This window comes from Rhizobium sp. RSm-3, from assembly GCF_001854685.1.
GTDB lineage: Bacteria > Pseudomonadota > Alphaproteobacteria > Rhizobiales > Rhizobiaceae > Rhizobium > Rhizobium ecuadorense.
The window spans coordinates 56,247-112,852 of record NZ_MAWZ01000059.1; the positions used below are offsets into that span (position 1 = coordinate 56,247).

Sequence of the window (56,606 nt, forward strand, 5' to 3'; positions counted from 1 at the left end):
CGGAGCCGGGCACGCGGACCTATCGCGACGCGGCGTGAGCGGCGCCGACCTCAGGCCTTGAGAGTTCGGCATCAGGAACCTGTCAGCGAGGCTTGTTTCCGAGTTGGTAGTCGCCGACGTCCTCACTCAGAGACGTCAACCGATCCAGTGCCGTGGCCCGTTTGGCGTCCCGAGCTGCCTTGAATGCCGCAACATCCGTTGCTCTCAAACGGCGGTGACTGCCAACCAATTCCGCCGGGAGTTCACCAGTATCGACCAACCGGACCAGATACTGCCTGGAAACGTTCAGAATATTCGCCGCAGCCTGCGTTGATAGCATCTCTTCATCAGGCAGCACTGTCACCGGGCGCCCCTCCGCAAGAAACTCAGCCGCGCGATACATGATCTCGGCCAATGCATGGGGCACTTCCACACGCTCGCCATCGGCGTCGACGACCTGAACACTTCCTCTCTGCTTTTTGGAGGTCACCCGTAAAAGCGATGCGATGCGCGCAGCAGCCGATCTCTCGGGTGCCGGAACGGCATTCGGGATTCTGACAGGATTTTTATCCTGTGATCTGCGATGTGATACAGCCATGCCGACAATATGGCGCGCAAACGCTATAAGCGCAACTAAATGACCGCAACGAACTGATCCAGAGCCTTGAACTCGTTTGGCCGTAGGCTCGTACCCGGTGTTGATCTGCTCGCGAGTTCCTCCCTCTGAACTTCAAAGCGGTGTCTCGCGTTCGGCGGGGCTATCGGCATCCGGCGGGATGCAGTTCGCTCTCCATTCTTGTACGCAGGCCATCACGATGACGCGTTTTCCGGATCAATCAATGGCGGACGACATCTAATTTGACAGGCGCTTTCTTATTCTTGTTCACCTCATGCTATGTGCAACAGTATGTCCGGACGTACATCAATTTCCGAAACCTATTGTAGTCTTCTAAAAATATACTACCTTCTCATGTGTTGGGTGAGGAGCGGAAGATAATGAAGACAATTTATCTAACGGGAGCGCCTGCGGCGGGAAAGAGCACAACAGTTCAGTTACTAAGGGAAAAGATAAAAGAATTATTGGTGTGGGAATATGGGGCCGAACTTACGCGCTATGTAAGGAGCCGCCCACAAATTAACAGTCAATCAGATCTTCGCCGTCTTTCTGCTGATGTCATCACGCCTCAGGACATTCTGGCTGTCGATAGAGAATTGTTGAATTTCGTAGAAATACACCGCGGATCGGCACCCATAATTATTGATAGTCATCCAGTAACGAAGGAAGATTACGGGTATCGCATCACTGCGTTTTCGGAAGACCAAGTCAAAGCGTTGTCTCCGGACGAAATCTGGGTTCTTTATGTATCGCCCGAGATTGCAATTCAGCGCATCACCGATAACGCGCAAGGCCGCCCAGCAATCGATGTCGAGCAAGCGCGTATGCATACTACGCTGCAGGCATCGGTTGCGGCAAGTTATGGCATCGCAACGGGAAGGCCCGTGTATTTATTCGACGCCAATATTGAGCAGCGAACGCTCGTAGAGCGACTCGTAGCTCGCCTGAACAAACAATGATGAGGTCATCATGAGGGAACAGGTTGACCTGCACAAGGCCATCAATGCGGTTTCTGATGTAGTGCAAAATAGGCCTCGACCGCTGAGGGACTTTGATCAGATCCATATGAAAACCGGCGACATGGTTGTCCAGAGTGAGATTGTCGCTGATTGGGCTGACAAGAAGCGTCTTGCTTTTATCGGCGACGGTGACGCGATCAGCGTTTGCGTGGCATATTTGATGGCCCGGAATGTTCTGTCGTTCGGACCGTCGAAGATTACGGTTTTCGATTTCGATGAGCGGACTGTAAATGCAGTAAAGCGGTTCGCCGATAAAGAGCGGCTCGATCATCTTGATGCCGAACTCTACAATTGCCTGGATGCCTTTCCAGAGCGGGGTAAATACGATTGCTTCTACACCAATCCGCCATGGGGCGCCTCAAACGACGGCGAAAGCGTCAATATCTTCGTCGAACGGGGTATTGAGGCCGTTAGCTACGATGGTGACGGCATGATCGTTATTGCCGACGATGATGAGTTGGAGTGGCCAAAGCGGGTGCTCGCCAATGTTCAGTCGTTTGCTTCGAACCGGGGTTTTTACGTCTCCCGGATGCAACGCAAGCTCCATGAGTATCATCTGGATGACGCGCCAGCTCTTCGTTCCTGCAACCTGTTTGTTAGCTCGCTCCCGAAGAATGGAGGAAAGCGAAATCCCAGCCAACCGACAGCTGCGGACCGGCTGAAGAATTTCTACGGCAATCTTCAGGATCCAAAGGTTAAATTTGTCAGGGAGAGAAAACGCCCTGACTATGGCAAAGCGTCAGATGACGAATATGAACTCGAACTCTTGGAGGCACACGTTGACTGATCTTATTACGCCAGGCGCCGGCATCCTATTCATGAAGGTTGGGACCCACGCTCAGGAGACGCTTGCAGATATCATCAAGAGAAAATCTCAGGAGATCAAAGAGACTGGATATGGTCTTTGGGGATACGGCGGTAACACCTGCCATCCGACCTCCATGGTCCAACCATTTGCAAAGGGATTCGAGGCAGCGGGCAAACCGATCCATCTCTGCATGGAATCGATGCTTTCCAAGCATTTCGCCGAACCTTTATGCGCCGCTGAGTTCTCTTTGGATGGAATAAAATGGGAGAAAATTCCTGACAGTATTGAAGTGCGAGGATCTCGCTTTGCTTTGAAAATCGGCGAAATCTTTGAGAAGGATTTCAAGTTGCCTTTAAACAGAACCAGGGTGCCGGTTGGGCCGAATGCAGGTCGGTTGGGGAGCCGCTACATTAGTGGCCGTGTGGACAAGGCTTGTCTCGAAGTACTCGCCGCGCCTGAAATCGTGAATCGCGACGAACCCGTTGCTGAGCGGCAGATCAACTTGGTCGCCGAACTTAAGGCGCCTTATGCTGTTTTCCTAAGAAACTATCGCTGAGATTGCGGCGGTCTTTAGAAGAACAGTCGGTGCTGATTTTCTAACGGAACTAATATAGCTCTCAAGGCCCTGTCGGACTGATCGTTCAGATACTTTATCTACGTGACAGGAGAAGGAAATTGTCAATGAACGGTCGACCTGCGGCTCGCGACATATCCGGGTTCGAAGGTTGGTCAAGCCTATAATATCCAGAAGGGAATATATGAACTGTTCCAAGCATGCGACTCGTTCTTCCGGAAGGGAGCGCCCAATGGCTTCTAGCGCCGCAATCGCTCTCTTATCGCCGGTCAGCAGTAACGGTGACGCCCGGAAAACGAGAACTGCGAAAAGTTGACTCTCGCCCGCATCAAGCTCAAGCGAAAGGTTAATTGCTTGTTCTTCCAATTCAGCTGCGAACTCTATTTCGGCTTGAGTTGGCTCAATGCTTAAAACAGATGGCAGAAGAGCTGCCCATTGACCGCTTAATCCCTCAACGTCTCGTACATCACGGGCTCTCTGTATCCGACGACCAACGGCATATTGTGCGACACGAAGCATAGCTAGCCGCCGGTTGTGACGGGCCGCCAAATCAATAAGATCGACGGCCGACCCATAGGCACATGACTTTAGGACGATATCGTTATCGAGAAGAACGAGTTCAGCCATTTGGTCCAAGCATTATCTTCTCCAGATAATCTGCGGAGTCATCGTTCAATTGGCCCCAATCCAATTCACGACGTGCGATTCCGTTCACCTCCTGCCAGACAGGCTTGCTTTCACTGTAAATATGTTGAAGCGCCGCCATCGCGACCGCCCAGTTCTGAGTACGATGCGCAAGGCACAGTGCAAGTGTGCCAGGTTCGATACCACGTCTTGGTCCCGCCTCAAGTACGGACCGCGCAAGAGCCTTGGCTCCGAAGCTAGTCACATTGGTCGTTATTTCCGGGCTTGGTGAACCAGTCAGCAGGGTAATGGCATATGCGTCCGCTTCTTCTTCTTGGGGATCGCCTCTTGTGTCGTATTCAGTTTCTTCAAGATCGACGATTGCCGACGTCCCTTGAAGGTGGCCGAGCATAATGTGCCCGATTTCATGAGCCAAGGTAAAGGCAACAGGTGCTGGAAAATTGGCGTCACGCCCAAGCAAAATCGCGTAGCGCCCTTGATCTTCCACGACCATCGCATGCATTGACTTCCGGTCAAGCGGAAAAACGCGTAGATGAATCACGGGGATACCGACGCTCCAGCAAATCGCAATCAGGGACTGCAGATCGACGAAGGGCGCATTTGACAGTGTTGCCGTGCGCAGATCAACTGCCGACACGGACGGAAGATCTATCGTTCTCGTGGCTTTGATGAGGAGCTTACCGATGGAGACGCCGAATGATGTCATCACGTCTTGCCGGACATCGTCACCGGCAGATAGGTGCTTGAAGCGTGCCCGATCTCGCCAAATGAACTCGACCCGTTCACCAAGAAGCGGCCTAGGGTTTAGTCCGAGCTTACGCGCGAGCGTAAACCTAAGCTCGGCCCGACTGGAGGGACTCGCTTCCAGTTCATCGGACCACCATTCTGGCCATGCGGCGTCGATCGCCTTTTCGGTCAGGCCTGACTTCCGCAACTGCTGTCGGAGTTTATGGGCCTCTGTGCTCACGAAAATCCCGTTTATGTTACCGACACGGTGCGTAAGAGCTAGAAAAGGCCCAGTTGAGGTCCTTCATCAGCTCGTGTCGAAGATCGATGTCGAAGCTCTGACGCGAACTCCATCCACGCCGCAGGATCTGCTGCCTTCACGCTGTTATAAAGAGCAATCTGAGAATCCGTAAGCGGAAGAGGATCGGATAGCCGAATCCAATAGCTTCCGGTTAGGCTCGCTTCGAGATTGACTTCATATTCAGCGGCGGTTTCGCTTGAGTCTACCGGCCTGAGCAATGCGGTGACTTGCGACGCGCCGATCTGTCCGCCGTTTGGTCCAGCATTTCGAAACGCGTGATGATTGAATGGAGTTCCAAATTTCAGCTTTAGCTCTTCATCACTTCGACAAACCAGGGCGAAATGCTTGGTCTTTTCATTGCCACTTCCACTGCTGCCACGGCTTGTGATCAGGGCAAAGGGCGGGAGCTGCCGTTCTGCCCCGTCGTGGTCGATATAACGGCGCCAGACAACGACGCTTGAAGGAGCAGAATCAGCGAGCTTGGGTTTGCTCTTCATGATTGAGAAATAGACAGGAATGTTCTTTCTCAGGCGGGCCAGGGCAGAGACTGCTCTAGAAGGTGCATTTCCGACACCCCAGAAAAAAACTCCTCCGCCCGCACGACGCTCATTTTCCTTCCGCTGCAGGATGTCGCTCAATCCTTGGCCTGCCTCGCTCTGCATACGGGACCAACAGACATAGGTGTCGGAAATCGAAGAGTTCCGTTGTTGATGCTCAAAGGGGATTTGTACAGAGTAAGCCATTTGCTAGTCCATTTTGCATTTTGAACTTGCATGAGCCTGTCTCTCCCTCAACCTGAATCCTCTGAGACTTCAACCTCAACAGTGGAAAACGAAACTTGAGCTGTGGATGGACGACTTCCTCCTAGACATTGGCAAATTAGAACAAATAGAGAACATTTGCAAGTGCGGCGTTTGTTTTGCGCACGTTTTCTCGGCAGCAAGGAGGCAGGGCCCAACGAGGAAACGTTAACGAGAACAGAGAGATTGTTCGTCGCCACAAATGTGAGGATGCCAAGATTGGGATTTACCGTACATTGAGTGCAAAACCGTTCTATGATTGTAGCCGTTGCCAGATGGCAGCTTTACCTTGCTGAACGCAGAGTGGTGTTTGCATGCTGATGTCATCACGAAGAGTGTTGTCTTCGCCCGTGTTGGTAATGGATGCGCTTGGCTTTAGGAACAAGATAAACGCCTGCGATAGAGACGGTCTGCTTTCCCTGTGGGACGAAATCGACCGACAGTACGTTGCATTTCGGGCAAAATTGCCCAACCGCGTAGCCCTCCAGATCGGTTCACGGATCTTTGGAACTCGGGAATTCAGATCGTTACGGCTGAACGACATGTTCGTGTTGCATTCTGGACGTGGCATGCCAGATCCTGCGTTGCGATTTTTGGTTGCTGCCTCAATATTATATCAGCAAATGCTGGTGCTCGGATACATTCCAAGGGGTGGACTGGGGTTTGGTGACATCGTCAGCGGAGAGGGTCTTCTGATTGGCAGCGGCTTTACTGATGCTTACTGTTTGGCAGAAGAACGTTCATCAGAATCGAGAAACGTTTGCGCCATCCAGGTTTCTCCGAAATTTCTGGCAACTATCGGGAAATCAAGGCGAGCAATGAAGCTTCTTTGCTTCTACGAGGGGCACTTTTTTCTGCACCCATATCGGTTGCTTGACTCAGAGCTGGGGACATTTGATGCTAGCCGCGTGCTGGACTGTCTCACAGCCGCTTCGACCAATGAAGCAAAGTTCTTGGCTACCAAACAATTCCTTTTAGGGTTCGAGGATTATGAGGCCGCATCGGAGCCGAACTCGCGGTCGCATCAATTTATCTCTGATTTCCAACGCAAATCAAACGGTGCTGATGAAGGCGTCTAGATCTGGTGGTCTAACCATGTGTGCAAAGCTCTGACGTATAATCCCGCCAGATATTAAGGTTATCCGCCAGCCCGCTGCCTGGGAAAGCGCTCCCCCGCCCGCAACAGCGCCATCAGCATCCGGCCGAGTGCAAATTCGCCGCGTTCGGCGCGTCGTGTCAGGTCCCTGAGATAGCCGCCGGCGGAGTTGATGCGCCCTCCCCGCTGCAGAATACAGGCCATGACGGCGGCGGCGTTCTCGGGTCCCATCACCCTCGCCGCTTCCTCATAGGCCGATGCGCTGACGGCCAGCATCGAGCGCACGACGATCGCCGCCATCATGAGGTCCCGCCAGCTGGCGACCGCCCCGTCTGGCCCGTAGTCGACAATATCAGGGCAGGCCTGGAGAACCGTGCCGAGCGGGACGGATTTCAATCCTGCGGCATTTGTCCGGGCAGTGGCCGGCGCCCGCTCCCCGTCCTTGCCGGCAATTCTTGGTTCGCGCCTTTCCAGTCCTGCCCTCGGCTGGTGATGCCGGTTCGGCTCCTGCCTCGCTTCCAAGCCCGGTTCAGATTCAGATATGGATTCGGGATTCGAATTCTGTATGTGGTGCTCAATTCGGGATTCATTGGTGCTCGATAATTGATTTTTATCTTGTGATTCCAATGTATTGATGATGTCGCGGCGCACTGTCTCGAGCTCTTCCAGGATCGGCGCGAGGTTTTCGGGCGTTGCCACCCTCGGGATGTGCTCCAGCAGCGCATGAAACATCGAAGAGATGGGCTCCCAGTCGCCGGGAAGTGCTTCCTCGATGGCGGCGGAGATGAGCTTGGCGATATCGCGCCGGCAGATCGTCAGCCGCTCTTTCATTGCGCGCAGCATCTGCCGGTCGGCGGCAATGCGGGCGGCGATCGTTTCGATCTCGGTGGCGCGGGCAAGAAGCGGCGCCAGGCTGAAGCCATAGGCCTCGTCGACGCCGCCTTCCCTGTTGCGGCGGATATAGCGCTTGCCGTTCGGACTGTCCTTGCGGGAGATAAGTCCGGCCTCGACGAGACCGGCGAGATGCCGGCGCAATGTCGCGGCCGCCATGCCGCGTGCCCTGAGGCAAAGCTGCATGTTCGAGGGAAAGACGACCAGTCCTTTTTCGCCGGACAGCTCGTCGTCGGGAAAAAATGTCAGCAGCGCATCGAGCACCGTCAGCGCACGATCGCCGACGCCGAGACCCGCCCGGGCCTCGCAGACCGATCTGAACAGCTTCCACTTGTTGCGCCGCGTCCCCGCCTCGATCGCTTCGCCGCGCCGCTGTTTCAGCAGCATGCCAAGCGTCATCGGCCGCCGCCCGAAGGGCGTCGTCACAGATTCACTCTCCATTTCCTTCACCTTCAATCAGGCAAAAGAAATCCGCTCACCGAAACGACGCGAGGAGAAAAGTGCTGCAGCGTCTTTTACGTGTCTGAAAAGGCACGCGCGGCGTTGCCGGACTCTTGACTGGGATTCGTGAAAATGCGATTCTCTGTCTTGCTTAAGGATAGGAGAAGGGCTTCCACGACTCAGGTCGTTTGGGGGCCTTTTTCTTTTGCGGTTTCAGTCTCCTTATTTGCTCTCCTCTGCGAGGAATTGCTCATAGAGCGCATCCAGCCTGCCGGAGAGAAATTCCCCGAAGCGGCCGGCATTCCTCGCCTTCATTGAGAGCGAGAACGCCTTGCCGTCATTCTTCATTTCCGCCTGGACCGCCTTATCTAGCGGCTGCCATTTCACCTTCCTTGCCGCTGCCGTTTTCTTCACCGGCCGCGCGCTTTTGTTCAGCGCCGCATAGAGCGTTTCGAAACGTTTGTCGGAGGGTAACTGATGAAAGCTGTCGTCTTGCAAGACCTGGGCGACACTTGCTGCATTGGCCGATTTGCCGGCGAGCAGCGACAGCTCCACCCAGCGTTCGCGGCCGATGCCGGGTGCTGGGCCGATCGCCTGGACGACCTCCGGCGAGATGCGATCCATCACCGAAAGCATCTTCGAGATCGACGCCGCATTGGCGGCAAGGGCTGTTGAAATGACCTCCCTGTCGTAACCGAGTTCTTCCAGCCGCCCGGCGAAGAGCGCCCGCTCGATGAAGGTGAGATCGGCGCGGGCCGAATTCTCCTGGCCCTGGGCGATGACATGGGTGCGGTCGTCGACCACCTTAACGACCGCCCTGACATTGCGGCCGAGCTCGCGGGCGGCGCGCAGCCGCCGGTGGCCGAAGACGACTTGATAGTGTCCGTCAATCTTGGTGTGGGGGCGCACCAGAATGGGCGTATCCTGCCCGCGCGCACGGATCGCTTCGACCAGCCCGCGGAATTCCTCGTCATCCTCGGACAGGCGGTCCTTGACGAAGGAGACCTCGACGACATCGGGGTCGAGATCGACGACCGCTTCGCCCTCCAGGAATTTTTCCGCCTGCTTGGCGAGTTCATCCAGCGAGCGGACGAGCGAGCGGCCTGCCCCGCGCATCGGATAACTCGGCGCGCCAGCATTCTCGTCAGGCATGTCGGCTAGCCCTTCCAGCAGATTCTTTCGTGCCATCACGTCCTCCGATTGCGGTCAATCAATTGATTCGGTTCAAGGAAACAGCGAATTTGTCAGCCGACAAATCACCGCCCCCAGGCCCGATGAATAAGCTCGGCGATCTCTGTGTTGACGGCGTCCATCGCCTCCAACGCCCGGTCATAGGTTCCCCGGTTCATCGACGATCGCTCGACCTCATAGAGCGTCTGCTTGGTGATCCCGGCATCCGAGATCGCCGTCGACTTGACCATCTGGTGCTTCAGCATGAATTCGTGGAACATCGTCGACATGAAGCCGACCATCTGCGCCTGCGGCACGTCGGTCGGTTCGTAGCGGGTGATGAGATAGCGATACCAGGAAAGGTTCACTTCGGCGCCGGCCGCACGGATCGGCTTCAGGATGCCGCCGAGCATCAGCAGGAACTGGCCCATCGACATGACGTCGAGCATCTGCGGATGAATGGTGATCAGCACGCTGGTCGCCGCCGTCAGCGCCGTCAGCGTGAGATAGCCGAGCTGCGGCGGGCAATCGATGACGACGACATCATAGCGGTCATCGACCTCGGCGAGCGCCCGCGAAATGCGGGTGAAGAAGGTCTTGCCGTCATTGCTCGACTTATCGGCCATGGCAAGCGGCGTATCGTATTCGTATTCCTGCAGGTCGAGATTGGCCGGCACGATATCGAGGCCGGGAAAATTCGTCTTATGGATGATCTCCGAGAGCTTCTTCTTCTCGCCGTCGTAGCGGATCGCTTCATAAAGGGACGAGGCCTGGTCGAATTCCGGCTGGAAGCCGTGCAGGGATGACAGCGATGCCTGCGGATCGAGATCGACGGCAAGCACGCGGTGGCCGGTCAGCGCCAGATGCTGGGCGAGATGGGCAGCGGTCGTCGTCTTGCCCGAGCCGCCCTTGAAATTGACGACCGCGATGACCTGCAGCTTCTCATGGCTGCGGCGATGGGGAACATACATGCGGCTCTCGGAGCGGCCGTGCGCATCGAGATAGCGGCGCAGCTCCAGCATCTGCTCGGCGCTATAGGAGCGGCGCCCGGAAGGCGAGGTCTGCGGGCAGGGGCCTTTGCCTTCGAGATGCAACTTCTTCAGCGTGCTTTGCGAGGCGCCGACATAATTGGCGACCTCCGCCAGGGAGAAACTGCGTAGTGTCTTCTTCGCATTGGGAGGAAAGCGCTGCACGCTGAGCAGATGCAGCTTCTTTGAAATCACGTCGCCATGCTCGAGGATCTGATCCTCGAAATGCAACGGCGCCTTGTTCAAGGCGGTCAAATTAGCGTTCATCGGCAGCAATCTTTCGGATAACGATTTTCGGGATCAAAAGTCCTTCTAACCGTTATTATCCGCGATTCTCCGATGCCGGCCAAGAATTTTAAGGTTAACGCATATTAACCTTTTCGGCGTTGGTTCAAGTACTTGGCCGTCTCGTGAAGCGTTAAGAGTTTTCGGGGCCGGGGGCGCGTCTTACGCGCCCCCGGCCGCCACCCGGCCGAAGGGGAGGGGGCATTCGGCGGGCTTACTCGAGCGGGACTTCGCCTGATGTGATCCGCTGCTCGTCGGCGGCAAACAGGTGAACGGCATCATGGGCCGGTGCGATCTTGAGCACGTCGCCGGGGGCGGCCCTGATCCGTTCCCGAAAGACGCAGGTGAGTGTCTGTGTGCCCAACCGAACGATAACAAGCGTTTCCGAACCCGTCGGCTCCACGACGACAGTCGTTACCTCGATGCCGTCGGGATCGAGCCTGATATGCTCAGGCCGAATGCCATAGGTCACGGCGTCGCCCGGGCGGCGCTCACTCGGCAGCAGCAGACCGTCGGCGGTTTTGAACCCGGCTTCCGTCATGCCGCCCCGGATGAAATTCATTGCCGGCGAGCCGATGAAGCCGGCGACGAAAAGATTGTTCGGCCGGTCGTAGAGCTCCAGCGGCGAGCCCGACTGCTCGATCAGACCATCCTTCATGACGACGATCTTGTCGGCCATGGTCATGGCTTCGATCTGGTCGTGAGTGACGTAGATGGTGGTCGTCTGCAGCCGCTGATGCAGTTCCTTGATCTCCGAGCGCATCTGCACCCTGAGTTTGGCGTCGAGGTTCGACAGCGGCTCGTCGAACAGGAAGACGGCCGGGTCGCGTACGATCGCCCGGCCCATGGCGACACGCTGTCTCTGGCCGCCCGACAGTTGTTTCGGATATCTTTCGAGAAGATTTTCGAGGCCGAGGATCTTGGCGGCATTGCCGACCCGCTGGTCGATCTCCGCCCTCGGCATGCGTTTGAGCCGCAGGGAAAAACCCATATTCCTGGCGACCGTCATGTGCGGGTAGAGCGCGTAGTTCTGGAACACCATGGCGATGTCGCGATCCTTGGGCGCGAGCTCGTTGACGATATGCCTGCCGATCTGGATCTTCCCCGAGGTGATGCCCTCCAGGCCGGCGATCATCCTGAGCAGCGTGGATTTCCCGCAGCCGGATGGGCCGACGAGGACGACGAACTCGCCGTCGCCGATATCGACCGATACGCCTTTGATGGCTTTGAACGCGCCGTAATCCTTGCGCGCATTGTTGACCGAAACATGGGCCATGACAGTCCTCCCGAATTCGCCGTCAAAGTCCGTTCAGGACCGTTTTGAGATAATCGAGGCCGAGGCGTTCGCCCTCCTGGCGCGCCGACAGATCCTTGCCGGGCCAGCCGTAAGCGGCGTCCTCGTGCTCGATCGACAGCGTGCCGTCAAAGCCAAAGCCGCGCGCCTGGCGCAGGAAGCGCGGCCAGTCGAGAAGGCCGAGTCCCGGCAGCTTGTATTGCCACCAGCCCTTGCCGTGATAGCCGACAGCCTGCAGGACCTCCTTGTCGATCGCGGTATCCTTGGCGTGCAGGATGGCGATGCGGTCTTTCACCGCCTCCATCGCCCGATAGGGATCGACGCCGATGCGGATGAGGTGCGAGGGATCGAATTCCAGCCCGAAGCGGCGATCTTCGATCCTGCGGAAAAGCTCCTGCCATCCCCTTGGCGTCGTGCCGATGAAATTATCTTTAGGCCCCGGCCAGTTTTCGATCGCGAAGATGAGACCGGAGGATTGCGTCTCTCCGATCAGCCCGTTCGCGAATTCGGCGAAGTCGTCATAATTGGCATCTTCGCCGGCGCTGTCGTCGCGGCCGGGGAAGATCACGAAGATCGGGACGCCAGCCTCGCCGATCGCCCTGGCAAAATCGGCTGTCCTTGCCCTGAGCTGCCGGCGTTTGTCGCGGTCGGCATCGAGCTGATTGCCGAAATAGGTGATCGAAGAGACGAAGAGATTGCGGCTGCGGGCAAGCGCGACGGCGGCCTCGACCCGATCCGGCGTCTTGATATGGCCGCCGACATCGATTTCGATGGCATCGAACCCCGCCGATGCGGCGAAATCCACCACTTCTTCAAGCGGGCGATCGTTGAATGTCGAGGTGTAAAAGCCGATCTTCATCAAAATCCTCCCATCTTCATCAAAATCCGGCCGTTTCAGCTGTTCAGGCGGTCCATGTTTTTCAGCGGCGAACGTGTGCGTTGAGCCGCATCGGCCGATGCGAGCATGAGGGCCGCCGCCATCGGCATGGCCGCCGCGCCCATGGCCGAGGCATCCTCGCCAATTGAGGCGCGATGCAGCGAGGGCAGGTTGGCGTCTTCGGGGTCGAGATGTTCGTGCACATAACGCAGCAGCTCGTCGACGATACGGATCGGCAGCCGGCCGCCGACGAGGACGGCGTCGGGATCGACGATCAAGCCGATATGCTTGACGGCGACGGCCAGATGCGCGCTCATTTCCTTCAGCCACTGCGAAACCAGGCGCCTGCCATGCGCATCCAGCGTCAGCAGATCGTGCGGGACACTCACCTCGATGTCGTGACGGGCAAGAAAATCGTAAAGCGAAAACAGCGAGAATATTTCACCGAGAAGCTGGACCTTATGGGCCTTCTCGTCGCTGCCGTCGGCAATGGGAAGCCAGCCGATTTCGCCGCTGAGACCCATGGCGCCGCGATGGCCGTTGCCGTCGAGCACGAGACCGCCGCCAGGGCAGGCGTTGACGGCGATATAGAAGAAGCTGCTGCTTTCGGCGCCGAGGCCATAATCGAGTTCGGCAAGGGCTGCGGCATTGGCTTCGTTTTCGATGAAGACGGGATGCTGGGTCAGGTTCTCCAGTGCCGCGCGCACATCGAATGCCGTCCATTCCTGATAGGCCTTGGGCTTGCCGAGCAGGGAGATTTCGCCGAGCCAATCCGGCATCGCCAGGCCGATGCCGGCGAGTCGCGCATCGTCGATCAGCCGGCTACGCTGGAAATGCGAAATCGCATCCGATGTCAACTGCATGAATTCACCAGGCAGGATGAAGCGCTTTTCGTGATGCACCCGGGCGCGGACATTGCCGACGGCGTCGACCGCCAGGATCGTCAGATGGTCGCGGTCGATGTTGATGCCGATCGCAAAACAGGCATCCGGATTGATCTCCAGTTCGATTGCCGGCTGGCCTCTGAGCCCATGCCGCCGGCGGGCTTCCATGATCAGCCCCTCATCCAGCAGCCGATCGACGATGCGGGCGATCGCCGGTTTGGTAAAACTGGTGCGCCTGGCGATTTCGGCGCGCGAGATCGGCGCCTGGCGATGGATGCAGCGCAGGACGACAGCCCTGTTATGCTCGCCGGCATCTTCGACATTGGCGCCGGTCAGATCGGGGGAGGGCCTGGCGCCGAGTGTCTGGTTCATAGGGTCGAATCCTTCATCAATCATCGAGACTGAACCGATCCTCATCCCTTCACCGCGCCGCTGGTCATCGCGCCGAGGATCAGTCTCTGGAGCGACAGGAAGGCCACGATCGCCGGAACGACGGAGATCAGGCAGGCGGCGGCAAGCAGCTGAATGGACGAGTCGGTCTGCATGCCGCGGAAGTTAAAGATTCCGACGCCGATCGGCATCAGGTCATTTTTGGTGAGCAGCAGGAAAGGCACCAGGAATTGCGACCAGCCGGCAATGACGGTGATGATGAAGACCGAGGCGATGCCCGGCGCCGACAGGGGCAGGATGATGCGCCAGAAGACCGAGAAGCGGTTGCAGCCGTCGATCATGGCGGCTTCGTCGAGGCTGCGCGGAATGCCGTCGACCGTGCTCTTCAACAGCCAGGTCGCCAGCGGAACGCCGAGCGCGATGTAGACCATGACGACGGCAAAATGGGTGTCGAGCATGCCGAGCCGGTTCATGTAGCGGTAGAGCGGCACCATGATGACAAGCGGCGAGATCATCTGGAAGAGCAGCAGCCCCATCATCGAGAGGCCCTTGCCGCGGAAATTGAAGCGGGAAAAGGCGTAGGCCGCGGGCAGCGCCACGATCAGCACGCCGAAGCCGCTCAAGGCCGCGAGCTTCAGACCGTTCCAGAGATAGATCGGGAAATAGCTGTTGTTGAGCACCGTGATGAAATTGTCGATGGTGGGGTTCTGAGGAATATAGCGCGCCGCGCCGCGGTAGATCTCGCGCTTGTCACGCATCGCCATCGACAGGAGATAGGTGAGGGGGCCGGCGAAGAAGACGAACATCGCCAGCATGAAGAGATAGCTTAAGGCGTCGCCGAGCCGCGTTCCGGTCCTCCCGCTCATTGCTCTTCCTCCTTGGGCAGGAATGACGCGTAGACGAAGGCAAGCCCGAGGCTGATGATCAGCATCAGAACCGAGAGCACGCTGCCGCCGGAGAGATCGTAGTTTCTGAAGACGATGTTGAAGACGTAGAGCGAGATCACCTCGGTCGCGCGGCCCGGCCCGCCGCCGGTCAGCGTGATGATCGCGTCGAAAGTGTTCACCGTCTGGATGGTGATCAGGATCATGTTGACGAGGATGGCGGCGCGCAACTGCGGCAGCGTGACGAAGAAGAACTGCTGCGATGCGGTTGCGCCGTCGACTTCGGCCGCTTCATAGAGCGATGGATCGATCGCCTTCAGCGCCGCATACATCACGACCATCGAAAAGGCGGTGCCGCGCCAGATGTTGGAGATCAGCGTCGACCATGGCGCGATCGCCGGATCGGAAAGCCAGGCGACGGTTGGCATGTGCATCAGCCTCAGAATGCTGTTCAGCGCGCCGTAAGGCGCTTCGGAAAACAGCATCTGCCAGATGATGCCGCCGGCAATGCCCGGCACGACCCAGGCGACGAGCGCCGTCGTCCTCAGGATGGTGGTGCCGAACAGGCCGCGTTTTTCGCCGCGGATGACCGTGACGGCGACCGCAAGGCCGAGGATCTGCTGGCCGATGACGCTGCCGCCGACGAAGATCAGCGTCGCCCATAAAATGTCCGGCAGCTGCGGCGAGCTCAGCGCATTGACGATCGAGCCCAGCGTATAGTCCTGATTGTCGCCGATCAGCGTCGCATTGGTGAAGGACAGCCGGAAAACGTCGATGACTGGGTAGAGGTAGAAGATGCCGATGACGACGATCACGGGCATGATCCAGGGCAGCGGCGCACCGGCGAAACGGCGCATGAACGTTCTGCTTTGAGGCGGGCTGTCAGCCTCGATGGCAATAGGGCTCATTGGCTTCCCTGTCCTGACTTGGCAAACCCGGCGACGCCTGCGGGCAGGCGGCACCGTTGTCTAAAGTGGCGGAGATAGCTGCCGATGGCTGCCCCTCACCCTAACCCTCTCCCCGTAAACGGGGCGAGGGGACGTGCCCTGCGAGGCGCTGGTGAGGGACGGCGAGCTTGCGGCATCTTCCCTTCTCCCCGTGATAGACGGGGAGAAGGTGGCGGCAGCCGGATGAGGGGCTGCTCTCGCCAATCTCCTGAGCTTAACCACAGCATCACAGCCGCTTGTAAGCCTCCATCGCCGCGCTGAAGGCGGCATCCAGCGCTTCTTCAGGTTTCTTCGTACCCGAGAGCACATCGCCCATCATGATCTGGATCTGGTTGGATATTTCAGGATAAATCGGCACGCCCGGACGTGCCTGCCCGTCGACCAGCGCCTTGGCGAAGGTCTTGTTGGCTTCGGTCGAGAAGACCTCGTATTTGTCGAACAGCGATTTGCGGGTCGGCAGCTGCTGCTGCAGCGCATTGGCCGGCCCCATATAGACCTCCCGTGCGAGGTTGGCGCACATCTCGACCTTATCCTTGTCCTTGCTGAAGGAGGCGATCGTCCAGCCGCCAGTGCCGGTCGAGCGCTGATCGGCGGTGGGGCCGGGGATCGGCGAGAAGGTCCAGTTCTTGAACTCCTCCTCGTCGAGCGTCGACTTCAGCTGCGCATATTGCCAGTTGCCGCCGATGAAGAGGGCAGTCGTCGCAGCCGCTGCCGCGGCATTCATGTCGTCGTAATTGGCAATGGTGCTGACACGTTTGGGCGCTGCGCCGGAATCGACGAGATCCTTGAAGTAGTTCAGCGCCTTCAGGAATTTCTCCTTGTTCTCGCCTTCACCGAAGACCGGCTTGCCTGAATCGTCGACGAGCTTGCCGCCGAGTGCCCAATAGTTTGCGAGCCAGTCGAAGGTCGTGCCTTCCCAGCGCCCGCCGTTGAAGAGAACGCCTTCCATACCTTCCTTGGTGGAGGCAAGCGCGGCCTTCTTCAGATCGTCCCAGGTTGCAGGCGCATCTGCGACCACAGACTTGTTGCGGTAGAGCACACGAAGGTCGGTATCCCACCACCAGGCGCGCACCGTCTTGTCCTTGTCGGTGATGCCGCTGCGGATGAAGGGGAAGAGGTCGTCCACTTCTTCCTTGGAGAAATAGGGCGTGAAATCGGCCAGGACATGATTGACCATGAACTGCGAGAGCACGAAGGAATCGACGGCCGCGCAATCCGGCGCATTGCCGGCCTTGGCCTGCTCCAGCATCTTGGCCTGTTCGGTGCCGATGTCGGAGGACATGAATTGCATCTGCAATTTCCAGTCCGGGTGCTTCTTGATGAAATCGACGAAGAGCTTCTGATAGCCCTCGGCGATAGCGGGATCGGAATTGTTCGGGCTGTCGTTCGTCAGGCGGACGACGAGGGTCTTGGCCGCATCGGCAAGGCCGATCCGGTCCTTGGTGGCTAGTTCCTGGGCAAATGAAACGGATGCTGAAAATAACATTGTGCTCAGCGCAAATGCGCTGACGGTGGCGCTCTTCATGATGGGTCTCCTCCCCATTTGAATGAATGCAGCCTGGCGGTCGGTTGACCTCTCCTCATTTCCGTGCTGCATTAATTAGATTAAGTTACTTTGATTTGATGTCAAGCCAGAGCTTGAGAAGGCCAGACCTTGGGAGGTTGAGATGCTGGCGACGATCAACAGCAGCTAGCGCATATCCCGGCGATTTCCAGAGGAAGAGCACGAGGCAATCGCGGATAACCGCGGGGGCCGGACTGTCTTACACGGCTGCCTAGGCTGCCGGAAACTGTAACTCTATGGGAGGAAAAAATGCGTCTACTCATTCTCGGCACCGGCGGCATGGCCAACCAGCACGCTGCACGTTTCAAGGCGATCGAAGGCGTCAGCGTCGTCGGCGGCGTCGATGTTGTGCCGGAAAGGCTTGCCGCCTTCTGCACCGAACACGGCATCGCCAATCATTTCAGCTCGCTTGAGGAGGCTCTCGCCTGGGGCGAATTCGACGCGGTTGCCAATGTCACGCCTGACAGCATCCACCACCCGACGACGCTTCAGGCGGTGGCTGCCGGCAAACACGTCTTCTGCGAAAAGCCGCTCGCCACCGATGCGGTCAAGGCAATGGAGATGACCGAGGCGATCGAACGCTCGGGCAAGGTCGGCATGGTCAATTTCACCTATCGCAATTCGCCTGCCCTGCAGAAAGGCCGGCAGATGGTGCTTGCCGGCGAGATCGGCGCAGTGCGCCACGTCGAGGCGTCGCACCTGCAAAGCTGGCTGGTCGGCCGCCACTGGGGCGACTGGAAGAACGAAAGCAAGTGGCTGTGGCGGCTGAGCAAGAAGCATGGGTCGAACGGCGCGCTCGGCGATATCGGAATCCACATCGTGGATTTCGCCTCCTACGGCTCCGGGCTCGACGTCGCCCATGTCTTCGCGCGGCTGAAGACCTTCGACAAGGCGCCGGGTCACAAGATCGGCGAATATGATCTCGACGCCAATGACAGCTTCACGATGAATGTCGATTTCACCAATGGGGCGATCGGCACGATCCAGGCGACGCGCACGGCCGCCGGCCAGATGGACCAGCTGCGCCTCAGGGTCTATGGCGAAACCGGCTCGGTCGAGATGATCTACGATACCGGCATATCGACGCTGCGCGCCTGCCTCGGCGAAGACGTGCACACGGCGACATGGCGCGACGTGCCCTTCGATCCGGTCGAGACCAATTACCAGCGTTTCGTCCAGGCGGTGCGGGCGGGCAAGACCCAGGAACCGTCCTTCCGCCGCGCCGCCAATATCCAGAAGGTGCTCGACAAGGCGCTGGCCTCCGATCTCAGCCACAAGGACGAGGCACTCACTTAGGCCGAAGCCGGCGGCAGCAGCAGGGTGTTGAGGAAGGGCAGGAGGGCAGCGCCGAGCGCCACGCCGCCGCCGCTGAAGCTTGCCGGTTTCATCGGCGAGATCCACGGCGTGAGGATGGGTCGCGTCGACGTATCGCGCCGCTCGATGGAAAGCTGATGGATCAGCGCCTCGATCACGCCCTGCGGCAGGTCTCCGCCGATCATGACGACGCCGGGAGCGAAGAAACCGGCCATGGCGATGATCGGATCGAGCAGATGGCCGGCGGCCTCGCGTATCCATTGCGACAGCAAGGGACAGGAGAATTCCTCGCCCCTGATCAGGCGGGCGAAGTCCTCGTCGCCGATGCGCGCGCGCAGGGAGCCGAAGCCGACGACGGTGTTGAGCTGGACATTATCGGGCCCGGTCAGCATTTCGCCGATACTGCCCGCCCGCCCATGCACGCCGGAATAGGGGACGCCGCGAACGAGAAAACCGGCCTGGACATCGTCATCGATGATGATCATCGCCAGACAGCCCTCAGGCATGGCGCTACCGATGGTGCGCTCGGCGAGCAGGCTTGCGGTGCATTCGTTCTCGACATAGGGGCGCGCGATGGTCGACATCGCGGCGATCGTGTCGCTCTCAGCTTCCGTCCAGCCGCTGGCGGCGATGCCGAGGCCGATGACCGGCAAGGCAGCGTGCCGATCGACCATATCACGGGCGGCCGCATGCACCAGCCCGACCTTGTCCGCCGGCTCCACGTCGAAATAGGCCCGGTCATGCACCTGGCCGCTCAAATCGATCAGCACGATCTCGCCGCGCCGTTGGCGAAGCTTGACCCCGACCGAAAAGGCGCCTTCCGGCCGCAGCGCAAATTCCGTCGCGGTTGCACCACCGCCAAGTCCATTGCGGCGGTTCGACGTGACAAGCTTCTCCTCGGCCAGCCGCCGCAGAATATTGGTGATACCAGGCCCGGTCAGGCCACTATGCCGCCCCAGCTCGGTGCGCGTCAGCGGCCCATGCCGGCGGATCGCTTCCAGGATGACGCGAATATTGCGGTCGGCGATCTCCCCCGACCTCAGACCCACCGTTTTGGCGCGCGGAACGCCCATCTCCTGGGTGTGAAGCCGACGCGGCCCTGACCGAAGATACCGCATGACCGTCTTTCCTAGAGCAACATTGCGGTTGTGTAGCACGCTTGCAGGTATTCGTAACGATTTTCCAATAGACGCGTAGCCAACTAATTCCGTTGCCTGCTTCAGGAGGTCAGGATGGCGTCTATACCTGCTACAGCTGAGTTGACGTCGACGATCGCTCGTTTAGAGCAGCGGTATCGTCGCCACGCTGACGCTACCACTCTTTTCACTGTCTGTGAAAAGCTCTGCGAGCGTTTCGAAGAAGATTTGGCGGACGAGCGCGATGTTCTGCTCAGCAAGGCGGCTGCATTGATGCTGATAAAATATTGGGTCGAGCAGGCGGCATAAATGCTTTTCTCTCTATGAAACGAGACTTTTCCCTAAGGATTGATTTCAACACATGGCCGATGGACATTCTCCCGCCGCCGACCGCGACCCAAACGCCACCCAGCCAATTCTCGTCTTGCGAGGGAGCGTCAGATACCTCTTCATGATCCTTGGCGTGATGGCGCTCTTTTTCGTCTACCTTTCACTCATCGCCCTTGGGCAGATCGAAATGAGCAAACGCACGAGCGGTGTCGGAGAGGGCTTCTTCGCGATCGTGTTCCTCGCCCTCATCGCCTATGTTGTGGTAAATGCTCGAAAGGTGGACTTCACTAAGCCCATAATGGTGATCGGGCCTGACGGCATTACTGCTCAAAGGCTGCCGAAGCCCATCCCTTGGTCAATGATCGAACGTGTCGATATCCCCCAATCCGGGCAGGCGGAATTCATCTATCTGATTGTCCGCAAAGACGCTGATCCGGAGATGCTTGGACAGTTGCGCAAGTGGCAGCCTGTTGAAGGGACCGTCGCGATACCGCACAGATGGGTTCCGGGGTTCAGTTCAAGCGAAGTCAAGGACATCGTAAAGCGCTATTTTGAGCGCTCACGACAAAGCTGAAGCCGAATGGATTTTCTGCTTCCGACGGCTCATCCCCTGATGTCGTTCTGCCGGCCATACGATTTAGTAGCTGCAAGGACGGTCGTTGCCAAAGCCGTCCCGGCAGGCAGGTCTTAGTCCAAAGTCCACGCTGCTGTATCCAACCGAGCCGGTTTGCACTGAGTCGGTCGAACTCGTTGTGCATGATGACGACACGGCAACCGCGATGACGGCTGTGACCGCTGCGAGTATTTTGCGAATCTGGAGCATCCCCACCTCCCCATCGCTGGCCGAGGGCCAGCGTCATGAATGTGATTGTCAGGCAGATAGGCCGATACCGCGCCCGGTAAACCGTTGTCGTCAATCAAGATTGCGTTATTCCTTGACGTCTTGCAATCGACTGATGCCGAAACTGTCGCCGCCCCTAACTTTTTTCCATTTTTCCAATTAAGTAATTGAAATTATTAAGGCGAAAATCGAAAATTTCAGACCAATTTTTAAAATGTTCCCGTAACTCGTTTCCAATCTTGTCGCCTTCCTGAATAAAGATACAAAAAAGCCCGACAACGTCGGGCTCTTTTTGCAATTACGAGGTTGTTTTCAGACCGATAGATGCTGCTCCAAATCCTCGCGGCGGTAGATTTTCGCTACGTGCTTGACGCCGCGAAGAACCGGTTCAATACCAATGCGGTCGAGCTTCTTGACGTGCCTGGCACGGCACCGGCCGTCGGCGAGCCGGCCACGACACTCAGCGAGGCTGCCGGGGAGGGGGAAGGAACGGAGCTGGATCCGTCGGGTCCGTTGGCGGCGGAGCTTGCGGCGATCGACGCAATTATCGCCCGCTCGAAGCAGCGTTGACCCAAGCCAAAAGACCTGGCCGGCGCGCCACACGGGACAAAGATCCGCTGGTCTACGATCTCGATTGGAACGAGGACGAGCAGCTCGACGAATGGCGTGTCGTCCTGACCGAGACCGAAGGTCTGCCGCCGGTGTTGCGCGCCACGCTATTGATCGATGCCTGGAACGATATGCAGGTCCTGCAGCACGCGCCCTGGCCTGGCCGGCTGCTGGCTGCGGCGTCCCTCCGGCAGGCGGGACTGACGACGAGCGCGCATCTCGCCGCTTTCTATCGCGGCTTGAAGTCCATCCCCGTCGAGCGCCGCCGGCATCCAGATCGCGACACCCGGCTGCTCGCCATCGCTCAGGGGCTGATCGCGACGGCGGAGTTCGGGATGAGGGAGCATGACCGGCTGGCGCTGGCAAAACAGATGATGGAGCGGCGCCTGGTTGGCCGACGTTCGTCGTCAAATCTGCCGGGCCTGATCGAGCTGGTGGTGGCGCGGCCGCTCGTCTCGGCCGGCATGGTCGCCGAGACGCTCAACCGCGCCGGCGAGCGTCTTGATAACGTTCTCCTTCTTGCTCGATCACGGAGAATACGAATATGTATACAATGTTGACTACAATGCGCAAATGGTCATAATAGGCTTCTTGATTGCGGATGGAGATTTGGTCAGAAGAAAGAGGCAGTGCCGGAGATTCCCAGTCTGGACGACCTGCGGAGACGCTATTCGAACGCTTCAGGCGGTGAGATGTACGATCCGGAGTTTCGAAAGGTCGCTGAGTTGGTTTTTTGGCGAGGGGATAGTCGCCAGGCGCCCGACTGCGGTGTTTCGACATTGCTGAAAGCACCGTATCGGCCAGACGCCGCACCAGTAACAGAATAGGGCCTGCGTTGAAAAAAATTTCTAAAACAGGTGTGCTCGGTGCCGAACTGGAAACTGCTTCCACCCCCGTGCCGCGCGATCAAGCCCAACGACTTGCTCGCGACCATTACGGCCTCTCTGCCCGCGCGGAATGGCTGTGGGGTGAAAAGGACAGCAATTACCGCCTGATGCTTGAGGACGGTACTGCCTATCTTTTGAAAATCCTAAACCCTGCAGAGGATCCTCTCGTCACCTCCATGCATAGCATGGCGCTTTTACATGTGGAGGGCGTGGACCCCGGAATTCCTTGCCAGCGTGTCGTCCACACACGTGACGGTGCCGCGGATTTTCGCTTTGTGGCGGGCGACGGCAGCGAACGCGGTGTGCGCATGGTCACCTTCGCGCCCGGCGTTGCACAACGGACCGCGCCACAGTCTCCTCTACAGCGTTGGCGGGTTGGCGCGCTGCTCGGACGTTTGCAAAAGGCCTTGAAGAGCTTTTCACATGAGGCTGCCTCCCACCGTATCACCTGGGATTTGAAACATGCGATAGGGATGCGCGAAGTCCTGCCGACGTTTGCTGATATACATCAGCGGAAACGCCTCGAAAATGCGATCGATGAGTTCGAGACGATGATTGTGCCGGTCATGGACTCGCTACAGGCACAGGTAATCCACAACGACTTTAATATGGAAAACATCCTTGTCGATACGACAACGCCCGATACAATCACTGGCCTCATCGATTTTGGTGACATGGTGCACGCGCCCACGCTTTTCGACTTGGGCGTCGCTGCTGCCTACCAGATCGGGGATGGACCCGATCCGGTAGAGGCGATATGCGATCTTATCAGGGGGTATCGCAGCGAATGTTTCCTGTCCGACACTGAAGTCGACCTTGTCTACACGGCAGCGGTCATGCGGTTAGTGATGCGGCTTTGCATTCCGAAGTGGCGCGCGCGGCTGTTTCCCGAGCATACCAAACGGTTTACAACCCAAAGCGCCAGCGTTTGGTCCCAACTGACGCGTCTTGATGCAATTCCGAGGACTGTCGCTATTGAAAGACTGCGCGCGGCCAATCGACAAGGATCAAGAGAATGAAAAGACCCGTTTCCACCAAGCCGAGTGCGGCTATGGTTAACGGCTTCGACGCCGCTCGGCTCGGTAGCCTGCCGGACCGAGAGCGAAAGATGATCGAGCGCCGGCAGATGTTACTCGGATCGTCGTATCGGCTCTTTTATGAAAATCCAGCCCATATCACGAAGGCCAAAGGCGTATGGCTGTTTGGACCGGACGGAGAAACTTATCTCGACGCTTATAATAATGTGCCGTCGGTTGGTCATTGCCACCCGCACGTCGTGGACGCAATAAGTCACCAGGCATCGCAGCTCAATACTCATACACGTTATCTGAACGACCAAATCCTCTCCTACTCCGAAAGGCTTTTGGCGACGTTTCCGGCCGAGCTCGACCGTGTGATGTACACCTGCACCGGAAGCGAGGCGGTCGATCTAGCCCTCCGGTTGGCCCGCTATTATACAGGTGGCACCGGTATCATCATTACGGAGAACGCCTATCATGGCGTTACGGCTTCGGCGGCGGAAATCTCGCCGTTGCTTGGGGAGAGTGTACCCCTTGGCCAGCATGTGCTCACAGTGCCGGCGCCCGACACCTATCGCGCTAATGGTGGCGATGTTGGCGCGGCATTGGCGCAGGACGTCGCTGCAGCGATTGGGCACATGCGCCGCCGGGGTATTACGCCAGCTGCCTTTGTCGCCGATAGCGTCTTTTCCACGGATGGCGTTTTTGCCGATCCGCCCGGGTTCCTCAAACCTGTCGTTGATGTGCTAAACAAAGCTGGCGTGCTTTATATCGCTGACGAGGTGCAGCCCGGCTTCGGGCGAGTGGGCTCAAACATGTGGGGTTTCGCGCGTCACGAAGTCGTCCCGGATATTGCAGTAATCGGCAAGCCGATGGGTAACGGAATGCCAATCGCAGCGGCCATTATGAAGTCGGACATCCAGGAGTGTTTCGGCCAGGATATACGTTACTTCAACACGTTTGGGGCCAACAACGTTTCCTTGGCCGCTGCCTCGGCTGTACTTGACGTTATCGAGAACGAAAATCTTATGCAAAACGCGCGCAAGACAGGGGACTACCTGCTCGCAGGAATGAACGGCTTGAAAGAGATGTTCACTTCGATTGGAGATGTACGAGGCAGCGGTTTGTTTCTCGGATTGGAGTTTGTACGCAATCAGGACAGCCGCGAGCCAGATAGCCCCCTCGCGCTGAAGGTTGTCAATGCGCTTCGTAATCGGCGTGTATTGATAAGCGCTTCAGGATTGCATGGCAATGTTCTCAAAATTCGGCCACCACTCCCTTTCTCTCGCGAAAACGCTGATCTGCTGCTCAACGCACTGCAGGATGCTCTTGTCGAAATAGAAGGCGAGGAGTGAGTATGGCAGCTCTTCTCAGAGCCTTAGACCAACCTTCTGTCATTGCTGATCGAAATGGGACCCCTGCCTCGTCGGATGCAATAGTGTTGATTTCCGCTAGAAACTGACCCGGCACAGGTTCTGATCAGTGAGGGGGGCGTTTTAGAGCATGCTATTGACGCGATGGCCGTCGGTTTAGTTCTCTTTCAAGGTGAGCAGTGTTTCTTTCGCTTTTGCTCATGACGCGCGATTGAATGAACTCACTCAAATATTCAAAATGCTGACCGACGCTTCGGGAAACCTTCCGGACCTCCAAGGAGACGTCACGCTTCGACGTAGTGTCGCATGTGCTGACCAAAATATCTGCCATTTTATCCATATTAGACTATTTCAGAGTCAACCTGTATTTGCATTTTTTGATGCTTTGTTAGGTCGTGAAAATGGCGCGGCGCAGGCGCCATTTTCATAGTGATAGCAGCGGTGGGCAGCTAGGCGGTCCGCTCTTCAGCCGCATTCGGCCGCCATTTGATCAATCGTCCTTCGACGACGTCGAGGATTCGATCGATGATCAAGACGAAGATCGCCAGGATGATGATGCCGGCGAACACGCCCACGGCATCGAAGTTGCCTTCCGCCTGCGCGATCAGATATCCGAGCCCGGCGGACGCGCCCAGATATTCGCCGATAATCGCGCCGACCACCGCGAACCCTACGGATGTCCGCAGGGACGAGAGTATCCAACTGGCCGCTGCTGGGAAATAGACATGCCGCAACAGTTCAGATCGTTTCGCGCCGAGGATCTTGGCATTGGCGAGCACCACCGGGTTGACTTCGCGTACCCCCTGCATCGCATTGAAGAAAGTAATGAAGAACACCAGCGTCACGGCAAGCGCTACCTTCGACCAGAGTCCGAGACCGAGCCAGAGAACGAAAATCGGTGCCAGCACGACGCGTGGAATGGCGTTCAGGCCCTTGATAAATGGATCGAGAATGCGCGCCGCACTTCGGCTGAGACCGAGCCACACACCTGCAGCGACACCAAGGCCAGTGCCAATGATATAGCCGAGCACCGTTTCTGTCAGCGTGATGCTGACATGGCGGTAGAAGCTGGGGTCAATGATCCAGCTGACGATCTGGTTGAAAATGTCGACCGGCGCCGGAAAGAAGAAGACGTCGATGATACCGGCGGTGACGCCAAGCTGCCAGCCGCCGAGGATGAAGACCAGTAGTCCGATCTGGATGGTGCGTTCAGTCACGGCGTTCATAGCTTTTCTCCACTTCGCCGCGCAGCGACGCCCAGATGTTGCGGTACAGATCCATGAAGCGCGGATCGAGCTTGATTTCGGCGACGTCTCGCGGCCGTTCGAGATCGACCGGGAAGCTTTCGATCACGCGCGAACGCGGTCCGGCTGCCAGAATGGCAACACGGTCGCCCAGCGCAATCGCTTCCTCGAGGTCATGGGTGATCATGACGACGGCGCGGCGCTCTTCCTGCCACAGGCGCAGAAGCTCGTTCTGCATCAGGTGACGGGTATGGATATCGAGCGCCGAGAAGGGCTCGTCCATGAGAATAACCTTGGGTCCGGTGATCAGCGCCTGCGCCATCTGAACACGCTTGCGCTGGCCGCCGGAGAGTTGGTGCGGGTAGCGATGCTCGAAGCCGCGAAGCCCGACCTTGGCAAGCCAGGTCATCGACTTTTCGCGGCGCTCGTCCGAAGCGGCTCCCCTAAACATCAAGCCAAGCTCGACGTTTTCGATTGCTGTTTTCCATGGCAGCAATGCATCTTGCTGGAACAGGTAGCCGATATCGGTCTGGACGCCCTTGACCAGGGTGCCGTCGATTGACACCTGGCCGCTTGCTGGCTTCAAAAGTCCAGCAATTGCATTGAGCACGGTGCTCTTGCCACAGCCCGTCGGGCCGACGATGGCGAGGAACTCGCCATCCGCCACCGTGAGATTGACATCCTGCACTGCCACATAGGCACCGAAGGACATGGTGACCGCGTCGATGGAGACCATCGCCTTTGGGTTCTTCTCCTCGTTGCCGAGCGGGGATGATTGTACGACAGCCAAAGCCATGGCCTCCTCCTTTTCCGATCAGTTCGTACCGGCGGCGAGCGCCTTGTCGACGAACGCATTCGTGAATGTCTTGCTGAGGTCGATATCCTTGGCGGCGACCTTTTCGTTGAAGCTCTTCAACACGGCCAGTGGTGTCTGGATATCGGTTTCGTTGAACTTGCCATCGACCGAAAAGATCGCCTTGGCGTTGGCCACGGCCTTCGTATAGGTCTCCGCATCGCCGGATATGAACTCCTGGGGCAGAGTGGCGACGATCTCTTCCGGCGTATGCGTGTTCATCCATTTCAGCGCCTTCACCGTGGCGTTTGTAACCTTCTGGATCGTTTCCGGATTGGCGTCGATATAGTCCTGCGTGGCGTAGAGCACTGAGGTCGGGTATATGCCGCCGTAGATTTCCTTGGCGCCTGCGTCGCTGCGGGCGTCGATGAGGATCTTGCCCACACCTTTGGCTTCGATGAAGGTTGCAGCTGGATCGTAATTCACGAGCAGATCGACCTTGCCCTGTTCGAGAGCCGCAACGGCGGCAGATCCGGAGCCTACGCCGATCAGCGACACGTCGTCGGCGGAAAGATTGTGGCGCTGCAGATAATAACGGACGAAGAAGTCCGACGACGAACCAGGTGCGGTGATGCCGATCTTGGCGCCCTTGATGGTTTCCGGCTTTGCCGGGTCGAAGGTCGAATTCTTGCCGCCTGCTAGTACGAGGCCGGAATTGCTGGCCAGTTGCACGAAGCCGACAACGGACTTGTTCTGCGATTGCATTTGTATCGTGTGGTCGTAGAAGCCGACGGCAATATCCGTCGAACCGGCAACGAGTGCCTGAAGGGTTTTCGAACCGCCCGAGGCGAAGTTCTCGACCGTCACCTCAAGACCTTCCTTCTCGTAGAGGCCGAGTCCAGCGGCTACGGGAAAGGGAAGATTGTTGAGATTGTAGGACCCGACACTGATGCGGACGGGTTCGGCATAGGCCGTGGCTGCAAAGGCAACGGTGGCTGCAAGGGCGAGCATGAGTTTACGCATTGTATTTCCTCCCGGTTACGTGGCGCCCTCCCGGCAGCCACTTCAAATTAAGCCGCGCAAACCATTTGCGCAAAAGGTTTGGCAAAGACCTTGCCTTCGAACAGGCGGCGTGCTGTGCGCAGAATGCCTGCAATCATCTTGCCGTCCCGGGTTTCGAGCTTTACCTCGAGGCGTCCGCTGGGATGTTCAAGAACGAGAACGGCGGGCGGATTGCGCCCGCCAATCAGGGTAAAGGCGACCGTATCGGCGGTCACGGCGGCCGTGGCAATGCCGACGGCGCCTGTGGTGGCCAGCGAAGGGTGGCATTGATGCGGCATGAAATAGCGCACATTCAGATCGCCGCCCGCGTTCGGTTTCGAGATTAGGACGGGCTTCGGCGTCACCTGGGTGCTCACATCGCCCATGCCCATCCGCCGCCCGGCTTCCAGCCGCAGCGCTTCGATACGTAGAAGCAGCTCTGCGTTGGCGTTAAGTTCGGCGGCTGTCTCATAACCGCTGACACCCATGGCGGCTGCATCGACAATCATCATCGGCATGGCGCAGTCGATGCAGGTAACGTCGATCCCGTCGATCGTCTCGCGCGGGCTTCCGGTCGGAAACAGTTTTCCCGTGCGGGCACCTGCGGCATCCATGAAAGTGAGGGCGATCGGGGCTGCATACCCTGGAACGCCGTCGATGGAGGCATCACCCAGATAGGCGACCTGACCGTCCGGTGTCGGGACTTCTGCCTCGATCAGCTTGCCGGTATTGACGTTGTGGATCCGCACCCGCGTCGTTGCTCCAGATGCGGCCACCAAGCCGGCCTCGATCGCGAACGGGCCGACGGCCGCCAGCATGTTTCCGCAATTGGGTGAGGTATCGACCATCTGCCGGTCGATCCGCACTTGTGCGAAGAGATAATCGACATCCGCACCAGCAAGGCTTGCCGGACCGACGATGGCGACTTTGCTCGTCACTGCATTGCCGCCGCCGATGCCGTCGATCTGTAGCGGATGGCCGGAACCCATCACCGACAGAAGGATCTGGTCGCGCTGGTCGCGATCCGCTGGCAGATCCGAGGCGAGGAAAAACGGCCCCTTCGAGGTGCCGCCTCGCATCAGAACGCAGGGTATGGAGATCAGATCGTTCATGATTGCTTGTCCACCAACTGATGTGATTTAAATATCAATCAGCTTCTTTGTTGCAATCTGAAGCAATTGCGTTGATATGTGAAATGCGAAGTTCAGAGGGACTGATGCGCTATGAGCATTAATTGTGAGATACTGGATCTGCGAGCTTTTCTTTCTGTGGTTGAATTGGCGAACTTTCACCGCTCAGCCGAAGCTTTGAACTTGTCGCAACCGGCGCTGAGCCGCCGGATACAGAAGCTTGAAGCCGCAATCGGGGCGCCGCTTCTCGAACGCACCACCCGGCATGTGTCAGCAACGGCGCTCGGCGCCGAACTGATTCCGCTGGTGCGACGTATGCTGGAGGAATTCGACGGATCGCTGTTTGCCGTGCGCGACGTCGGCGGTCAGCGCAGCGGGTTGGTCACCATCGCCTGCCTGCCGACGGCGGCCTTTTATTTCCTGCCTACGGTCATTAGGCAGTTCAGCGCAGAATTTCCGAATATACGCTTCCGAATTCTCGATCTGCCAGCGACCGATGGTCTGCAGGCGGTTGCGCGCGGCGAGGTCGAATTCGGCGTCAACATCATGGGCTCGTCTGATCCAGACCTGATCTTCGACAGGCTGATCGAGGACCCCTTCGTTTTGGCCGCGCGCAAGGATCACCCACTGGCGGCAAAGAGCGAACTCGAATGGAACGATCTTGCACCGTATCAACTGATCACCGTGCACAGGTCGAGCGGCAACCGCACGCTGCTTGACGCCGCTCTTGCGAAATCAAGCCTTAAACTGCGATGGTCCTATGAGGTAACGCATTTGTCGACCTCCCTTGGCTTAGTGGAGGCCGGGCTGGGGATATCGGTTCTGCCAAAGCTTGCCACCCCACAGGACGATCATCCGTTTCTCGTCACGAGACCTATTCGCAACCCTGAGATATCGCGCACCATAGGTATTGTGCGCCGTCGGGGCGGGACTCTTTCTCCCGCGGCGGAGCGATTTTTGAGCATGCTGATCGGAACCTGGGCGGAAAAAGTAGTCCAGCCCTAAAAAAGTTGGGGTGTTCTACTGCTGATTCTGAGAACAACTTAAAGAACATCAAATTGAACAGCGGGCTCGTCAGGCGACGATCACACCGAGGGAGGCACATGCGTACGACGTTCCAGACCGGCCTGATCAGCACGGCGAGAGGTATAGTGGTGAGTTGATCGATCGAAGTTCAACGCTCCACAAGCACGCCGGATCGAGATCGCCCAATCGCGGCACATGCCTTTCACCATCTCCCGCTTCCGAGCAGGCCTCAGAGCTTTCGGCGGATACATCCTGCAACATCTCGCGGTCCAGCGTTAGATCCGCGACGATCTTCTTCAGGCGCGAATTCTCGTCCTCGAGCTGCTTCAACCGTTTCATCTCCGGTGGCAGCATGCCCGCGTATTTTTTCTTCCAGTTGAAATAAGTCGCTTGGCTGATCCCCACCTTCCTGCAGATTTCAGCAACAGACACCCCTTCATCACCTTGCTTCAGAATGAACGCCTTCTGAGCGTCCGAAAACTGCGATGCTTTCATCGTCTTCTGGTCCTTTCCCAGCCAGGAAAATCCACCGGAAAACTCTAACCAAAACTGGTCCAGTTTGAAGGGTTCAGATCACCTTCATTGAATGGACTTCCACACCTATTCCTCACGAGGTTCCCCGGCGCTCAGACGAAAAATCGTTGCTCTTAGAGCAGGCCAGCCTCCAAAAGATGGGCCTGGAAACCACTTAGAGGAACAAATGGAAGCAAGTGAGTGCAATATTGAAGTCAGTTTGGGACATCGACAGAAACAGAGGGTTCGCTTCGCACCTTCGCACTTGACGCCAAATCAAAGTTACTTAATCTAAGCGTCAGCCGAACCCGCTGGGAGGAGGGGCCGGCGATCGCGATCTCTGTCGCGCCATCTTCATCTCCAAAGCCATGATTCCGGATCGTTCGCCGCCGATTATTCAACAGGATAAGCCATGTCTCTGACCATTGCCCAACGTTTCGATCGTCTCAAAGTCCGCATCGCCGAGCTCGCGCATTGGCGGGATCGGCAAAGTGTTGCGATCGAGGGCTGGACGTTCGAGGGGGAGCCGATCGGCCATCATCAGGACTGGCCGCATCGTCAGGGCGTGGTGCATTTCGCCGCGAGTGCGGAGGCGCCGGAGAGCTGGCTGCTCGAGGATACCCGCCTGCAGCTCGACCTCGGCGGCGAGAGCCTGATCACGCTGAGCTATCCCGGCGGCGAGACGGAGACGTTCGGCCTCGATCCCTATCATCAGGAATTTCCGGTCAAGGGCCGCCGCTTCCAGATCGCGACGGAAAGTGTCGCGCGCTTTCCGTTCGGCGAGCCGAACCGGGCGCCGCGGCTGAACAAGGCTCGGTTCATTTTGCTCGATGGTCCTGCTCATCGCTTGCATCTTCTGCTGAAGCAGGTCACCGAGGCGATCGGGACGCTCGGCGAACATGACGTCGTACCGCATCTGGTCGATGCCGCCGAGCAGGCCTTGCGCAGCCTCGACTGGCCGTCGGATACGGCGGCTTACATCTCCCGCACCTCCGATGCCGTCATGCAGCAGAAGATCTGGGAGCTGCCGGAGCTTCAGGAAAATCCGGCGGGCCTCACGGACGAGCAGAGTGCTTCGGCGGCTTCCGCGTTCGAGGTCCTGACGGCGCGGTTGAAGGAGTTGCAGACGCGCTTTCCGCCGAATGGCGAACTGCTGCTGACCGGCCATGCCCATATCGACCTCGCCTGGCTTTGGCCCTATCGCGAGACGCGGCGGAAGATGCGGCGCACCTTCAACACGGCGCTGTCGCTGATGGAGCGCTCCGACGATTTCCGCTTCAACCAGTCGACCGCCCATTATTACGCACAGATGGAAGAGGAAGACCCGGAGCTTCTCGAACGCATCAAGGAGAAGGTCGCGGAAGGAAAGTGGGAAACCGTCGGCGGCATGTGGGTGGAGCCGGACACCAACATGCCCACAGGCGAAAGCCTCGTCCGCCAGGTTCTCTATGGCCAGCGTTATTTCGAAAACACTTTCGGCACCCGCCATACGGTCTGCTGGCTGCCGGATTGCTTCGGCTTTTCAGGCGCGCTGCCGCAGATCCTGAGGCAGGGCGGCATCGACAGCTTCTTCACCATCAAGGTCAATTGGAGCGAGACCAACCATATCCCTTCCGATCTCTTCTGGTGGAAGGGCCTCGACGGCAGCCAGGTGCTGACCCACACCTTCGACAATCCGATGCAGGGATATAATGGCTTCGTGCAGGCCGATTGCTATCTGCCGACATGGAAGAATTTCCGCGGCAAGGTGCAGCATGATACCTCGCTTCTGGCCGTCGGCTACGGCGACGGCGGCGGCGGCGTGACGCCTGAAATGGTGGAGCGCGAAGTGCAGCTGCGCGATTTCCCCGCCATCCCGCAGGCGCGCTGGGGCACCGTCAAAAGCTTCTATGAGAAGGCGCACCGCACTGCGGGGGAAAAGAACCTTCCCGTCTGGGACGGCGAGATCTATCTCGAACTGCACCGGGCGACGCTGACGACGCAAAGCGGCGTCAAACGCAAACACCGCCAAGCGGAGCGCGCGCTGATTACCGCCGAAACGCTCGCTTCGCTTGCCCATATGCTGGGTGCCGACAAGCCGAAAAGCCTCGAAGCGGATTGGCGTGTGGTGCTGAAGAACGAGTTCCACGACATTCTGCCGGGATCGAGCATCCGCGAGGTCTATCAGGATGCGGAACAGGAGCTCGGCGGTGTTATCGAGCATGCCAAAGCCGAGCAGGCGAAGGCATTGCAGGCGCTGTCGGTCAATCTGCCGAAGGGCGGGGTTGGCGAGGCGATCGTCGTCGTCAATCCGTCGCTTGCGCCGCGGGCGCTCAGCGCGACGCTCTCCGACGGCACGGTGGTCTCGACTGCCGATATCGTTGCTCCCCTCTCCGTCGCGGTCTTCGACAGGCGGGCGCTGCAGCCGGCGGGTGGTCTGAAAGCAAGTTCCGATCGCCTCGAAAACGATCATCTCGCCGTCGTCATCGGCAGGGACGGCGCGGTCGCGAGCCTCGTTCACAAGGCATCCGGCCGCGAAGCGGTCGATGGCTCCGCCAACCAGCTCTGGGTTTACCCGGCCGACAAGCCGCGCAACTGGGACGCCTGGGATATGGAGGCCGATTATGCCGAAAAGGCCGTCCGTCTCGACGCGCCGGAAAGCATCTCGCTCGTCGAGAGCGGCCCGCACCGCGCGGCGATCCGCGTCATCCACCGTTACCGGCATTCGAGTGTCACCCAGACCTATGTGCTGACAGCCAATGCCAAGCGGCTGGACATCGAAACGACGATCGACTGGCATGACCGCCGCACCTTGCTGCGCACCATCAACCCGGTCGATGTAAAGGCCCGGAAAGCAACGTTCGAATGCGCCTTCGGCATCGTCGAGCGGGCAACGCATACGAACACCTCCTGGGAGCAGGCGATGTTCGAGGCCGTCGCCCATCGCTTCGTCGATATCAGCGAGCCGGGTTTCGGCGTCGCGCTGCTCAACAATGCCAAATACGGCCATAGCGCCCGCGGCAACGTCATCGGTATGAGCCTGGTGCGCGGGCCGGTCTATCCCGATCCGCTGGCCGATGAAGGCGAGCAGAGCTTCAGCTATGCGCTGATGCCGCATGACGGCACCTGGCACGACGGCGGCGTGCTCGACGAAGCGATCGACCTCAACCAGCCGCTCGTGGCGACCGAAGCCAGGGGTCTCTCCGCCGGCACTTTCGCGCCGCTCACTGTTGCCGGCACCCCGGTCGCCTTCTCGGGCCTGAAGCCGGCCGAGGAAGGCGATGGCCTGATCCTGCGCCTCTACGAACCCGCCGGCCGGCGCGGCCGCCTCTCCTTGGCCCTGCCGTCCGGATGGTCGGCCTCGCAGCCGGTCAACATTCTCGAAGAGCCGATGGAGCGGAAGGGTCCCGCCGAGATCATGCCGTTTGAGATCAGGACGTGGAGATTGCAAAAAGCCTGACGCCTCTACGCATTACCGCTCCGACGCGGCGGTGCGAGACCCGCTCTCGCCTGTAGTAAATGGGACAAACTGGACAAATTGGTGATTTGAGACTATATCAGCTCATATAAGAACGGAGATAGTTTCATGGTTGGTTCCCAAGCGCAGCTGGATCGCGCTCGTCGGGCGCAGGTCGCCGATCGTATTGCCGCCAAAGTCGCCGATGTGCTGAAAGCCGACGCCACATTCGAGTCCGGCTCGGTTGCCCTGTCAGCCAGAATCGCGGGAGCGGCCGCCGCGGCCATCGTCGATCTTCCCGTCGGTGCGCGACGCGAACTCAGCAAGCGCCAAGGCGAACTGGCCAGCCGCATTCGCGGCTTGGTGGAGACTTTCAGCGATGCGCCTGATGGCGGCAAGATCGCGCTTGAGATTCCGAAGGCGGTAGAATCGTCCGGAGGCGAAGGACTTGGGAAGATCGTCACGGCGGAGGAGGGCGAGCGATTGCTGGGCGAGCTCGCGGTCGCCCGCAAGCTCGAGGAATGGGCCGGGCCGATTGCCGGCGCAAGCGAACTCCAGCGCGATTTCGGAATTGCGCGCTCCACCCTTAATCGCTGGCAGCATGCCGGTGAGGTCATCGCACTATTGAAAGGGACGAGGAAACACGTCTATCCGATTGAACAATTCATCGACGGGCGCCCTGTAAAAGGTATAGGGACGATCGGCGTTCTCGTTTCCAATCAGCGGGTCGCGTGGCTGTGGCTCAGTCAGCCGAATCCCGTGTTGGGCGGACGCAGGCCCATAGACCTGCTGAAACAGGATCGCGTTGACGAGGTCGTCGACGCGGCTCAGACCTATTTCGCCGTGCAATGACGCTCGACAAGGCAATCCTGCAACGCCTCGCCGTTCGGGCCGACGTCACCGACTATGTCAGGATAATCTCTCGCGCTCATGCGGCAACGCCGCTGGGCATGGGTTTCGGCAAGACGCGGTTTTCGAGCCCCAGGGATAAGTTCCGTCTGCTCTATCTCGCTCAGGATCCAGCAACTGCGGTAGCGGAAACGATTGTTCGTGACCGGTTTCAGGGCAAGACCGGGCGATTGATACTGCAGGAGGAAATCGACCGCTATTCGATTGCCGCTGTCCGAAGCCCGGCACCGCTTTTCCTGCTCGATCTGCGCTACGAGGGTGCAAGCCTGCTCGGGGTGTCGACAGATGCGGTTCGGGCAAAGGCGCAGACGAGCGGACGTCGCCTCAGCCAGGAAATCTACGATCGCACCGATTTTGACGGTATCCTCTATATGTCGCGGATTACCAACAAGCAGTGCGTTGCAATCTATGACCGGGCCACTGCCAGCCTTGAGGCCGATAGCCCTGCATTGGACCTCATCCGCTTGTCGGCACTCGCGCCTATACTCGATGCCCTGCATGTCACGGTCATAGACAGGCAATCTTGACGCGCGCCATCCCAGAAAGATACAGGGCGCCCGGTTCGTAAGATCGCGATAGCGGTCGCCAGCCATATCCACTTTCGGCGCGTCCTATCCCGATCGCGCATCCAAGTTCCCGGCCCGGCGGAGGGGGAACTTTTTATTATATGTTTATCGCCTGTTAGTGGGCCGAGGCCATGGCGAAAGTGATCCCTGCGAAACAGAGGTGATCTCACAAAGCCGGGCGCATAGATGGCGGTCGAATGAAGTCGATCACCCATTCCGTAGCCGGCAGGGGATATGAGGACTCCTGTTGCGCTCAGCAGGACCCGAGACATGCCCGCAAGCATCTTTTCGCGCATCAGCACCAAACTGGCCACGCTTTCCGCCATCGGCATTTTCCTTGTGGCGGTGATGCTGTTCACCGTCTGGCAGGGCGGCCAGCACGTCTACGAACGTGCGCAATATCAGGTAGGCCAGCTGGTGGTTTCCCGCGATCTGGTCGATGCCAAGGCTTCATGGCGGGGCATGCAGGTCGGCGTGCGCGATCTGCGTCTTGCGACGTCCGCAGACGAGGTTGCCAAGGCTGCCGATTACCTCACGGCCCGCCACCATTCGGTGATCAAATACCTTGACGATGCCATGGGTGGATTGCGGCTTCAGGCCAACCGAGACCGGATCGTGAAACTCGAAACCCTGGCCGACAGCCTTTTTAAAGCAACCGGCGAGATGGTCGAAATCGCCAAGGCGAAGCTCGCCCTCAAAGCCGGCGATACCTCACTCGACGCAAAGCAGAGGGATGCTCAGGCAAAGCTTCTGGCCCTTTCGGATGAGGCGGCCAAGCTGATCGACGAAGGGGTGGATTCGGCAAAGGAGATGGCAACGAAGGCCGGAGACGAGGCGAATGCTGCCGCCGTTTTCGTTCTCTTTCTCAATCTCGGCATGGGCCTGCTGACGATCTTCACGCTGATCGCTTCTGCCGTGTTCGGCGCCCGGGTGATCGCAAAGCCGATCGGCCGGATCACTGAAAGCATGAACGATCTCGCCAACGGCGATCTCGATGCCAACATTCCTTTCGCCGACCGGCGCGACGAAATCGGCCAGATGGCGCGTGCGGTCGGAGTCTTCAAGCAGAACGGCGCCAAGGTGCGCGAACTGGATGCAGCGGGCGCGGACAAGCGGGCCAAGGTTATCGAAATGCAGAAGAGCATCGACGCGGTCATCACGGCGGCAGCGGCGGGCGATTTCACGCACCGTGCACCTGAGGAGTTCGGCTATCCCGATCTCAACCGCATTGTCATAGGTCTTAATCAGCTCATCGCCTCGGTCGACCACGGCGTTGCGGAAACCCGCCGGGTCATTTCGGCGCTGGCGAATGGCGACCTGACGGAGAATATGCGCGGCGAGTTCCAGGGCTCCTTCGCGGAGCTGCAGAACAATGTCAACGCAACCATGACCAACCTGCGCGCCGTCCTTGGTGAGGTGCGTGCGGCCGTCGACATCATCAATGGCGGCGCGGGCGAAATGCGCATCGCTTCCGGAGATCTGTCGCAGCGCACAGAGCAGCAGGCGGCGTCGCTGGAGGAAACCTCCTCCGCGTTGGAAGAGATCACCGTCGCCGTGAAGCATTCGACGGAGCGTGCTTTGGAGGCCAGCCACATGGTCGACGAGACGAAGAAGGGCACCAGCCAGTCGAGCGATGTCGTCAGTCAGGCCGTTTCGGCCATGGGGCGGATCGAGCAGGCCTCGGGCGAAATCGGCAAGATCATCAGCGTCATCGACGAGATCGCCTTCCAGACCAATCTTCTGGCGCTCAATGCCGGTGTCGAGGCGGCCCGCGCCGGCGAAGCCGGCAAGGGCTTTGCCGTCGTCGCCCAGGAGGTGCGCGAACTGGCGCAGCGTTCGGCCAATGCCGCCAAGGACATCAAGGTGCTGATCAACCGCTCCAGCGACGAGGTCCATTCTGGGGTGAAGCTGGTGACGGCGACTGGCGAGGCGCTCGGCCACATCCAGGACCAGGTGGTCAAGATCGACGAGCATGTGCGCTCGATCGCAACGGCCGCAAGAGAACAGTCGACCGGCCTTTCCGAAGTCTCGACCGCGGTCAATCAGATGGATCAGGTGACGCAGCAGAACGCGGCCATGGTCGAGGAATCCACGGCCGCGACCAACCGGCTGGCGGAAGAGGCGGCCAATCTCGCCCGACTGATCGCCCGGTTCAAGCTGGACGCCGCCCAGGCCGCGCCACGTGCCCTCACCCCGCAAAGCAGACCGGTCGCCTCGCCGGCGCGCACGCTCGGCCAGAAGCTTGCCGGCGCCTTTGGCGGCCGCGCCGCGACCGCGACTGCCGCTGCTGCTTCATGGGAAGAGTTTTGATGCCCGGGCAAGCCGACGCCCGTTGAAACTTTCCGACTCCAATAAATCTTCCTGCTTATCGGAGGATTTATTGGGGCGGTGACTGCCAGCGAAATGTCGGAGGCTACGCAGCGGCAATCGCAAACGATCGGCTGACATAGATCTGATCATCATCACAAGTCTGCCGCCGGTCGGAATGCTTCAGGCCGGGCGGCAAAATTCTCGACGACGAAATCCACGAAAGCCCGGACTTTCGGCGAAAGTTGACGATTGGATGCCCAGACGAGCGAGAGCGAACCGAAAGGCGCCATGAAAGCGGTGAGGACGGGGGTCAAAGTGCCGGCCCGGGTGTGCGGCTCCGCAACATAGACCGGCAGATGGCCGAGCCCGAGGCCGTCCTGAGCTGCCCGCAGTCCGGCATCGGTATTGTTGAAGGTCAGGTTTTTCGGCAAAAGCAGCCGCTCATATGGCGGATGGAATGCCCATGGCGCGATCCGGCCGCTGGACGGATATTTGAAGTGAATGCAGGTGTGCCGGGCGAGATCAGCAGGCGTCTCCGGTCGTCCGCGACGCTTGAGGTAGTCGGGACTGCCGCAAACGACGAAATGCTGATCGCCGAGACGGCGGGCGATCAACCGGGCATCGGTAAGTTCGCCGCTTCGCACGACGACATCCAGTCCCTCGGCGACCAGATCGATGACCCTGTCTTCGAAATCCATATCCAGTTCGATCTCCGGAAATCTCTCGGCGAAGATCGGCAGGATCGGCATCAGCAGGTGATGGCCGACGATATGCGGCACGCTGACTCGGAGGCGCCCCCTCGGGCGTTCCCGGCTCCGCAGGATGGTTGCCTCTGCGTCCTCCATATCGTCGATGATGCGCTTATAGCGTTCGTAGAGGAGGGCGCCTTCCTCGGTCAGGCTGATGCTGCGTGTCGTGCGGTTGAAGAGCCGCACGCCCAATCGGCTTTCCAAACGCGCGACCGCTTTTCCGATGGCGGATGGTGAAACTCCGGCGACGCGCGCGGCCCCGACATAGCTCTGCTGTTCGGCAGCGTAAACAAGGGCGAAAACGCTCGCGAGGCTTTCCATGCAGAATCCATATTAGAGATATTTTGTCTTTTATGTATGTCCATGAGCAGCCATTGATCAATATTGCGTAGGAAATATCCTCTGTTGCCTGATGATATCAGCGCTTATCGGAGGAGCGAGTGGCATGCGGGACTATGCAAAAGAATTGCCCGAACACGTGACGACATACATTGGAGAGAACGAGCTGTTTCTGGAAATATTTCCAGGCAACGACGCTTCGGAACAATCCGCCCGGCCGCCTCTGCTCTTCGTTCACGGCGCCTTCACCGGCAGCTGGATGTGGAGCAAGTACATTCCTCACTTCATATCGGCCGGATGGACAGCGTGTTGCCTCAATTTGCGCGGCCATTACAAAAGCAGATCGGTCGATTTGACCAAAGTCACCTTTGAGGACTACCTCGACGACATCCGGCAGGCGATCTTCGAAATCGCTGAGGAATACGCAGTCCCCCCAATCGTGATCGGCTTCAGCATGGGAGGAATCCTTAGCCAGAAACTGGCGGAAAGCGTCAGGATTGCTGGCCTGGTGCTGATCGATTCCAGCATTTGCAGGCAGGTGCATGACGAGGTGCCCTATGCCGATCTTGCGCCACGGACGCCTGGCCTTATCGTGCCGGCACCGGTCCGCGACGAGCAAAGCAGCGCCGATGAAACGCTTGAAGATATCGAGTTCCAGCGGAGGTACCTGTCGATGGAATCCGCAAAGGCATTCGCTGCATTTTCCTTTCATTTCGGAGCGGCGGGAATTTCCATCGAAAGCGCGAAGATCACCTGTCCGAGCCTGGTCATCTCAGCCGTCAATGGTGAAGACGACGATCGCCGAGGTCGGGCAGCGGCCCGCCACATTGGCGGTGACTATCTGGGTCTCCGGGGTACGACGCATACCGGTTTGCTGGTCGGGCAAAGATATCACGAAGCGGTAAGCCGCATCATGAATTGGTTGTCCCGCTTCGAGGAAGCTCTATGTGATCAGCCTTCCAACCCGAGGCTTGCCATCAGCCGGCCGACATAGGCTTCCAGGCCGCCCACCATGTCGAAGCGGGTGGGGTCGCGCAGCCAGAGCATCTGCAGGCCGTCCATTACCGCGATCAGTTCGGCGGCCATCGCTTCGCCATCGATCTTGGCGTCGATCGTGCCATCGGCAATCGCCCGTCCGAAGGTCGCGGCGACGTCGTTCTGCATCTCCGTGGTGCGCGCGAGAAACCAGGCCTTGGCCGGGTGGTCCTTCATCAGGCTTTCGGCATTCAGGATGGCGAAGGCCCTGACGACCTCAAGCAATTCGGTGTTGCGGCGGAAGACGGCGACCATGCCCTGCAGCAGGCCGCTGAGATCGGAGCGATAATGCCCGATGAAATCGGCGCTTTCGAGATCGCGTTTGGCGAGGATCGCAAGCAGCAGATCGACCTTGGTGGGGAAATGGTGCAGCAGGCCGGGCAGCGACAGGCCGACATCCCGGGCGATGTCGCCGATCGCCGCATTCTGGTAGCCGTCTTCGGCAAAATGCCGCATCGCCGCCGTCAGGATTTCCGCGCGGCGTGTCTCTCCCTTGCGGGATCGGCGCCGTCGTTTTTCCTCTCCGGTCTGCTGTTCCGGCAATTCTGCCATCGTCTCCTGTCTGCCTCTTGGCGCGGCAATCGCGCGCCTTCGCCCGATTTCTTCCATGCTTCTCCATCCATACATCAGACTTGCCCGATTGACATCTTAAAAATACCGAGTAATCGGTAGGTTTAAGGATTTCCTTGGGAGGTTTGCATGATCGATTCCATTCTCGACCAGATGACGCTCGAGGAGCAGGTCTCCCTGCTATCCGGCGCCGATTTCTGGACGACCGTTCCAGTCGAGCGTCTCGGCGTGCCGAAGATCAAGGTAACGGACGGGCCGAACGGCGCGCGCGGCGCGGGCTCGCTGGTCGCCGGCGTAAAGGCGACCTGCTTTCCTGTCGGCATCGCCCTCGGCGCCACCTGGAATCCCGAACTCGTTTCGCAGATGGGCGCAGCCCTCGCGCACCAGGCAAAGAGCAAGGGCGCCGCGGTGCTGCTTGCCCCCACCGTGAATATCCACCGTTCCGGCCTCAACGGCCGAAATTTCGAATGTTATTCCGAAGATCCGATGCTGACCGCAGAACTCGCCGTTGCCTATATCGACGGCGTGCAGGGTGAGGGGATCGCAGCGACGATCAAGCATTTTGCCGGCAACGAATCCGAGATCGAGCGGCAGACCATGTCTTCCGATATCGACGAGCGGACGCTGCGCGAAATCTATCTGCCGCCCTTCGAACAGGCGGTGCGCCGCGCCGGCGTGATGGCGGTCATGTCCTCCTATAACCGCCTCAACGGCACCTATACCAGCGAGCATCACTGGCTGCTGACCAAGGTGCTTCGCGAGGAATGGGGCTTCGATGGCATCGTCATGTCCGACTGGTTCGGATCGCATTCGATTGAAGAGACGATCAATGCCGGTCTCGATCTCGAAATGCCGGGTCCGGCGCGTGATCGCGGCGACAAGCTCGTTGCCGCCGTGCGCGAGGGCAAGGTCGAGGCCGAAACCGTGCGGGCGGCAGCGCGACGGATGCTGATTCTGCTTGAGCGGGTCGGTGCCTTCAAGAGCAAGCCCGATCTCACCGAGCGGGCGATCGACCTGCCTGAGGATCGGGCGCTGATCCGGCGCCTCGGCGCGGAGGGCGCGGTTCTGCTGAAGAATGACGGCATCCTGCCGCTTGCCAAGACCTCGCTCGACCGCATCGCCGTCATCGGCCCCAATGCGGCAAGTGCGCGCGTCATGGGTGGCGGCAGCGCGCAGATCGCGGCGCATTATACGGTGAGCCCGCTCGAAGGCATTCGCGCCGCCCTTGCCAATGCCAACAGCATCAGCCATGCGGTCGGCTGCCGCCATAACCGTCTTATCGACGTGTTCAAGGGCAAGATCACCGTCGAATATTTCAAGGGCCGGGGCTGCAAGGGCAATCCGTTGCATTTGGAAATCGTCGACAAGGGCGAATTCTTCTGGTTCGAGCTGCCGTCCGGCGATCTCGATCCGGCCGATTTCTCGGCCAGGATGACCATGCAATTCGTGCCGGAGGAGAGCGGCGAACATGTCTTCGGCATGACCAATGCCGGCCTGGCGCGTCTCTTCGTCGACGGTGCACTGACGGTCGACGGCCATGAGGGCTGGACGCGCGGCGAAAACTATTTCGGCACCGCCAATGACGAACAGCGCGGCACCGTGCCGCTCGAAGCCGGCCGCACCTATGAGGTCATTGTCGAATATGAGCCGTCCATCGCGAGCGGCGAGGGCATCAACCTTATCGCCATTCGTTTCGGCGTGGAAAAACCGCTCGGCGAGGCCGATATCGAGGCAGCCGTCGAGACGGCCGGCAATGCCGATATCGCGCTTCTCTTCGTCGGCCGCGACGGAGAATGGGATACGGAAGGGTTGGACCTGCCCGACATGCGGCTTCCGGGCCGGCAGGAAGAACTGATCGAGCGGGTGGCGGCCGCCAACGCCAATACCGTCGTCGTGCTGCAGACCGGTGGCCCGGTGGAAATGCCCTGGCTCGGCAAGGTCCGCGCCGTGCTTGAGATGTGGTATCCGGGGCAGGAACTCGGCAATGCGCTCGCCGATGTGCTGTTCGGTGATGTCGAGCCCGGCGGCCGCCTGCCGCAGACATTCCCGAAGGCATTGGCCGACAATTCCGCCATCACAGGCGATCTCGCCGTCTATCCCGGCAAGGATGGGCATGTGCACTATGCCGAAGGCGTCTTCGTCGGTTACCGTCATCACGATACCCATGCCGTCGAGCCGCTCTTCCCCTTCGGCTTCGGCCTTGGCTATACCCGCTTCAACTGGGGTGCACCGCGGCTGTCGGCCGGCGAAATGGGTGCCGAAGGCGTGACTGTCAGTGTCGACCTGACCAATACGGGCGACCGGGCAGGATCCGAACTGGTGCAGCTCTATGTGCGTTCGCCGAAGACCAAGGTGGAGCGGCCGGACAAGGAACTGCGCGCCTTCGCAAAGCTTTCACTGCAGCCCGGCGAGACCGGCACCGCCGTGATGAAGATCCGGCCACGCGATCTCGCTTATTTCGATATCGAGGCCGGCGCCTTCCGGGCCGAACCCGGCGACTACCAATTGGTCGTGGCGGCGAATGCCGCGGATATCCGGTTCATCGTCGACCTGCCGTCGCCATCGGCTTATCTCCTGCCGCCTTCGTCCTGACGGTAGCATTCTCGATTAGCTCGTTTGCTGGCTGTAACGACTGATGTGGGGATCGTTTTCGACGATCTCCTGTTGGCGCGGCGCGGCTGGGTCTCGTCAGCTCTCCCACATGGTCGACAAGGAGAGCGTTTTCTGACGTGTGACCGGCTCAGCCAAGCGATCCGTTTCAGGTACTTGTCTCAGTTCGGCGTGCTTCTGGACCTGCTCTCAGGGCTTGCTCACATTCTTCCGAGAGTTCCATTGGAAGTTTCAGATTTGAGTAACCGTTGGCATCGGGTTGAAAATCATATTCCTTCGAAGATGGAAGGAGCGAGATTGGTCTTTTTCCAGAACAGTGAGTCAGAGTTTCTACAACATAGTCGACGCCCCAAACGTGCGGCGTTTTCTCCAGTGGCGAAGGCTGAATGTACGGCGTTTTGACTTCAAAGAAATCCGGTCCGCCTTGATGCCAACGGCCCACAAACAGTGAACTGCCCAGGTGAGTTGTGTAGTATACGGCTTCGATTTTGCTGAAAGTACGGCCTGTTTTGGTAACGTTTTCCACGTCGCTCCGGACAAGTTTTGCTTCGTCCTCATCCCAATAGTCACGGAATACATATAGTACGCGGTCAAGTTGCTCGAAATTTGCTTCTCCGCTCACTATAATGTCGAAGGCTCCTCCGACTCCTTCTTCCAGAAAACGTCCCTGTCGATGTTGTGACAGCAAATACTTGGCACATACGCCAAGCAACTCTGGGAATAAGTCAACTCCGTCGAGTGAGGCTATGTTCTGTTCATCTAAGAATTGTTGAAAATGCTCTCGCCCAGACCCGCCAAGTAAATTGAAATTACCGTCCTTAGGGGTGTTTATAGCTATATTATGAGAAATGGAAACCGGTCCGCAGTCATTCGATATGCCGAAGATGAACCAGCTAGCGTCTACACCGCGAGGAAGCTTCGCTTTCTCTACTAAGTATTGGAAATCGGAAACGCTCGGCATAACATCTGGGGAGTTTGCGAATAGAAACTTGATTGAATGCTCGTAAGCACCCATCGTTCCGCTCCAGCCCAGAACCAGAAACGGGCCAATCGGGAAAATTTTCCGGGCAAGGCCTGCGACCCACCGGCCACTATCAAACATTTGTTCGGTCTCGTTGGGCAATCGCTGTGTCGGAATTGGAGAGTCGTGGTGAACACGGGAGTTGGTCGTAAGGAGTGCGTCTCCAACAGCTAGAAAATATGGGGACCGTACGAGCGCAGCAATTAAAGTCATTTGTGATCTCTCGTTGCTAAATATAAACTAACTAGCGACTTAATCGTCTTTATCGCCAAGAGCGCTTTCGCCGCAAGTAACGATCGAAGGGCGCGATTGGTCTTCACGGGATCTTTTTTGATGATGTCGCAAGTCTCAACGAGGACATCAAAGTGCTGAGGAGCGAGCTATCTATCGCAGAAGATCCATCCGCAGAGTGCGCAGCATCGGAAGATGCGGCCCGGTTCGATTGTCAGTTCGGCTGATGTTGCAGATTCTATCGCCGATGCGGCTATTGGCATCGATCACGCCGCGTCGGGCTGGGTGCGGAGATTGGTGACGACGCGCCGGTTCTGCACCTTGCAGGAGCGCTCCGTGCAGTCGCGGACTTCGCGATCGTTGCCGTAACCCTTGGCCCACATGCGCTTGGCGTCCACGCCCTTCGAGGCGAGATAGGCCATCGCCGCATCGGCGCGCTTCTGCGACAGCGTTTCCATTTTGGACGCGGAACCGGAATCGTCGGCAAATCCCTGCAGCTTGAGCAGCCAGGTCGGGTTCCTGTTGAGCCAATTGGCCTGGTTGTCCAAGGTTGCCATGGCGACGGAATCGAGTGCGGCCGAGTCCTGCTTGAAGTAGATCCGTCGGCCGACATTGAGGATAAAATCCTCTTCGCTGCCCGCCGCGACGTTTTCGAAGCCGGGCGCAGGATCGTTGGTCTGGCCGGTCATCGGCGCCGCAGTCGGTTCTTCCAGGGAGGCGACCTCCGTGGTGGAGCAGGCGGCAAGCGCCAGGAGCATGGCCGCGGCGAGAAGGCGGCTGGTGTATCCGGTCGTAGCAGACATCGGAGTGATATTCCTTATTCGACCGGGGTTGTTTGGCTGACCTGCGTGGTGCTTTCGGCCTGGTCGGCAATATGCGGGAGAACCTGTACGGCCGTGCCGATCGGGCAACGCTGGTAAAGGTCGATGGCGTCTTCGTTGAACATGCGGATACAGCCGCTGGAGGCATCCTTGCCGATACTCCAGGGTTCGAGCGTGCCATGGAAGCGATAGCCGGTGTCGACGCCGTCGCGATGCAGGTACATGGCGCGGGGTCCAAGCGGGTTTTTCGGGGAGCCTCCCGCCACGAATTCGGGCAGTTCGGGATGGCGCTTGCGCATCTCCGGCGGCGGCGTCCATTGTGGCCAAAGCGATTTGGCGTCGATCGTGGCGCGGCCAAACCATTTGAACCCCTCGCGGCCGACGCCGACGCCGTAGCGAATGGCGGTTTTGTTCTCCATGATCACGTAGAGAAAATGGTGCCTTGTATCGACAACGACGGTGCCGATCGGCTCGCTGCTGAAATATTTGACGACCTGGCGGTGCCACCGTCTGTCGATCTTGGCGAAGTTGGTCCTTCGGAAGGTCACGCCATTGTCGACGATGGTGCCGTCAAAATAGGAAGACGCCGCGGCGAACGCCGGTCTGCCGACTGCACCGGCGCCAAGTAACGCCAAACCACCAAGCAAAATATCCCTGCGGGTCCCCACCATCGGCAATATCCCCCTTAAAGCCACAGCAGTGCAAATCAGTAAAACAGATTTTTCATTTGCGACAACCAGAAAATTCTTCTCTTCGCTCAAGGCCAGGGTCGAGTTGCCGGTCCTTATGGGCCTGTATTGCCCCGGTCATTACTCCAAGGAGGGCGGCCGTTCACCCCGAGGCAATCTCAGCGGAAAAGATCGGGAAGTTCGGAGCGTGCGATGCCACGCAACCTGACCGCTTCCGCTATGTCTATGGAACGATAGGGAAACCGCAAACGCGTGCCGACGGGTCCCCAATTGCCGATGGCGCTCAAAAGCTTGTCGAGAGCGGCGTTCGAATAGCCGAATTCCCGGCGAAACGGGACGATATGGCTTTCCATGAACGTGCAGATGCGTCGTTCCAACTCGAGTGCGGCGTCGAGATCGCTTCGCATCGAGAGCGTCCAGAGCTGAGCACCGCGCGGACTAAGGCAGGCCACATTGGAAAAGGAGCCTGCTGCGACGCCTTGCCTGATGCCGGTTGCCAGATGATGGCCGGGAACGAAGAGCGAAAGCCCGGACAAATGCCGGCGTGTTTCGGCATACCAGGCGGCGTCGCCGTCGGCGAGCTTGACGCCGATCACCTCGGGCACTGCCGCGCAGAGCATGCCCAGTTCCTTCGGCGTCAGCACCCGTTTTGCATGCGGGGGATTGTAGAGGATGAGCGGAATTCCGCAGGCAACGTCGGCCGCCCGTTTCAGGAAGTCGACCGCTTCGGCGTCGGTGAGCGGCCACCAGTCCGGCAAGATGACCTGAATGGCGCGCGGATCGAGCGCGGCGGCGCGGCGGACGCGATTGAGCATGATCCGCGGGTCTGGCTGGCAGGCGCCGATCACGAATGGCATGGAGGAAGCCTGGCAGCGTTCGGCGAGCATTGCCTGGGTCCTGTCGAATTCCTCCTCCGTCTGATTGTGGAATTCGCCGGCGGTGCCGTTCGAATAGATGCCGTCGACGCCGGCCTCGATGAGGATGTCGATCTCTTCGCCGAGCTTATCGAATTCGATGCTGTCGTCGGCTGCGATCGGCAGAAGCAGGCTCGCCCAGTTTCCGCCGATGGCCGGATGCGGCGTCTTCGCGTTCATCTGTTTTCCCTCTAAAATCTGAATCCTGTTCTAAATTAAAGAGTTAGGGCATGATGTCGCCCGAAAACCGCTCACACTTTTCGGCATCATGCTCTGGATGACGGATCAGTCGAGGTCGTCGCGGATGCAGGCCTTGAAATGGCCGGGCGCGATTTCCCGCAATGGTGGAATGGCGCCGGCACAGTCATCGAGGGCGCTCGGACAGCGCGTGCGAAAGACGCATCCGCTCGGCGGATTGGCCGGGTTTGGAATATCGCCTTTCAAAATCTGCCGGTTCCGGCGGGCATCCGGATCGGGCGACGGAATCGCCGAGAGAAGCGCGCGTGTATAGGGATGTTGCGGCCTCGCATAGAGATCGGCACTCGCGGCGATTTCCATGATGCGGCCGAGATAGAGCACGATCACCCTGTCGCAGATATATTCGACGACGGCGAGGTCATGCGAGATGAACAGCATGGTAAGGCCAAGCTGCTGCTGCAGCTCGCGCAACAGGTTGATCACCTGCGCCTGGATCGACACGTCGAGGGCCGAGACCGGCTCGTCGGCAACGATGAATTCCGGCGACAAGGTCAATGCCCGGGCGATGCCGATGCGCTGGCGCTGGCCGCCGGAAAATTCATGCGCGTAGCGATTGATCGCGTCAGTGGGCAGATCGACCTGGGCCAACGCGGCTTGCGCTCGTTCAAGCCTGTCGCGTGCCGATCCGATCCCCTGGATCTTCAGGCCCTCCGTCAGGATTTGGCCGATCGTCATGCGCGGCGACAGACTGGCGAAGGGGTCCTGGAAAATATACTGCATGCGTGGCCGTTGCCGCCTCAGCGCCGAAGCGGAAAGTCCGGTGAGTTCCTGTCCGTCGAAGCGGACACTGCCCGAGGAAGGTTCGACCAGCCGAAGGACGGAACGCCCGATCGTGGTCTTTCCGCTGCCGGATTCGCCGACCAGCCCGACGACCTCCCCCTTGGCGATATCGAAGGAGATGCCCTCAAGAATGTTCAGCCGCGCGCCGCGGGAAATATAATGTTTCGAGAGGTCGCGGACGGAGAGCAGGGGCGCGTTCATCTAGATCTCCTGCCATTTGATGCAGCGGCTGCGGTGCTGCGGATTGACCTGTTCGAGTGCCGGAATCGCGGCGCGGCAGGCGTCGATGGCGAATTTGCAGCGTGGGGAAAAGGCGCAGCCGCTCGGCATGTTCATCAGGCTCGGAACCATGCCGGGAATGGCAGAGAGTTTTTCGCCTGCCTGTTTCATCCGCGATGCCTCGCCAAGCCGCGGCATGGAGGCGAGAAGGCCCATCGTGTAGGGATGCTTCGGATCGCGGAAAACCTCGTCGACCGGCCCTTGCTCGACAATCCTTCCGGCATACATCACCGCGACGCGATGGGCGATTTCGGCGACCACGCCGAGATTGTGGGTAACGAAGAGCATGGCCATGCCGCGCTCGATCTGCAGCTTGAGCAGCAGATCGAGGATCTGCGCCTGGATCGTCACGTCGAGCGCCGTGGTCGGCTCATCGGCGATCAGGAGCGCCGGATCGCAGGCAAGCGCCATGGCGATGGTGGCGCGCTGGCGCATGCCGCCCGACAATTCGTGCGGATATTGGTCAACACGGCGCCGGGCGTCCGGTATGCCGACGCTTTCCAGCAGGGTGACGGCTGCGTTCATTGCCGCCTTCCGGCTTGCGCCGCGATGGATGCGGATCGGCTCGGCGATCTGGTCACCGATCGTGAAAACGGGATTGAGGCTCGACATCGGCTCCTGGAACACCATGCCGATCTCGTCGCCCCTGATCCTGCGCATGCTCTCTTCATCCAGGGAAACAAGATCCTGGACCGCGCCGCTCCTCGTCGTCAGGCGGATGCTGCCGGCGGCGATCACACCGATGTTGCGGGTGAGCAGCCGCATGACCGACAGGCTGGTGACCGACTTGCCGGAGCCGGATTCGCCGACGAGCGCCAGCGTCTCGCCGGCGGCGATGGTCAGGTCGATATCGTTGACCGCTGCGATCTCGCCGCCGCAGATGCGGAAGATCGTTCGCAATCCCCTGATGTCGAGTACCGGTTCGGCCGCCTGTTCCATCGGCCGGCTCAGTTCAACAGGCCGGTTGCGCGCAGAATCTCATCGATCCGTGCGGTTTCCGCATCGTTGAGGGAGGCGCGCGGCCGCGGCATGACGGCGCTGTCGATGATGCCGAGGCTCTGCATGGCAGCCTTGAAGGCGCCGATGCCGGCTGCGCCGCCGCTGACACGGCCCTGTGCAACCCAAACGATTTCGAACAGACGGCAGAGGCGCTCCTGCTCTTTCCTGGCTGCGGCCCAATCGCCGCGCTGGGCGGCATTCCAGAGCCTGATATAGCCGTGCGGATCGACATTGGCGATGCCGGGAACGACGCCGTGGGCGCCCATCAGCAGGGCGGTGTCGACGACGATCTCGGAGCCGGTCATCAGGAAGACGTCCTTGTGCTCGGCGAGATCGAGGAGCGCATAGCGGAAGTTGCCGTCGTCGCCGCTGGAATCCTTGAGGCCGATAATGGCGCCTTCCCTGGCAAGCGTGACCACGGTCTGGCGCTGCAGCTTGACGTGAACGCAGACCGGAATGTCGTAGGCGATCAGCGGAACGTCCACCGCATCTCTGACATAACGGAAATGATCGAGGATCTCGGACTGGCTGGTGACCGTATAGAACGGAGCGGTCACGACGACAGCGTCGGCGCCGGCAGCCTTTGCGACCTTCGAATGGGCGATGACCCGATCGGTGGTCGGATCGATGACGCCGACGATCAGCGGCACCCGGCCGTTCACCACCTTGGCCGAATGCTCGATGATTTCCCGGCGGGTCTTTTCGTTATGGAAGATGACTTCGCTCGTCGAGCCGAGCACGAATACGCCGTGGCAGCCGGCATCGATCAGATGCTCCAGCACGCGGGTATAGGAGGGGTAGTCGACGGTGAGATCCGGATTGAGCGGCGTTACGACGGGGGGGACGACACCCTTGAATTTGGTCATTTTCGCTTCTTTCGATTGTCAGTTCAGTTCGGCACGCGGGTCGAAGGCATCTCTAAGGCCATCGCCGATGAAGTTGATGGCAAGCACGGCAAGGATCAGCGCCGCACCGGGGAAGAGCCATTGCCAGGGATATTGTTCGAGCACGGCGGTGGAGCGGGCCGCGTTCAGCATGTTGCCCCAGCTCGCCGCCGGCGGTGCGATGCCGAGGCCGAGGAAAGACAGGCCGGCCTCGAGCAGGATGGCATTGGCGATCTGCAGCGTTGCGTAGACCACGAGGATATCGATCGAATTCGGCAGGCCGTGGCGGAACAGCAGATGCCCGAAGCCGGCGCCCATGCCGCGGGCGGCCATGACGAAATCGCGCTCGCGCAATTCCAGCAGCCGGGAGCGGATCATCCGCGCCAGCAGCGGCCAGGAAAGCAGCGAGATGACCAGCACCGTCGGCCAGAGGCCGGTGCCGGCGATCGAGGCGAGCACAAGCAGGAAGATGACGGGCGGCAGGGTCATCACCAGATCGACGAAGCGCATCGAGATGGCGTCCGCCCACCGGCCTGCAAGCGCCGAGATGGCGCCGAAGAGAAAGCCGATGACCGCCGAAAGCGCGGTCGATGCGATGGCGACCAGCAGCGAAATCCGGCCGCCTTCGAGCACGCGGGCAAAGACATCGCGGCCGACGCCGTCGGTTCCGAACCAGTGGGTTGCCGTCGGGCCGCTATTCATCGCCAGAAGATCGATGTCATTCGGCTGGAAAGCCCACCATAGCGGATAGGAGAGGATCAGCAGCAGCATCGGAACGGCCATGCAGACGCCGGCAACCGCTGCGCGGTTGAGCAGGAAACGGCTGAAGGCGCGGGCAAGCGGCCCCGGGCTGCGGCGTTGGGGATAGCGTGCCAGCATGCTCAGCCTACCTTGATGCGCGGGTCGACGACCGCATAGGTGATATCGGTCAGAAGATTGACGATGATAACGCAAGTGCCGATGACGAGCGTCGCGCCCATGATGACGGGGTAGTCGCGGGTCTGTACGGCATCGACGAGCAGGAGACCCATGCCCGGCCAGTTGAAGACGCTCTCGATGAAGATGGCGCCGCCGACCGCCAGCCCGATGGTCGAGCCGATCAGGGTGACGATCGGAAGAAGCGCATTGCGCAACGCATGTTTGGCGATGACCCAGAACTCGAACACGCCCTTGGCGCGGGCCGTGCGCACGTAATCCTGGTTCAGGACTTCGAGCAGCGAAGCGCGCATGTACCGCATGATCAATGCGGCTTGCGCGACCGACAGAAGGGCGGCCGGCAGGATCAGATGGTGAAGGAGATCACCGAGCGAGAATTCTTCGCCCGGCGTCAGCATGCCGCCCGACGGCATCCAGTGCAGGCGGACGGAGAAGATATAAAGGCCGATCAGGGCGCTGAGGAATGCCGGGCTCGAAATGCCGGCAAGCGCAACCACCGACAAGGAGAGATCGGCAAGCGAATTGCGACGGACGGCGCCGATCACCCCGCAGGCGATGCCGGCGACGATGGCGAAGGCAAGGGCGGTGCCCATCAACAGCACCGTCGGCCCGATCCGCGACAGCACCAGACCGAGAACCGGCTGGTCGAGACGCTTGATCGAATAGCCGAGATTGCCCGCCAGCGCCTGCTGCAGCCAGCCCAGATATTGGACGGGCAGGGGCTGGTCGAGCCCGAGTCTTCCACGCAGATCGGCAAGATCCGACGGCGACATCGGCAGGTTCGGATCGATATAGGCATCGATCGGATCGCCGGGTGTCAGGCGCAGCAGCAGGAAGATCAGCATACTCAGGGCGACGAGCATGCCTACCCCTATGATCAGGCGTCTAAGACTGTATCGGAGCATCGTCAATCCGTTTTGTCGGGCCGTCTTGTTCGGCCGTCTTGTCAGGCCGTCCTGTCAGGGTGGCCGAAGCCACCCTTGAGCCTTTGCGGAAAGCGCTATTCGGCGAGCGACCATTTCTGCGGGTCGGCCTGGTAGGGGCCGCCGCCCGGCGCCGGCGTCCAGACGAAATCCTTCGCCTTGGCCGAGACGATGCCGTAGCGGTTTGCCACCCAGAGCGTCGCCCAGGGCAGGTTGGTGTTCATCACCTTGCAGACGTCCTGGTAGGCGGCATCCCGCTTGGCGCTGTCGGGCTCGGCAAGCGCGCTGTCGAGTGCCTTGGTGAGATCGGGCATACGAACTCTGGCGACATTCGGTCCGGCCGGAGGGATCTGCTTCTCGTTGAGGCCGACATTGATGCTTCCGGCATCCGGCCCATTCTGCAGCCCGGCGTAAACCATCTGGAACTGGGCAGCATCGGGCGTCGCATTGAGCACGATGCTGTTATAGGTCGGCGCATCGACGGCGCGCGGAACGATGTTGATGCCGACCTGCGCAAGCATCGCCTGGACGGCGGCAAGCACGTTGGTGGCCAGCGGCGTGGTGTAATAGGTCAGAAGCGTGATCGGGTTGCCGCCGTTGATCTGGTCCCAGCCGGCGTCCTTCAGCAACTTTTTGGCCTTCTCGGGATCGTAGGCATAGGTGTCGATGCCCTGGGGTATCAGCTGTTCGGCGACATAGGCGCAGTTGGCCGGCTTGGCCGCGCCGCCATAGAGGCTCTGGATGATGGCATCGCGATTGATCGCATACATCACCGCCTGGCGGACGCGGACATCCTTCCAGATCGGGGAATCGTGGTTGAAGCCCAGATAGTTGACGACGAAAGAGTTGCCTTCGATGACCTTGAAGTCCTTGTTGTCCTTGAAGGTCGGCACGTCGTTGGAATCGACATAGGTGAACTGGATCTCGCCGGATCTCAGCGCCGCGATCGCTGCGGCCGGATTGGCAAAATAGCGATTGATGACGCGCTCCAGTGCCGGTTTGCCACCGCGATATTCGCTGTTGGCGGCAAGCTCGACATATTGATCGGAAACGTATTTGGTGAATTTGAACGGTCCGGTGCCGATCGGCGCGGTCGACCACCAGGTGTTCTTCGCCAGCTGGTCGACTGGTATCGAGGCGAGCGCATGCTCGGGCAGCATCATCACCTTGGTCATCGTGTCGAGAAAACTGCTGCTGGGTGCGCTAAGCTTGATGACGACGGTGTGATCGTCCGGCGTCTCGACTGACGATATGCCCTTCAGCCGGGCAGCGAGCACCGAGCCGGTTTTTGCATCCATCGCAAGGCCTATGGTGAATTTCGCATCCTTGGCGGTGAAGGGCTTGCCATCATGCCATTTGGCGTCGGCGAGCTTGAACGTGTAGATCATCTGATCCGGGCTGACTTCGTAGGCGTTCGCCAGCGCGCCGACGACCTTCTGCAGCTTCTCGTCATAGGTGATCAGCGGCTCGTAATAGATGCTGAGCCAGGTGAAACCGGCGGTCGCCGCCAGCGGATTGAAGTTGCCCTGGAAACCTCCCGGGCCGACATCGAAGCCGCCGGACAGCGTGGCTGCCTGAGCCTGGGTCGCAGCGACCGACACGACAAGAGCCGGAACGGCTGTTGTCGACAGCAGGGCGCCAAGCGCGATAGCGGATAATCTAGACAGTCTTTTCATGCGTTCCTCCCATGTTTGAACTTGTCTTGTTGTTGGCAATCACCCGGGCAATTCCCTCGTAGTGACGATCCAGGCGCAGGCGCGCCTCCTCCAGATCCTTTGCCTCGATCGCATCGACGATCGCGGCATGATCGCGCCACGTCGCCATCGGATCGGTATTTTCGAGGTTGACGAAATCCGACGCCTTGTAGAAGGCGAGCCAGAAGACATCGATCAGCCGCACGAGCGTTTCGTTGTCCTGGCAGCGAAACAGCAGCCGGTGGAACAGCTGGTCGTCGGTCGCAAAGGTTTCACCGCGCTCGGCATGGGCGCGCATTCGATCGACAGTGGCGCGCAGTTCGGCGATGTCCTCCTCGCCGATCACATCGATCGTCTTGCCGATCAATCCCACCTCAAGCGTGCGCCGGATTTCGAGAACCTCCTCGATCTGCCGCAGGGCGCCCCCGAGGCCGTAAGCGAGGTTGTCGAGAAGCGGCTCGAAGGAAAAGGCCTTCACGAAAATGCCGACGCCGCGCCGTGTCTCCAGCACGCCGAGCGATTCCAGCGCCTTGATGCCCTCCCTCAGCGAATTGCGGCTGACGCCGAGTTGGGCGGCAAGCTCTCCTTCCGCCGGAAGCAGGGTTCCGGGCGCAAGGCCGTTGTCGTCGATATAGGCGCGCAGACTTTCCTGCACGGAGACATGCAAAAGCGGTGCGCGCGTCAGCGGCTTCATCGATTTCAATGTCATGCCGGGTCGCTTTCTCACATCTCCGATAGGAAGCTGTTACATATATACTTGTAGGATATCTGTCAAATGGTCAGGCTCGCGGTGAGGCGTCGGCCACCGGCATTGCAGCGACATCGCTCGTGAATGCGAGAGCTGTTTCCACTTCGATGTCTGGATTTGTACGGTTGAAACATAAGGCTGGGCCTCGGAGACGCGTACAACCTCTTCGGGAGTGGAGAAAGCTATGGATTTCATCCATTAAAAGGTGACTGAAATAATCATCTTATGTTGACAACGCCTGCTTCGCTCCATAGGTTCCGCCCGCATCCGTAAGGTAGGGACCAAGAATGGCGCGTATTTTTTTGAATGTTTCTAATATTGTACCCAGAATTTACAGGGATAGCCTGTTTGCCACGACAGCTCTGATCGCGACCGGCATTGCAGCCTTACCGGCTGCCGCCCAGAGCGCGACCACAGGTGACACCGCGACGGCGCTGGAACCGATCGTCATTCAAGGTGCAGCCTCTGATAGCAAGACCGACCGGACGTCCGTTACCGCCAAGAACAGCGCGGGCGCGACCAAGATCAGCACGCCGCTCGTCGAGACGCCGCGTTCGATCTCCGTCACCACTGAGAAGGAAATCGAGCAACGCGGCGCGCAGAGCGTCATCGAAGCGGTGCGCTATACCGCTGGCGTGACGACCGGGCCGAACGGCTTCGATCCGCGCTTCGACCAGATCTACATTCGCGGCTTCAACATCACGACGGTCGGCGATTTTCGTGACAGCCTGCGTCAGCCCTACATGAATTACGGCATGTTCCGCACCGATCCCTATCAGTTGCAGCGCGTCGAGGTGATCAAGGGACCGGTTTCCGTTCTCTACGGTGCGGGATCGCCGGGCGGCCTCGTCAACAAAATATCGAAGCTTCCGACCGAAGAGCCGATCCGCGAAGTCGGCATTACCTACGGCACCAAGGATCGGGTGCAGGGGATGTTCGATTTCGGCGGGCCGATCAGCGAAGACAACGACGATTTCCTCTATCGCATCGTCGGCCTCGCCCGCCGCGGCGACTCCAATTTCGATATTGCCGACGACCGATATTTCCTGGCGCCGTCCTTCACCTGGAAGCCAGACGAGGGCACGACTTTCACGGTGTACGGCCTGGCACAGGCAGACGAGACCGACTCCAACGTCGGCGCGATCACGACCCTGGACGGCAAGTTCCACGAACTCAGGGAGAGCGATCCCGACTACGACCACCAGAAGGTCAAGCAGCAGCAGGTCGGCTATCAGTTCGAGCATGAATTCGACAACGGCCTGACCTTCCGGCAGAACCTGCGTTATTCGCATCTCGATCTGGAGGCCCGCTATCTCGGCATTACCGGTTGGACCGGGACCGTCGCGCATCGTGGCACGAATGCGATCCGCGACGAAATGAACGTTTTCCAGGTCGACAATCAGCTCGAGGCGAAGTTCGATACAGGCCCGCTTGCCCATACGATGCTGTTCGGGCTCGACTACACCAATCTCCAATCGAGCTTTGGTTACGGCGCAGGAGCCGCGGATCCGGCGTTCGACTTCGATGTCGCCAATCCGACCTATGGTGTCTCGGGCGCCACGCCGGACTATAGCATCCTGGCTTCCGATGCCGACATGCGGCAGGCCGGCATTTATGCGCTGGACCAGATCGAGGTCGGAAACTGGCGCTTCAACCTCGGCGGCCGGCAGACCTGGGTGAACCAGACGCGTGATGCGACCCTGCCCGCGGTCAGCTCGGAGGAGGTCGACAAGAACGCCTTCTCCTGGCAAGCCGGTGCCCTCTACCTCTTCGATAACGGCATTGCTCCCTTTGTCTCGTATGCCACCTCGTTCGATCCGGTGACCAACCGTTCGACCTCAGGCAAGATCCTGGCGCCGACAGAGGGTGAACAGTACGAGGTCGGCGTGAAATACCAGCCGCCGGGCTCCGACATCCTCCTGTCGGCCGTTGCCTATCACATCGTCGAAAAGAACAAGCCGGTGCTGGTCGATCCGCTGTTGTTTGCCTATGGATCGATCGGTGAAGTGACCGGGAAGGGTATAGAACTCGAAGCCCGCGCGGCGGTAGCCGATGGCTGGGATCTTATTGCGGCCTACACTTACAACCAGTCAGAGGTGACGGGAGGGGGCGAAAACGAGGGCAATACGCCAGCCTTGACACCCTCGCATGTCGCCAGCCTCTGGGCCAACTACACGTTCCAGGAAACCAACCCCTTCAACGGCCTGTCGGTCGGCGCTGGTGTCCGTTATGTCAGCGAGAACTGGACGGATACAGCCAATACGTCGAAGAACCCGTCGAGCTTCTACATCGACGCTTCCGCCGCCTATGATTTCGGCGCGATCGACAAGAAGTATGAGGGCCTGACGGCGGCCTTCAATATCCGCAACATTGCCGACGAGCGCGACACCGTCTGCAACGAAGGCTTCTGCTATCTCGGCCAGGGCCGCA

At 59.2% G+C, this 56,606-nt stretch carries 50 protein-coding genes and 3 pseudogenes (2 of these 53 cut by a window edge); 20 read left to right on the top strand and 33 right to left on the bottom strand.

All coding sequences use genetic code 11. The features are described 5' to 3' along the window. Positions 1-38, top strand: partial view of a methyl-accepting chemotaxis protein gene (locus BBJ66_RS30480; RefSeq protein WP_071092809.1) — the 3' end only. It extends 1,768 nt beyond the left edge of the window; only the last 38 of its 1,806 coding nucleotides appear in the window; its start codon lies beyond the left edge, outside the window; its stop codon occupies positions 36-38. Positions 39-82: 44 nt separating this feature from the next. Here BBJ66_RS30480 and BBJ66_RS30485 read toward each other — a convergent pair whose 3' ends face one another. Next, positions 83-577 (bottom strand): excisionase family DNA-binding protein, encoded by a 495-nt coding sequence (locus tag BBJ66_RS30485; protein ID WP_071092811.1) that lies wholly within the window; start codon positions 575-577, stop codon positions 83-85. 398 nt (positions 578-975) lie between these two features. Here BBJ66_RS30485 and BBJ66_RS30490 point away from each other — a divergent pair, with 398 nt between their 5' ends. The 3 genes from BBJ66_RS30490 to BBJ66_RS30500 are packed head-to-tail and all read left to right on the top strand — an operon-like array spanning position 976 to position 2,978. Beyond that, positions 976-1,554 (top strand): ATP-binding protein, encoded by a 579-nt coding sequence (locus tag BBJ66_RS30490; protein ID WP_071092813.1) that lies wholly within the window; start codon positions 976-978, stop codon positions 1,552-1,554. Positions 1,555-1,564: 10 nt separating this feature from the next. Then, positions 1,565-2,401 carry a bis-aminopropyl spermidine synthase family protein gene (locus BBJ66_RS30495; RefSeq protein ID WP_071092816.1) on the top strand — a complete coding sequence of 279 codons (837 nt, stop codon included), beginning with the start codon at positions 1,565-1,567 and terminating at the stop codon, positions 2,399-2,401. Further along, a complete protein-coding gene (locus BBJ66_RS30500; protein WP_190238042.1) occupies positions 2,394-2,978 on the top strand; it encodes a hypothetical protein in 585 nt (194 codons plus the stop codon). Before BBJ66_RS30495 ends, BBJ66_RS30500 begins: the two co-directional genes overlap by 8 nt. Here the strand turns inward: BBJ66_RS30500 and BBJ66_RS34665 are convergent. From BBJ66_RS34665 to BBJ66_RS34670, 3 genes are all read right to left on the bottom strand, one after another. Continuing rightward, entirely contained in the window at positions 2,961-3,623 is a 663-nt protein-coding gene (locus tag BBJ66_RS34665; RefSeq protein WP_128146145.1) for a hypothetical protein, read from the bottom strand. The two genes, BBJ66_RS30500 and BBJ66_RS34665, sit on opposite strands and share 18 nt — an antisense overlap. Further along, on the bottom strand, positions 3,616-4,347 hold the full coding sequence (locus tag BBJ66_RS30505) for an ImmA/IrrE family metallo-endopeptidase (RefSeq protein WP_244511784.1): 732 nt from the start codon (positions 4,345-4,347) through the stop codon (positions 3,616-3,618). The genes BBJ66_RS34665 and BBJ66_RS30505 overlap by 8 nt, the downstream gene beginning before the upstream one ends. A 299-nt stretch (positions 4,348-4,646) precedes the next feature. Then, positions 4,647-5,411, bottom strand: a complete 765-nt coding sequence (locus BBJ66_RS34670; protein ID WP_128146144.1) for a hypothetical protein — start codon at positions 5,409-5,411, stop codon at positions 4,647-4,649. A 371-nt stretch (positions 5,412-5,782) separates the two neighbouring features. Between BBJ66_RS34670 and BBJ66_RS30510 the strand changes: the two genes are divergently transcribed. Then, entirely contained in the window at positions 5,783-6,547 is a 765-nt protein-coding gene (locus BBJ66_RS30510; RefSeq protein ID WP_128146143.1) for a hypothetical protein, read from the top strand. Between the two features lie 59 nt (positions 6,548-6,606). On the opposite strand, the gene repC is transcribed toward BBJ66_RS30510, so the two are convergent. The 9 genes from repC to BBJ66_RS30555 form a co-directional block, all read right to left on the bottom strand. Next, positions 6,607-7,896 (bottom strand): plasmid replication protein RepC, encoded by a 1,290-nt coding sequence (gene repC / locus BBJ66_RS30515; protein WP_071092822.1) that lies wholly within the window; start codon positions 7,894-7,896, stop codon positions 6,607-6,609. 222 nt (positions 7,897-8,118) lie between these two features. Then, complete coding sequence (repB, locus tag BBJ66_RS30520) at positions 8,119-9,084, bottom strand: plasmid partitioning protein RepB (protein WP_071092825.1); 966 nt, start codon at positions 9,082-9,084, stop codon at positions 8,119-8,121. 68 nt (positions 9,085-9,152) lie between these two features. Beyond that, positions 9,153-10,361, bottom strand: a complete 1,209-nt coding sequence (repA, locus tag BBJ66_RS30525; RefSeq protein ID WP_071092828.1) for a plasmid partitioning protein RepA — start codon at positions 10,359-10,361, stop codon at positions 9,153-9,155. Positions 10,362-10,593: 232 nt separating this feature from the next. Next, positions 10,594-11,655 carry an ABC transporter ATP-binding protein gene (locus BBJ66_RS30530; protein ID WP_071092830.1) on the bottom strand — a complete coding sequence of 354 codons (1,062 nt, stop codon included), beginning with the start codon at positions 11,653-11,655 and terminating at the stop codon, positions 10,594-10,596. A 22-nt stretch (positions 11,656-11,677) separates the two neighbouring features. Further along, positions 11,678-12,532 (bottom strand): sugar phosphate isomerase/epimerase family protein, encoded by an 855-nt coding sequence (locus tag BBJ66_RS30535; RefSeq protein ID WP_071092832.1) that lies wholly within the window; start codon positions 12,530-12,532, stop codon positions 11,678-11,680. A 35-nt stretch (positions 12,533-12,567) separates the two neighbouring features. After that, the gene (locus BBJ66_RS30540; protein ID WP_071092834.1) at positions 12,568-13,806 is read right to left on the bottom strand and encodes an ROK family transcriptional regulator; all 1,239 of its coding nucleotides are present in this window, start codon (positions 13,804-13,806) and stop codon (positions 12,568-12,570) included. A 41-nt stretch (positions 13,807-13,847) separates the two neighbouring features. After that, positions 13,848-14,690: a carbohydrate ABC transporter permease gene (locus tag BBJ66_RS30545; protein ID WP_049730799.1), complete on the bottom strand. Its 843-nt coding sequence runs from the start codon at positions 14,688-14,690 to the stop codon at positions 13,848-13,850. Next, positions 14,687-15,616 (bottom strand): carbohydrate ABC transporter permease, encoded by a 930-nt coding sequence (locus tag BBJ66_RS30550; protein WP_071092836.1) that lies wholly within the window; start codon positions 15,614-15,616, stop codon positions 14,687-14,689. Before BBJ66_RS30550 ends, BBJ66_RS30545 begins: the two co-directional genes overlap by 4 nt. A 265-nt stretch (positions 15,617-15,881) precedes the next feature. Continuing rightward, positions 15,882-17,180, bottom strand: a complete 1,299-nt coding sequence (locus tag BBJ66_RS30555) for an ABC transporter substrate-binding protein (RefSeq protein ID WP_071092839.1) — start codon at positions 17,178-17,180, stop codon at positions 15,882-15,884. Positions 17,181-17,468: 288 nt separating this feature from the next. Here BBJ66_RS30555 and BBJ66_RS30560 point away from each other — a divergent pair, with 288 nt between their 5' ends. Further along, positions 17,469-18,515 carry a Gfo/Idh/MocA family protein gene (locus BBJ66_RS30560; protein WP_071092841.1) on the top strand — a complete coding sequence of 349 codons (1,047 nt, stop codon included), beginning with the start codon at positions 17,469-17,471 and terminating at the stop codon, positions 18,513-18,515. Here the strand turns inward: BBJ66_RS30560 and BBJ66_RS30565 are convergent. Further along, positions 18,512-19,651 (bottom strand): ROK family transcriptional regulator, encoded by a 1,140-nt coding sequence (locus BBJ66_RS30565; RefSeq protein WP_071092843.1) that lies wholly within the window; start codon positions 19,649-19,651, stop codon positions 18,512-18,514. The genes BBJ66_RS30560 and BBJ66_RS30565 overlap by 4 nt on opposite strands. 114 nt (positions 19,652-19,765) lie before the next feature. On the opposite strand from BBJ66_RS30565, the gene BBJ66_RS30570 reads away from it, so the two are divergent. Continuing rightward, complete coding sequence (locus BBJ66_RS30570; RefSeq protein WP_071092845.1) at positions 19,766-19,978, top strand: hypothetical protein; 213 nt, start codon at positions 19,766-19,768, stop codon at positions 19,976-19,978. Between the two features lie 52 nt (positions 19,979-20,030). Continuing rightward, complete coding sequence (locus BBJ66_RS30575) at positions 20,031-20,573, top strand: hypothetical protein (protein WP_071092847.1); 543 nt, start codon at positions 20,031-20,033, stop codon at positions 20,571-20,573. Positions 20,574-20,636: 63 nt separating this feature from the next. Here BBJ66_RS30575 and BBJ66_RS35565 read toward each other — a convergent pair whose 3' ends face one another. Beyond that, positions 20,637-20,822: a hypothetical protein gene (locus tag BBJ66_RS35565; protein ID WP_083335662.1), complete on the bottom strand. Its 186-nt coding sequence runs from the start codon at positions 20,820-20,822 to the stop codon at positions 20,637-20,639. Between the two features lie 453 nt (positions 20,823-21,275). Here BBJ66_RS35565 and BBJ66_RS30580 point away from each other — a divergent pair. From BBJ66_RS30580 to BBJ66_RS30590, 4 genes and pseudogenes are all read left to right on the top strand, one after another. Beyond that, positions 21,276-22,009, top strand: a pseudogene (locus tag BBJ66_RS30580) (RHE_PE00001 family protein); the annotation flags it as partial. A gap of 69 nt (positions 22,010-22,078) precedes the next feature. After that, positions 22,079-22,264: pseudogene (locus BBJ66_RS35570) on the top strand (agmatinase); the annotation flags it as partial. Between the two features lie 20 nt (positions 22,265-22,284). Next, positions 22,285-23,355 (top strand): phosphotransferase, encoded by a 1,071-nt coding sequence (locus BBJ66_RS30585; protein ID WP_244511788.1) that lies wholly within the window; start codon positions 22,285-22,287, stop codon positions 23,353-23,355. Positions 23,356-23,387: 32 nt separating this feature from the next. Next, complete coding sequence (locus BBJ66_RS30590; protein ID WP_071093093.1) at positions 23,388-24,710, top strand: aspartate aminotransferase family protein; 1,323 nt, start codon at positions 23,388-23,390, stop codon at positions 24,708-24,710. A gap of 467 nt (positions 24,711-25,177) precedes the next feature. Here the strand turns inward: BBJ66_RS30590 and BBJ66_RS30595 are convergent, their stop codons facing one another. The 4 genes from BBJ66_RS30595 to BBJ66_RS30610 are packed head-to-tail and all read right to left on the bottom strand — an operon-like array spanning position 25,178 to position 28,918. Then, positions 25,178-25,954, bottom strand: a complete 777-nt coding sequence (locus tag BBJ66_RS30595) for an ABC transporter permease (protein WP_049731175.1) — start codon at positions 25,952-25,954, stop codon at positions 25,178-25,180. Next, positions 25,938-26,768 (bottom strand): ABC transporter ATP-binding protein, encoded by an 831-nt coding sequence (locus tag BBJ66_RS30600; RefSeq protein ID WP_049731176.1) that lies wholly within the window; start codon positions 26,766-26,768, stop codon positions 25,938-25,940. Before BBJ66_RS30600 ends, BBJ66_RS30595 begins: the two co-directional genes overlap by 17 nt. Positions 26,769-26,786: 18 nt before the next feature. Beyond that, complete coding sequence (locus tag BBJ66_RS30605; RefSeq protein WP_071092851.1) at positions 26,787-27,788, bottom strand: ABC transporter substrate-binding protein; 1,002 nt, start codon at positions 27,786-27,788, stop codon at positions 26,787-26,789. Between the two features lie 47 nt (positions 27,789-27,835). Beyond that, on the bottom strand, positions 27,836-28,918 hold the full coding sequence (locus BBJ66_RS30610) for a 4-oxalomesaconate tautomerase (protein WP_049731178.1): 1,083 nt from the start codon (positions 28,916-28,918) through the stop codon (positions 27,836-27,838). A 111-nt stretch (positions 28,919-29,029) separates the two neighbouring features. Here BBJ66_RS30610 and BBJ66_RS30615 point away from each other — a divergent pair, with 111 nt between their 5' ends. Then, positions 29,030-29,941: a LysR family transcriptional regulator gene (locus tag BBJ66_RS30615; protein WP_071092854.1), complete on the top strand. Its 912-nt coding sequence runs from the start codon at positions 29,030-29,032 to the stop codon at positions 29,939-29,941. A gap of 104 nt (positions 29,942-30,045) precedes the next feature. Here the strand turns inward: BBJ66_RS30615 and BBJ66_RS33910 are convergent. Further along, positions 30,046-30,457: pseudogene (locus BBJ66_RS33910) on the bottom strand (transposase); the annotation flags it as partial. A 430-nt stretch (positions 30,458-30,887) separates the two neighbouring features. Here BBJ66_RS33910 and BBJ66_RS30625 point away from each other — a divergent pair. The 4 genes from BBJ66_RS30625 (at position 30,888) to BBJ66_RS30640 (ending at position 37,696) form a co-directional block, all read left to right on the top strand. Continuing rightward, positions 30,888-33,914 (top strand): alpha-mannosidase, encoded by a 3,027-nt coding sequence (locus BBJ66_RS30625; RefSeq protein WP_071092856.1) that lies wholly within the window; start codon positions 30,888-30,890, stop codon positions 33,912-33,914. A gap of 126 nt (positions 33,915-34,040) precedes the next feature. Beyond that, positions 34,041-34,763 carry an antitoxin Xre/MbcA/ParS-like domain-containing protein gene (locus BBJ66_RS30630; protein WP_071092858.1) on the top strand — a complete coding sequence of 241 codons (723 nt, stop codon included), beginning with the start codon at positions 34,041-34,043 and terminating at the stop codon, positions 34,761-34,763. Further along, positions 34,760-35,347, top strand: a complete 588-nt coding sequence (locus BBJ66_RS30635) for an RES family NAD+ phosphorylase (protein WP_082336745.1) — start codon at positions 34,760-34,762, stop codon at positions 35,345-35,347. The genes BBJ66_RS30630 and BBJ66_RS30635 overlap by 4 nt, the downstream gene beginning before the upstream one ends. A gap of 309 nt (positions 35,348-35,656) precedes the next feature. Beyond that, on the top strand, positions 35,657-37,696 hold the full coding sequence (locus BBJ66_RS30640; RefSeq protein WP_071092859.1) for a methyl-accepting chemotaxis protein: 2,040 nt from the start codon (positions 35,657-35,659) through the stop codon (positions 37,694-37,696). Between the two features lie 152 nt (positions 37,697-37,848). Here the strand turns inward: BBJ66_RS30640 and BBJ66_RS30645 are convergent, their stop codons facing one another. Next, entirely contained in the window at positions 37,849-38,766 is a 918-nt protein-coding gene (locus BBJ66_RS30645; protein WP_071092861.1) for a LysR family transcriptional regulator, read from the bottom strand. A gap of 124 nt (positions 38,767-38,890) precedes the next feature. Between BBJ66_RS30645 and BBJ66_RS30650 the strand changes: the two genes are divergently transcribed. Then, the gene (locus tag BBJ66_RS30650; protein WP_071092862.1) at positions 38,891-39,778 is read left to right on the top strand and encodes an alpha/beta hydrolase; all 888 of its coding nucleotides are present in this window, start codon (positions 38,891-38,893) and stop codon (positions 39,776-39,778) included. Here the strand turns inward: BBJ66_RS30650 and BBJ66_RS30655 are convergent. Then, positions 39,736-40,371 (bottom strand): TetR/AcrR family transcriptional regulator, encoded by a 636-nt coding sequence (locus tag BBJ66_RS30655; protein WP_071093095.1) that lies wholly within the window; start codon positions 40,369-40,371, stop codon positions 39,736-39,738. The two genes, BBJ66_RS30650 and BBJ66_RS30655, sit on opposite strands and share 43 nt — an antisense overlap. Positions 40,372-40,518: 147 nt before the next feature. Here BBJ66_RS30655 and BBJ66_RS30660 point away from each other — a divergent pair, with 147 nt between their 5' ends. Then, a complete protein-coding gene (locus tag BBJ66_RS30660; RefSeq protein ID WP_071092865.1) occupies positions 40,519-42,981 on the top strand; it encodes a beta-glucosidase in 2,463 nt (820 codons plus the stop codon). 166 nt (positions 42,982-43,147) lie between these two features. Here the strand turns inward: BBJ66_RS30660 and BBJ66_RS30665 are convergent, their stop codons facing one another. The 11 genes from BBJ66_RS30665 to BBJ66_RS30715 form a co-directional block, all read right to left on the bottom strand. Next, complete coding sequence (locus BBJ66_RS30665; protein WP_071092867.1) at positions 43,148-44,101, bottom strand: hypothetical protein; 954 nt, start codon at positions 44,099-44,101, stop codon at positions 43,148-43,150. A 416-nt stretch (positions 44,102-44,517) separates the two neighbouring features. Next, the gene (locus tag BBJ66_RS30670; RefSeq protein WP_071092868.1) at positions 44,518-45,054 is read right to left on the bottom strand and encodes an OmpA family protein; all 537 of its coding nucleotides are present in this window, start codon (positions 45,052-45,054) and stop codon (positions 44,518-44,520) included. Between the two features lie 14 nt (positions 45,055-45,068). Further along, positions 45,069-45,743: a L,D-transpeptidase gene (locus BBJ66_RS30675; protein WP_049732152.1), complete on the bottom strand. Its 675-nt coding sequence runs from the start codon at positions 45,741-45,743 to the stop codon at positions 45,069-45,071. A gap of 176 nt (positions 45,744-45,919) precedes the next feature. After that, positions 45,920-46,855, bottom strand: coding sequence for a dihydrodipicolinate synthase family protein (locus tag BBJ66_RS30680; protein ID WP_071092870.1), 936 nt, complete (start codon positions 46,853-46,855; stop codon positions 45,920-45,922). Positions 46,856-46,960: 105 nt separating this feature from the next. Beyond that, positions 46,961-47,914, bottom strand: a complete 954-nt coding sequence (locus tag BBJ66_RS30685) for an ABC transporter ATP-binding protein (protein WP_071092872.1) — start codon at positions 47,912-47,914, stop codon at positions 46,961-46,963. Then, the gene (locus BBJ66_RS30690) at positions 47,915-48,931 is read right to left on the bottom strand and encodes an ABC transporter ATP-binding protein (protein ID WP_071092874.1); all 1,017 of its coding nucleotides are present in this window, start codon (positions 48,929-48,931) and stop codon (positions 47,915-47,917) included. A gap of 8 nt (positions 48,932-48,939) precedes the next feature. Then, positions 48,940-49,857 (bottom strand): dihydrodipicolinate synthase family protein, encoded by a 918-nt coding sequence (locus BBJ66_RS30695; protein ID WP_071092876.1) that lies wholly within the window; start codon positions 49,855-49,857, stop codon positions 48,940-48,942. An 18-nt stretch (positions 49,858-49,875) separates the two neighbouring features. Next, positions 49,876-50,754, bottom strand: coding sequence for an ABC transporter permease (locus tag BBJ66_RS30700; protein WP_071092878.1), 879 nt, complete (start codon positions 50,752-50,754; stop codon positions 49,876-49,878). Between the two features lie 2 nt (positions 50,755-50,756). Then, the gene (locus BBJ66_RS30705; RefSeq protein ID WP_049732146.1) at positions 50,757-51,716 is read right to left on the bottom strand and encodes an ABC transporter permease; all 960 of its coding nucleotides are present in this window, start codon (positions 51,714-51,716) and stop codon (positions 50,757-50,759) included. A gap of 95 nt (positions 51,717-51,811) precedes the next feature. Beyond that, positions 51,812-53,410: an ABC transporter substrate-binding protein gene (locus tag BBJ66_RS30710; RefSeq protein WP_071092880.1), complete on the bottom strand. Its 1,599-nt coding sequence runs from the start codon at positions 53,408-53,410 to the stop codon at positions 51,812-51,814. Beyond that, the gene (locus BBJ66_RS30715) at positions 53,394-54,137 is read right to left on the bottom strand and encodes a FadR/GntR family transcriptional regulator (RefSeq protein ID WP_049732144.1); all 744 of its coding nucleotides are present in this window, start codon (positions 54,135-54,137) and stop codon (positions 53,394-53,396) included. The genes BBJ66_RS30710 and BBJ66_RS30715 overlap by 17 nt, the downstream gene beginning before the upstream one ends. Before the next feature lie 326 nt (positions 54,138-54,463). Here BBJ66_RS30715 and BBJ66_RS30720 point away from each other — a divergent pair, with 326 nt between their 5' ends. Beyond that, positions 54,464-56,606, top strand: the 5' portion of a protein-coding gene (locus BBJ66_RS30720) for a TonB-dependent siderophore receptor (protein ID WP_071092882.1). Its footprint extends 32 nt past the window's final position; 2,143 of the gene's 2,175 nt are visible here — the first part of the coding sequence; its start codon is at positions 54,464-54,466; its stop codon lies beyond the right edge, outside the window.

What these genes read in the sequence shown, in the direction of transcription:
- BBJ66_RS30485 (WP_071092811.1), bottom strand. Translation starts at nt 577, where the DNA reads ATGGCTGTATCACATCGCAGATCACAGGATAAAAATCCTGTCAGAATC.
- BBJ66_RS30490 (WP_071092813.1), top strand. Translation starts at nt 976, where the DNA reads ATGAAGACAATTTATCTAACGGGAGCGCCTGCGGCGGGAAAGAGCACA.
- BBJ66_RS30495 (WP_071092816.1), top strand. Translation starts at nt 1,565, where the DNA reads ATGAGGGAACAGGTTGACCTGCACAAGGCCATCAATGCGGTTTCTGAT.
- BBJ66_RS34665 (WP_128146145.1), bottom strand. Translation starts at nt 3,623, where the DNA reads ATGGCTGAACTCGTTCTTCTCGATAACGATATCGTCCTAAAGTCATGT.
- BBJ66_RS30505 (WP_244511784.1), bottom strand. Translation starts at nt 4,347, where the DNA reads ATGACATCATTCGGCGTCTCCATCGGTAAGCTCCTCATCAAAGCCACG.
- BBJ66_RS34670 (WP_128146144.1), bottom strand. Translation starts at nt 5,411, where the DNA reads ATGGCTTACTCTGTACAAATCCCCTTTGAGCATCAACAACGGAACTCT.
- BBJ66_RS30510 (WP_128146143.1), top strand. Translation starts at nt 5,783, where the DNA reads ATGCTGATGTCATCACGAAGAGTGTTGTCTTCGCCCGTGTTGGTAATG.
- repC (WP_071092822.1), bottom strand. Translation starts at nt 7,896, where the DNA reads ATGGAGAGTGAATCTGTGACGACGCCCTTCGGGCGGCGGCCGATGACG.
- repB (WP_071092825.1), bottom strand. Translation starts at nt 9,084, where the DNA reads ATGGCACGAAAGAATCTGCTGGAAGGGCTAGCCGACATGCCTGACGAG.
- repA (WP_071092828.1), bottom strand. Translation starts at nt 10,361, where the DNA reads ATGAACGCTAATTTGACCGCCTTGAACAAGGCGCCGTTGCATTTCGAG.
- BBJ66_RS30530 (WP_071092830.1), bottom strand. Translation starts at nt 11,655, where the DNA reads ATGGCCCATGTTTCGGTCAACAATGCGCGCAAGGATTACGGCGCGTTC.
- BBJ66_RS30535 (WP_071092832.1), bottom strand. Translation starts at nt 12,532, where the DNA reads ATGAAGATCGGCTTTTACACCTCGACATTCAACGATCGCCCGCTTGAA.
- BBJ66_RS30540 (WP_071092834.1), bottom strand. Translation starts at nt 13,806, where the DNA reads ATGAACCAGACACTCGGCGCCAGGCCCTCCCCCGATCTGACCGGCGCC.
- BBJ66_RS30545 (WP_049730799.1), bottom strand. Translation starts at nt 14,690, where the DNA reads ATGAGCGGGAGGACCGGAACGCGGCTCGGCGACGCCTTAAGCTATCTC.
- BBJ66_RS30550 (WP_071092836.1), bottom strand. Translation starts at nt 15,616, where the DNA reads ATGAGCCCTATTGCCATCGAGGCTGACAGCCCGCCTCAAAGCAGAACG.
- BBJ66_RS30555 (WP_071092839.1), bottom strand. Translation starts at nt 17,180, where the DNA reads ATGAAGAGCGCCACCGTCAGCGCATTTGCGCTGAGCACAATGTTATTT.
- BBJ66_RS30560 (WP_071092841.1), top strand. Translation starts at nt 17,469, where the DNA reads ATGCGTCTACTCATTCTCGGCACCGGCGGCATGGCCAACCAGCACGCT.
- BBJ66_RS30565 (WP_071092843.1), bottom strand. Translation starts at nt 19,651, where the DNA reads ATGCGGTATCTTCGGTCAGGGCCGCGTCGGCTTCACACCCAGGAGATG.
- BBJ66_RS30570 (WP_071092845.1), top strand. Translation starts at nt 19,766, where the DNA reads ATGGCGTCTATACCTGCTACAGCTGAGTTGACGTCGACGATCGCTCGT.
- BBJ66_RS30575 (WP_071092847.1), top strand. Translation starts at nt 20,031, where the DNA reads ATGGCCGATGGACATTCTCCCGCCGCCGACCGCGACCCAAACGCCACC.
- BBJ66_RS35565 (WP_083335662.1), bottom strand. Translation starts at nt 20,822, where the DNA reads ATGCTCCAGATTCGCAAAATACTCGCAGCGGTCACAGCCGTCATCGCG.
- BBJ66_RS30590 (WP_071093093.1), top strand. Translation starts at nt 23,388, where the DNA reads ATGGTTAACGGCTTCGACGCCGCTCGGCTCGGTAGCCTGCCGGACCGA.
- BBJ66_RS30595 (WP_049731175.1), bottom strand. Translation starts at nt 25,954, where the DNA reads ATGAACGCCGTGACTGAACGCACCATCCAGATCGGACTACTGGTCTTC.
- BBJ66_RS30600 (WP_049731176.1), bottom strand. Translation starts at nt 26,768, where the DNA reads ATGGCTTTGGCTGTCGTACAATCATCCCCGCTCGGCAACGAGGAGAAG.
- BBJ66_RS30605 (WP_071092851.1), bottom strand. Translation starts at nt 27,788, where the DNA reads ATGCGTAAACTCATGCTCGCCCTTGCAGCCACCGTTGCCTTTGCAGCC.
- BBJ66_RS30610 (WP_049731178.1), bottom strand. Translation starts at nt 28,918, where the DNA reads ATGAACGATCTGATCTCCATACCCTGCGTTCTGATGCGAGGCGGCACC.
- BBJ66_RS30615 (WP_071092854.1), top strand. Translation starts at nt 29,030, where the DNA reads ATGAGCATTAATTGTGAGATACTGGATCTGCGAGCTTTTCTTTCTGTG.
- BBJ66_RS30625 (WP_071092856.1), top strand. Translation starts at nt 30,888, where the DNA reads ATGTCTCTGACCATTGCCCAACGTTTCGATCGTCTCAAAGTCCGCATC.
- BBJ66_RS30630 (WP_071092858.1), top strand. Translation starts at nt 34,041, where the DNA reads ATGGTTGGTTCCCAAGCGCAGCTGGATCGCGCTCGTCGGGCGCAGGTC.
- BBJ66_RS30635 (WP_082336745.1), top strand. Translation starts at nt 34,760, where the DNA reads ATGACGCTCGACAAGGCAATCCTGCAACGCCTCGCCGTTCGGGCCGAC.
- BBJ66_RS30640 (WP_071092859.1), top strand. Translation starts at nt 35,657, where the DNA reads ATGCCCGCAAGCATCTTTTCGCGCATCAGCACCAAACTGGCCACGCTT.
- BBJ66_RS30645 (WP_071092861.1), bottom strand. Translation starts at nt 38,766, where the DNA reads ATGGAAAGCCTCGCGAGCGTTTTCGCCCTTGTTTACGCTGCCGAACAG.
- BBJ66_RS30650 (WP_071092862.1), top strand. Translation starts at nt 38,891, where the DNA reads ATGCGGGACTATGCAAAAGAATTGCCCGAACACGTGACGACATACATT.
- BBJ66_RS30655 (WP_071093095.1), bottom strand. Translation starts at nt 40,371, where the DNA reads ATGGCAGAATTGCCGGAACAGCAGACCGGAGAGGAAAAACGACGGCGC.
- BBJ66_RS30660 (WP_071092865.1), top strand. Translation starts at nt 40,519, where the DNA reads ATGATCGATTCCATTCTCGACCAGATGACGCTCGAGGAGCAGGTCTCC.
- BBJ66_RS30665 (WP_071092867.1), bottom strand. Translation starts at nt 44,101, where the DNA reads ATGTTTGATAGTGGCCGGTGGGTCGCAGGCCTTGCCCGGAAAATTTTC.
- BBJ66_RS30670 (WP_071092868.1), bottom strand. Translation starts at nt 45,054, where the DNA reads ATGTCTGCTACGACCGGATACACCAGCCGCCTTCTCGCCGCGGCCATG.
- BBJ66_RS30675 (WP_049732152.1), bottom strand. Translation starts at nt 45,743, where the DNA reads ATGGTGGGGACCCGCAGGGATATTTTGCTTGGTGGTTTGGCGTTACTT.
- BBJ66_RS30680 (WP_071092870.1), bottom strand. Translation starts at nt 46,855, where the DNA reads ATGAACGCGAAGACGCCGCATCCGGCCATCGGCGGAAACTGGGCGAGC.
- BBJ66_RS30685 (WP_071092872.1), bottom strand. Translation starts at nt 47,914, where the DNA reads ATGAACGCGCCCCTGCTCTCCGTCCGCGACCTCTCGAAACATTATATT.
- BBJ66_RS30690 (WP_071092874.1), bottom strand. Translation starts at nt 48,931, where the DNA reads ATGGAACAGGCGGCCGAACCGGTACTCGACATCAGGGGATTGCGAACG.
- BBJ66_RS30695 (WP_071092876.1), bottom strand. Translation starts at nt 49,857, where the DNA reads ATGACCAAATTCAAGGGTGTCGTCCCCCCCGTCGTAACGCCGCTCAAT.
- BBJ66_RS30700 (WP_071092878.1), bottom strand. Translation starts at nt 50,754, where the DNA reads ATGCTGGCACGCTATCCCCAACGCCGCAGCCCGGGGCCGCTTGCCCGC.
- BBJ66_RS30705 (WP_049732146.1), bottom strand. Translation starts at nt 51,716, where the DNA reads ATGCTCCGATACAGTCTTAGACGCCTGATCATAGGGGTAGGCATGCTC.
- BBJ66_RS30710 (WP_071092880.1), bottom strand. Translation starts at nt 53,410, where the DNA reads ATGAAAAGACTGTCTAGATTATCCGCTATCGCGCTTGGCGCCCTGCTG.
- BBJ66_RS30715 (WP_049732144.1), bottom strand. Translation starts at nt 54,137, where the DNA reads ATGACATTGAAATCGATGAAGCCGCTGACGCGCGCACCGCTTTTGCAT.